Origin of the sequence: Labilithrix sp. (assembly GCA_019637155.1) — a bacterium.
Taxonomy (GTDB): domain Bacteria; phylum Myxococcota_A; class Polyangia; order Polyangiales; family Polyangiaceae; genus Labilithrix.
Genome location: JAHBWE010000010.1, coordinates 171,529 through 229,199, shown reverse-complemented (window position 1 = coordinate 229,199; position 57,671 = coordinate 171,529). Strand labels below are relative to the sequence as shown.

The window sequence follows — 57,671 nt, the reverse complement described above, 5'->3', positions numbered from 1 at the left end:
CACGTGCGCAACAAATAGTCATTTAACGTATAGTTTTTTTCGAAGGGAGACGTTCGATATTCCTTCCCGGCTCTCCTTCCGAGACGAGATCCTTCTTCCATGGGATCCCGTGAGCGTGTCGTCGTCAGCGGGGACTTGCCGGGAGACGCCGTGCCGGTCCTCTCCGAGTCGTTCGCGGTCGACGTCGCGCCGTCGATCGCGGAGGCCGATCTCGCCGGCGCCTCCGGGCTGCTCTCGCTCGTGACCGATCGCATCGACGCGTCGGTGCTCGCGCGGGCGCCGGCGCTGAAGGTGGTGGCGAACGTCGCGGTCGGGGTGGACAACGTCGACCTCGCGGCGTGCGCGGCGCGCGGCGTGGTCGTCACGAACACGCCCGACGTCCTCACCGAAGCGACGGCGGACCTCGCGTTCGGGCTCCTCCTCGACGCCGCGCGGCGCATCAGCGAGGGCGACCGCCTCATGCGCGCGGGCGGCTGGAAGGCGTGGACGCCGACGTTCCACCTCGGCGCGAAGGTGCACGGGATGAAGCTCGGCGTCGTCGGCTTCGGCCGCATCGGGATGGCGATGGCCCGCCGCGCGCGCGGCTTCGGGATGCATGTGGGATACACGCAGCGACGGCGCGTCCCCGAGAACCTCGAGCGCGTGCTCGGCGCGACGTTCGTGCCGGACCTCGACGAGCTGTGCGCGACGTCGGACGCGATCACGATCCATTGCCCGCTCACGCCGGAGACGCGCGGCCTCTTCGACGCGGCGCGCCTCGCGCGGATGCGGCCGGGATCGGTCCTCGTGAACACCGCGCGCGGGCCGATCGTGGACGAAGCGGCGCTCGCGAAGGCGCTCCGCGACGGACCGCTCGCGGCGGCGGGCCTCGACGTGTACGCCGACGAGCCGCGCGTGCATCCGGACCTCCTCGCGCGCGAGGACGTCGTGCTGGCGCCGCACATCGGCAGCGCCGAGCGCGAGACGCGCGAGAAGATGGCGGCGACGGCGGCCGCGAACGTGATCGCGGTCCTTCACGGAAAAGCGCCCCTGACGCCGGTGCGATGAGGAAATGGGCCGCCGGGGTCGCGATGCCCCCGATCGTCGCGATGTACGCGCAGGCTGCGGCGACGGAGGGCAAGGGCTTCCCGAACGTGCGGGGATAACATTGACGACGTGGACCTCGAGTTGCTCGACGTCACCGGGATGGAGCGCGTTCTCGCGACGTCGCGCACCGTCGCGGTCTTGGGAATCAAGCCCGACTCCCGACGACAGCTCGATGCCCACCAGATCCCGCTTTACCTCCAGAAGGTCGGTTACACGATCGTGCCCGTGCCGATTCGGTATCCCGAGGCGACGGAGATCCTCGGCGTGCGGGTCTGCCGCAGCCTCACGGAGATCATATCGCCGATCGACGTGTTGAGCATTTTTGTCAAGAACGATGATTTCGCTATTTACGTCGACGACGTGATTGCCGTTCGACCCGGGGTGGTCTGGTTTCAGTCGGGGCTCCTTCGTCCGTCGTTCGCGGAGCGCCTCGCCTCTGCGGGGATTCCGATCGCGGAGGACTGCATCGGTTGCCGTCGCGCCTCGCTCGACCCTTCATGGGCGCCGCTTCGTGGGCAGCGATGAGTCGTCTCGTCGGTGTCGAAGGAGGCGTGTTCACGATGGGCCACGCGGACATCCAAGAGTCCGAGGCGCCGAACCCTCCACACGTCGTCGAGCTCTCGCCGTTTTCGATCGGCGTCTATCCGGTGACGAACGCGGAGTATCGCACCTTCATCGAGGCGACGGGCGCGACGCCGGCGGCGGAGCATCTTCACCCGCTCTTCGGCGCGCCCGAGCGTCCCGTCGTTGGCGTCGGATGGGCCGAAGCGCAGCGCTATTGCGTGTGGGCGGGAGGCTCGTTGCCGACAGAGGCGCAATGGGAGCTCGCCGCGCGCGGTTTCGACGGGCGGCGCTACCCGTGGGGTGACGAGCTGCCCGACGAGTCGCGCGCGTGCTTCGCCGAGGACTGGAGCTCCGGCGGCCCCTCCGTCGTGGGAGCGTACCCGCTGGGCGTGAGCCCGTTCGGCTGCCACGACATGGCCGGCAACGTTTGGGAGTGGTGCCTGGACGTCTTCGTGCCCAACGCCCACCTCGAACGCGTGAAGGCCGGCCTCGATCCGTGCGTCACGGGCGCGGGCCGGGTGCGTCCGCTGCGCGGTGGATGCTGGCGCAGCATCGACTGCAAGCTGCAGGCAGCGTACCGAAACTGGTCGCACGAGGCCGCTCGCCACACCACGATGGGCTTTCGCCTCTGCGTCCCTGCAAACGACGCCGCGACGCTCGGCGACGCGGCTCAGCGCGGGGCGAAGCGGGCGTAGATGGCGGTGTCGGAGTAGGCGCCGTCGTGGAAGACGTTGTCGCGGAGGACGCCTTCGCGGACGAAGCCGAGGGTCTCGGCGAGGTGGATCGAAGGGTGGTTCTTCGGATCGATCTCCGCCTGGATGCGATGAAGGCCCAGCTTGCCGAACGCGTGCTCGATCACGCGCGCGGCGGCCTCGCTCATCAGGTGCTTGCCCCACTCGTCGCGGCGGAGCTCGAACGAGATCGACGAGCAGCGGTTCGCCGCGTCGAAGCGCGGGAGTCCGACGATGCCGAGCAACATGTCGTCGGGTACGCGCGTGAGCGCCCACGCGGGCTGGTTCGACTCGAGCACGCGCGCGAGCGCGCTCTGCGCCTCGTCCACGCTCGCGGGCGCCCTGCGCAGGAGGAAACGCGCGACCTCGGGGTCCCTCCGCAGCTCGTAGTACGCCTGCGCATCCTCGAGCCGCACCGGGCGCAGGCGCAGGCGCTCGGTGACGAGCACGGCCTGCGGCCGCGTCGGACGCGCCGGCTTGCCGTCGTGGGCGCCGAGCGGGCGCTTCGGCGCGTCCTTCCAGTCGCGCTCGCCGAGGATCTCCTGATGCGCGGGGTGGAGCGGGTAGTAGACCGCGTGCGTGGGCTTCGAGCGCTCGCCGATCGAGAGGAGACGCACCGGCTGATCGGTGTCGTTGATGAACGTGTGCGCGATGCCGGTCGCGCACGGGAAGCCGACGCCGTCGCCCGGCTCGAGGCGATGGAGCTCCCCGTCGATCCACACGTCGGGCGTGCCCTGGAGCACGAACACGAGCTCCTCCTCGTCGCGCTCGGCGTGCGGCCAGGACGAGCGGCGGCCCGGCAGGAGCGTCTCGTGATGGACGCCGATGCGGAGGAGCCCCGTCGCGCGGCCGATCGGCGAGCCGATCGTGAAGCGCTCCTCGCTCCCGGGATACCCCGCCTCGTCGGGTCCGATGACGTCGCGCCAGTGCTTGATGAACGGCGGGCGGCTCATCCCGCCATTCTATGCGCGCTTCGCGAGGATCTCGGCGAACTTCGTGTCGTACTGACCGGCCCTGAGCTCGTCGCTCGCGAGCGTCTTGCGGAGGAACGCGAGGTTCGTCGTCGCCGGCGCGATGGTGGTGCCCTCGAGCGCGCGATCGAGCTCGGCGATCGCGGCGGCGCGCGTCTCGCCCCAGGCGACGAGCTTCGCGATCATCGGATCGTAGTAGGGCGTGACCTTGTTTCCGGCCTTCACCCCGGACTCCACCCGCAGCGTCTTCGTCTGCACCTCCCCCGCCCCGCCGGCCCACTCGAGCGTGTCGATCGGGCCCGGCTTCGGGATGAAGCCCTTGCTCGGATCCTCGGCGTAGATGCGCGCCTCGATCGCGTGGCCGTTCGGCTTCACGCTCGAGAGGTCGGGGAGCTTCTCCCCCGCCGCGACGCGGAGCTGGAGCTCGACGAGATCGAGCCCGGTGACCATCTCGGTGACGGGGTGCTCGACTTGGAGGCGCGCGTTGACCTCGAGGAAGTAGAGGTTGCCCTCCGCGTCGGCGATGAACTCGCACGTCCCCGCGCCGCGATAGCCGACCTTCGTCACGACGCGGAGCGCGGCCGCGTAGAGGTCCTGCCGCCGCTTCTCGCCCGCGGCGCCCTCGAAGAACGCGGCCGGAGACGGCGACTCCTCGAGGATCTTCTGGTGCCGGCGCTGGAGCGAGCACTCGCGCTCGCCCAGCGCGAAGGCCTGCCCGTGGTCGTCGCAGAAGACCTGCACCTCGATGTGGCGCGGCTGCGAGACGTAGCGCTCGAGGTAGACGCGCTCGTCGGCGAAGCTCGCCTTCCCGCGATCGGAGCACGACTTGAGCGCGCGCTCCATTCCGCCCTCGTCTTGCACGACCTGCATGCCGATGCCGCCGCCGCCGCCGACCGCCTTCACCACGACCGGGTAGCCGACCTTCGCCGCGATCGCCTTCGCGTTCGCGACGCCCTCCGGCGTGTCGATCGCGATCGGCTCGTCGGTGCCGGGGACCGGGCTCGTGCCGGCGGAGAGCGCGACGTGGCGCGCCTTCATCTTGTCGCCGAACGCGTCGAGGTTGTCGGGCGTCGCGCCGATGAACACCGCGCCGGCCTCCGCGACCGCGCGCGCGAACGCGGACTTCTCGCTGAGGAAGCCGTAGCCCGGGTGCACCGCCTTCGCGCCCGTCTTCTTCAGCACGTCGATGATCTTGGCGACGTCGAGGTACGAGTCCTTCGCCGGCGCGGGACCGATCGCGACCGCCTCGTCCGCGTCCGTCACGAACGGCGCCTCCGCGTCGGCCTCGGAGTAGACCGCCACCGTCGCGATCCCGAGACGCTTGCAGGTACGGATGACGCGGCGAGCGATCTCGCCGCGGTTCACGACGAGCACTTTCTCGAAGGGCATGCGCCCTCGTTAGCACAGCTCGCTTCAGTTGGTCCCCTCGATGAGGCGCAGCCGATCGACGTCGTAGTTGACGCGACCGATCATCGTGCACGCCTGCGTGCGATCGGGATGAAGCGCGACGAGGTCGAACGCGCAGAGGCGCTCGCGCGCAGGCCGGACTTTCTCATCGACCTCGTCGAAGCAGGAGACGCGACCGAAGTCGACGCCGAGGATCGACACGGTCTCGAGCCAGCGCACGAAGGCGGCCGGCGCGATGTCCTCGCTCGCCGGCGCGTGCTCGGCCACGCGCGCGAAGAAGAAGCTCGCCTCCTCGAAGCGGCGATGCTCGAAGTGGAGCCGCGCGAGGCGGAAGGTGATGACGTCGTCCTCGGGGTGAGCGCAGACCCAGCTCGTCAGCGCCGAGACCGCCTCGATCTGCTCCGGCACGAGGTCCATCGGGATGAGCTGCCGCCGCCGCTCCTCGGCGAGCTCGTTCGAGCTCTTGGCGCGCGACGCGGGCTCCTCGGCCTTCGGCGGGCGCGCGACGACGGCGCGGTCGGACGCGTCGAGCGCCGCCAGCACCTCTGCGTGCGTGAGCACCCGCGTGACGGAGCAGTCGGCGACGCGCGCCCTCACCTCGGGCGCGAGGCAGCGCTCGGGCGCGGGCGGCGGCGGCGTCTCGTGACGCATCGTCTGCACGACGCCCGGCTCCGGCGGCGCCGGAGGACGCGCCGCGCAGCCGGCGGCGAAGAGACCGAACGCAACGAGCGCGCGCACGGCGCGATGGACGCAGGGCGTCGCCCTTCCCTTGGGTCGCCGGTCAACGGAGCGGGATCGGATCGACGACGCCGATCAGCGACGCGAGGCCGTAGAGGATCGTCCCGACGCCGGTGACCACGTAGAAGCAGAGGAAGAAGTGGAACGCGATCGGGTTCTCGTGGCGGTTCGGGCGGTACGCCTGGAAGCCCTTGCTCCCGGCGGGGAGCTCGCCGGAGCGATGGCCGCGCCAGGCGACGACGAGGAACACGACCCCGAAGAGCATCACGAGCGCCGCCATACGAGAATGGTGACCGGCCCTCGCCGCAAAGGGAAGCCGTACGTGGCGGACGCGTCGCGTCAGTCGGTGCGCGCGACGACGACGCGGTTTCGGCCCTGGCGCTTCGCCTCGTACATCGCGTGGTCGGCGCGGCGCTCGAGCTGGTCGGGGGTCTCGCGCGAGTCCCACGTCGCGACGCCGATCGACACGGTCTGGCGGATGCGCAGGCCGCCCTCGACCTCGAGGTCCTCCGCCGCGAGCGTCTGCTGGATGCGGGTGCCCGTGGCGAGGGCCTGGGTCGCGCTCGTCTGCGGCATCACGAGGACGAACTCCTCGCCGCCGCGGCGGATGAGGACGTCGACGCGGCGGACCGCCTTCCGCACGCGGTCCGCGAACATGCGGAGCACGATGTCGCCGATCGCGTGTCCGAACTTGTCGTTCACCGACTTGAAGTGATCGAGGTCCATGTAGAGGAGGCTCACCTCCCCGCCCGATCGCCCCGCGCGCTCCATCTCCTCGACGATGCGCGGGTTCAGGTAGCGATGGTTGAACGCCATCGTCGTGTCGTCGAACATCGCGAGCCGCCGCAGCCGCGCGCGCTCGATCGGCGGCGCGGAGCAGTTCGCGAGCAGCCGCAGCACGAGCTGATCCGACTCGCTGAACGCATCGCCCTTCGCCGACGTCACCGCGAGCACGCCGATCACGTCGCCGCTCGACCAGAGCGGCTCCGCCATGATCGAGCGGACGTCGAAGCCCTGTTGCTTCCCGCTCACCCAGCGCGGATCGGCGCTCACGTCCCCGACCCGCACCGGCTGGGCGCTGTCGACGACCCAACCGAGGATCCCCTCTCCGCGCTTGAAGTCCATCGGCCGATCGCTCTCCCCCGCCCCGGAGCGCGCGCCCGAGAGGAGCATCGACCGCGAAGGATCGAGCAGGCGCACGCTCGCGTGCTCGGCGGGGAGCATCTCGCGCGACGCGTCGGTCACGGCTTTGAGGAAGTCCTCGAGCGGACGGTCGTCGGTGAGCTGCGCGGTGAGCTGCAGCAAGATCTCGAGAATCGTCTCTGCGCCCCGCACCAGGTCTCATTCTAATGGAAATCGCGGCTCATGCTCGCGAGCTTCGGGAGCTCCTCGTCGAAAGCCTCGAGGTGCTCGGCGACGACGTAGAGGACGCTCTGCGGCACGTTCGGGTCGGGGGGGCGGAGCCCCTTCGGATCGTCGCTCCGCTCGATCTTTCCGTGCACGATCAACACCTTCGAGGTCGTCGCGACGAGGCGGTATTTCTCGAAGACCCGGGGCCACAGGACGAGGTTCAAGAAGCCGTGCTCGTCCTCCATCGTCACGAAGACGACACCGCTCGCGGTCCCCGGCCGTTGCCGGCACGTGACGAGGCCGGCCACCTTCACGCGGGTGCCGGCGCGGAGGCCGAGCACGTCGAGGGACGACTTGAACCGCTTCCCGAGCTTGGACCGGAGGAGCTTCAGCGGGTGGTCCGACACGGAGATGCCGGTGCGCTCGTAGTCGAGCACGAGCTGCTCCGCGCGCGTCATCGGCACGAGCTCGGGGCTCCGCTCCTTCTTCGTCGTCCCGACGAACATGTCCTCCGGCCGCGGCGCGACGACGTCCCAGATCGCGCCGCGCCGCCCGCCGTCCGAGAGCGCGTCGAGCGCCCCGGACTCCGCGAGCGCCATCGCCTCCTTCCGATCGAGCCGCGCCCGCGCGAGCACGTCGCCGGCGCTCGCATACGGCCGCCCCGCCTCGATCCGCCGCCCCGCATCCTCGCCGAGCCCGGCGACGACACGCAGCCCGAGCCTTAGTTTGGTGCTCTCAACGTCAGGGGCTTCGCCCCCGACACCCCCACCCCAGACACGGCCCTCGCGCGGAGCGCTCGGGGCGCTTCGCGCCCGCATTCGCGGCCGCTTCTGGGGCCCCTCGTTTAGGTCAGGACCCTCGCAGGTGCAGTTCCAAACGCTCTTGTTGATGTCGACCGGGAGGAGCTCTACGCCGTGTCGCTGGGCGTCCTGCAAGATGGTCGAGGGTGAATAGAAGCCCATCGGCTGGCTGTTGATCAGCGCCGCCGCGAACTCGGCCGGGTAATAGAGCTTCAGCCAGGAGCTCGAGTAGACGAGCAGGGAAAAGCTACAACTGTGTGATTCAGGGAATCCGTATTCGGCGAAGCCATGGATCTGCTGGTAGAGGCGCTCGCCGAACTCCTCGGGGATGCCGCGCTCGCGGAAGCCCTGGAGGAGGCGCTCGCGGTGGCGTTCCAGGTTGCCGTTCTTGCGCCAGGCGGCCATGTCGCGGCGGAGGCGGTCGGCCTCGCCGCCCGAGTAGCCCGCGCCCACGATCGCGATCTGCATCACCTGCTCCTGGAAGAGCGGGACGCCGAGCGTGCGCTCGAGGATCGGCGCCAGGATCGGATGCGGCGGCTTCACCTCCTCTTCGCCGCAGCGGCGGCGGAGGTACGGGTGCACCATCCCGCCCTGGATCGGGCCCGGGCGCACGATCGCGACCTCGATGACCAGGTCGTAGAACTCGCGCGGCTTGAGGCGCGGGAGCATCGCCATCTGCGCGCGGCTCTCGATCTGGAACACGCCGACCGTGTCCGCGTTGCAGAGCGCGTCGAAGACCTTCGGGTCCTCCGGCGGGATGTGCGCGAGCCGCTCGATCGCGCTCTTCGCGAGGAGCGGGGGGGCGGCGTAGCCCGGCGTGACCTCCGCGACGCCGCGCACGAGGTCGAGGCACTTGCGGATCGCGGTGAGCATGCCGAGGCCGAGCACGTCGATCTTGAAGAAGCCGAGCGTGTCGATGTCGTCCTTGTCCCACGGGATGATCGTGCGCTTGTCCATCGTCGCCGGCTCGATCGGAGCGACGGCGGACAGCGGCTTCGCGGAGAGGACGAAGCCGCCGACGTGGATCGAGAGATGGCGCGGGAAACCCTGGACGGCGCGGGCCATGACGATGACCTGACGGACCCGCGGGTCGTCCGCCGAGAAGCCGATCGCCTTGAGCCGCGACTCGCTCACCGCCGAGATGCCGTCCCACCACGTGACGACGCCGGCGAGGCGGTCGATCTGCTCGAGCGAGAAGCCGAACGCCTTCCCCACCTCGCGGAGCGCGCTCTTCGAGCGGTACGAGACGATCTCGCAGACCATCGCCGCGCGGTCGCGGCCGTACGTCTCGTAGATCTCCTGGATGACCTCCTCCCGCCGCTCGTGCTCGAAGTCGACGTCGATGTCCGGCGGCTCGCGGCGCTCGGCGGAGAGGAACCGCTCGAAGAGGAGGTTCGAGCGCGCGGGGTCGACCGCGGTGATGCCGAGGCAGAAGCACACCGCGCTGTTCGCGGCGCTGCCGCGGCCCTGACAGAGGATGTCACGGCGGCGCGCCATGTCGACGACGGCGCGAACGGAGAGGAAATACGGCGCGACCGCGAGCTGCGTGATGAGGGTGAGCTCCTTCTCGATCTGCTGCGCGACGTTGGCCGGGATCGCCTCGCCCCACCTCGCGCGCGCGCCGTCGTACGTGAGGCGGCGGAGCGCCTCGTCCGCCGTCTCGCCGACGCGGCCGTCGGGGTGCCGGAAGTCGCGATGGACGAGGTCCGTGATCTCGTACGGGAAGTCGTATTTCAGCTCCTTCAGCGAGAAGGTGCAGCGATCGGCGACGAAGCGCGCGCGCGCGAGCCACTCGGGATGGAGCGAGAAGAGGCGCGTCATCTCCTCTTCGTTCTTGAGGTGCGCCTCGGCGTTGGGTCCGAGCTCGCGGCCCGCTTCGTCGAGCGTCTTGCCCTCGCGGATGCAGTGGAGGACGTCGAGGATCGGCTTGTCTTGCGGGCGCGCGTAGAGCACGCGGTTCGTCGCGCAGATCGGGAGGCCGTGCGTGCGCGCGGCCGCCTCGGCGCGCATCACGCGGACGCGGTCTTCGCCGTCCTTGTGGAGGTGCACCGCGATGGAGAGGCGCGCCCCGAACGCGCGGATCGCCTCGCGGCCGGCGGGCTCGTCGAGGAGCGCGGCGTCGGCGAGCGCCCACAGCCCCGCCGCGTGCCTCGAGACGTACGAGAGCGGGAGGCCGGCGAACGTGTTCTTCGGGAGATCCTCTTCGTCGAGGCCGTCCGTCCTTCGCAGCGGCAGGTTCTTCGGATGACGCGCGTGGCTCTCGGTGAGGATCTTGCACAGGTTCGCGTAGCCCTCGCGGCTCTCGACGAAGACCGTGATCGTGGTGGGCTTGCCCGGGATCTCGGGGACACCTTCGAGGCCCTCGCGCTCGAGCGTGAGCTCGCAGCCGACGACGAGGCGGATCCCCTGCTTCTGCGCCTCTTCGTGCGCGCGCACGACGCCGTAGAGGCCGTCGCGATCGGCGATCCCGATCGCGTCGTACCCGAGCTCCGCCGCGCGGAAGACCATGCGCTCCGGCGGCGTCGCGCCCGAGAGGAAGCTGAAATTCGTGCGCGCCGTGAGCTCGACGTAGCGGCTCGTGCGCGCCGCGATCGACGCGCGGAGCTGCGCGAGCTCCGTCGCGATCGCGGGGTGCGGGCTCGCGGCGCGCTCCGAGGTGCCCGCGTCCTCGTAGGGCATGCGGCTCGACGAATCGATGCGGATGCGCGACGACACGGCGAGCGCTCCTCAGTCGAACCAGCCGCGGACGCGCATCGCCCCCGAGGCGCGGTCGATCTCGACGAACGCCGCGCCGTCGTCGGTCCACGCCTGCACGTAGTCGACGGGACGACGGGCCTCGCCGTCCTTCTGCGGCGCGGTCTTCCACCACTCGATCGCCTCCACCCGCGAGAGGTGCCTGAGGACGCGCGCGTCCTCCTTCGCGATCGGGCGCGGCTCGGCGAGGAGGCGCGTCGGCTCCGGCACGCTCGCGAGCATCTTGCGCCGCTTCTTCGGGCTCCGCGCGAGCGCGAGGCTCGCCGCCGCCTTCGCCTCGCTCGACCCGAACGGCACGAGGCGCGAGCGGCCGTCCGGCGACCAGCTGTCGCCCACCGTGAGGACGGAGACCGCCTCGGCGCCGAGGTCCGAGACGAGCTCGCCGACGAGCCGCGGCAGCGCGCGCTCCGCCTTCGGCTGCGGCTCGAAGAGCGAGAGCGCCGCCGCGCGCCGCGGCACGAGCACGGGCGCACGCAGACGCGCCGCGAGGACGGGCGCCGCGAGGACGAGCCGCTCGATCTTGGGGCGGAGCGCGGCGAGGAGATCGCCCGCGCCGGAGAGCGGGGCGGGCAGATCGAGCGCGACGACGGCGCGATCGGCGCCGGCGTCGTTCGCGGCGACCATCGCGGCGTCGAGCTTCAGCTCGAGCTCGACGCGCGCGGCGGCGACGGCGCGGCCCTGGAGGCGTGCGGCGAGGCGATCGCACAGCGTCTTCGCGACGAACGTGAGCGCCTGCGTCCCCTCGATGCCGTACTCGAGCGTCGCCTCCTCCTCCGGGACCTCGGGCGGGACGTACGCGTGGAGCGGCGCGCGGTCCTCGCCGGCGGCGAGGGAGAGCACCTCACGCGCACGTGGACCGAGGCGCGCGGCGAGCCCGTCCTTCGGCAGCGCGCGGAGCCCTTCGATCGTGCGGACGCCGAGCTTCGCGAGCCACCGCACGTCCTCCGGCGCGAGCGGCAGCGCCGAGATCGGCAGCGGCGCGATCGCGATCGCGTTCTCTCCCGGCGGCACCACGAGCGGCTCGAAGACCGGGAGCGCTCCTCTCGAACGCGGGCGGCTCTTCGCTTTCTCCCACGCGGTCGCGGCGGACTCCGCGACCGCGCTCGCGAGCATCGCCGCGACGCGCGGGCCGTCCGCCACCGCGACGAAGCACACGTGCCCGAGCGACGAGACCGCGCCCGCGAGCCGCGACGCGAGGAGGTGCTCTCCTTCGAGGGTGCTCCCGCTTCGAGCGTGCAGGTGCGCGCAGCCCGTGACGTCGATCCATACGAGGTCGCGCGGGTCGCCGGCGAACGACACCGTGGCGCCGAACGCGAGGCCGACCTCGGCGATGCGGGCGAGCATGTCCTTCACCGCGTCGGGGCGGACGACGCGGACCGCGAGATCGCCCGCGCGCGCGCGGGCCTGCGCGATGGTCTGGCCCGGAGCGACGCCGAGCGCGCGCGCCTCGCGCGACACGACCGAGAGACGCGTGTTGCCGAGCAGATCGCGCTCGGTGAGCGGCGGCGGCGCGACGACGACGGCGACGGGGCCTTCGAGGTCGGGGAACATGCTGCGCACGAGCTCGATCCGGAGCTCGGGCAGGCAGATCGCGGCGACGCGCATGGTCAGCTCGCCAGCCGCACGACGTGATGGGACGACGCGACGCCGCGGCGATCCTTGGCGACGCGCACCGCGATCGCGTCGGGCCGGCGCTCCACCTCGAGGCGCATCGCGACGGGCCACGGCACCGGACGCGCGGCGACGGCGCTCGTCAGCAAGAGCGAGGTGGTCCCGTACTCCTCGGCCGCGAGCGCGAGCTTGCGCGTGACGATGGGTCCTTCACTCAGCGCGTTGCGCGGCACGTCCACCACGACGAGGCCGAACGCGCCGGACGACGCCGTCTTCACGACCGTGCGCGAGAGCGCGCCCACGGGCGGACGCACGACGAGGAGACGATCGAGATCGACCCCAGCCTGGACGAACGCAGGCGCATAGAGCGAGGGCGCCCGCGCGACACGGGCCTTCGAGGCGCCGGCGCTCGTCTGCGGCGTGATCCACGCGCACCACGCGCGCTCGTCCGCCGCCTGCGCCGCGCGCACCGCCGCGAGCGCGATCGTGGTCGCGCCGCCGCGCATCGCGTCGAAGTCCTGCTGGCGGACGGACGACGCGATGCGAGGCACCGACGCGAGCTCGACGACGCCGCGCGGGAGGCCGCGATCCGGCAGCGCTCGCGCGAGCTCGGGCCAGTCGAGCGAGAGGACCGCGCGCGACGGCAGCATCGAGCCCGTCCCGTGGACGATGCCGAGCCGAGCGAGCGTGGTAGCATTCAGTTCGACCAGCGGTAACGCCGACATACTGAACATATAATCAGTATCCGGCAGCCGCGCAAGGTCCGTGGTAAAGACCAATCGTGCTCGATAGTTACGTGCTTCCCAAGGACCCCCGCCTCGACCGCCTCGTCGCGATCGTGGAGGGCATGGGCTCGGCGCTCGTCTGCTACTCGGGCGGGGTCGACAGCGCGTTCGTCCTCGCCGTCGCGCACAAGGTCCTCGGCGACAAGTGCGTCGGGATGACCGCGGTGAGCCCGAGCCTCGCGCCGTTCGAGCTCGAGGACGCCGTGCGCGTCGCGCGGACGATCGGCGCGCGGCACGAGCTCGTCGAGTCGCACGAGATCGAGGACGAGTCGTACGCGAAGAACGACGTCGACCGCTGCTTCCACTGCAAGAGCGAGCTCTATCGCGTCAGCGCGAAGAAGAACGCCGAGTGGGGCCTCGCGCACGTGCTCAACGGCACGAACCTCGACGACCTCGGCGACTACCGCCCCGGCCTCGACGCGGCGAAGGAGGCCGGCGCGCGGAGCCCGCTCGTCGAGGCGGGCCTCTCGAAGAGCGACGTCCGCGCGCTCTCGCAGGCGATCGGCCTCGGCGTCTGGGACAAACCCGCCGCCGCGTGCCTCTCGAGCCGCCTCCCCTACGGCACGCGCGTGACGCGCGAGCGCCTGAAGCAGATCGGCGATCTCGAGGCCGAGCTCCACGCGCTCGGCATCCGCCAGGCGCGCGTGCGCTGGCACGCCTCGCAGAGCGAGAGCGTCGTCGCGGTGAAGGAGGCCGCGATCGCGCGCATCGAGATCGGGCGCGACGAGATGCTGAAGGCCTTCGACGCGCGCGACGCGATCGTCGCCGCGGGCAAGAAGCTCGGCTTCGCCTACGTCACCCTCGACCTCGCCGGCTACCGCACGGGCAGCCACAACGAGGTCCTGACGAAGCGCGCCCTGCCGGTCGTGTCGTAGCCGCTAGAAGCAGTCGGAAGCGGCCGTCAGCCAGGGTGCGTGCTTCGCCATGTGCGCGCGTATTGCTGGACGATCGGGATGCGGAGGAGCGGGTTCGGGTGGCTCTTCAGGAGCGCGATCGGGGACAGCACGCTGAGCGGGCCGCCGCCGCCGGCGGCGCGCTCGAGGCGCGCGAAGTAGTCGAGGAGCGTGACCCCGCCGTACTCCGACCACTCGTACTGCGGGCGGCGCGCGCGGCCCGCGTCGAGCACGTTGTAGACGCCCGACGAGTCGGACGCGCTCTCCTGGAACTGGTTGAACACCGGCACGATGTTCGAGAGGAGCCGCCCCGCGCGCGAGAGGTCCGGCGCGCCGCCGAGGGCCTGGCCCTTCGCGCAGCCGGTGTGCCCGAGGTAGTGATGCGCGAGCTCGTGCCCGAACGTGAACGCGATCACGTCCTGGAAGATCTCCCGCGCGCGCGACCACCGCCGCGGATCGCCGCCGTACTGCTGCGGGATGATCCCGGCGGGGAGGCCCGCGCGCGCCTGCTGGCTCTGCACCAGCTGCGGCAGCACCTGCGCGCAGTAAGCCTCGTACGTCTGCGTGCCGAACAGCTCGTCGGTCGCCTTCGTCTGCGAGATCGCGTCGACCGCCTCGAGGATGCCGGCGGTCGCCGCCATGTAGGGGTTGCCCTTGTCGTCGCAGCCCGCGAAGGCGTTCACCTCCGGCGTCGGATCGACGTTGAGCGGGATGTTCGCCACGAGCGGACGGCTCTGCGCCGGGAGCGCGTTGATGAGCTCCGAGAGGATCATCCTCACCTCTTGCTCCTGCGCGGCCTGCCCGATGAGCGGCGCGAGGAGCGGGCGCTGCTGCGCCGGGACCTGCGGCTGCACGCCGGGAGGCGGCTGCTGCCCCGGCGGCTGCTGCGACGGGTACGGCTGCTGCTGCGGCGGGTAGTAGTAGCCCGGCGGCTGCTGCTGTTGCTGCGGCGTGGTGGAGGCCTGCGCCGATTCGCGGCAGCCGGCGAGGAGGAGGAGAGAAGCGAGCCCGAGATAGCGAAGCGACGTCACGTCCCAGATCTATCAGATGCGGGGCGGATCGACGTCGGGTCGAGCGCCTTGATCGCAGCGAGGAGCGATCGCGCGTCCTGGAAGCGATCGTTCGCCCGCTTCGCCAGCGCGCGCTCGATGATCGTGCGCCACTCCGGCGGCGCGTCGACCGGGACCGCGGCGGCGGCGGGCGCGGCCGAGGGCATGCGGCTCGAGGCGCGCTGCACGCCCGAGTCCGCGCGGATCGCCGCCTCCTCCGCGAGGCGGATCGCGAACGACGACGGCGGGCGCGTACCCGGCGTCCACATGTCGCTCGCGTCGATCGGCGGCGGCTCGCCGACGAGGCACTCGTAGAACACCGCGCCCGCGGCGTAGAGATCGCTCCGCGCGTCGATCTCTCCGCCCGTCTCCTGCTCCGGCGACATGTACCCCGGCGTCCCGAGCGGCGCGCCGATGTTCGTGATCCGCATCTCCTCCCACTCGACGCGCGCGATCCCGAAGTCGAAGACCTTCACCCGCTCGGCGTCGGGCCCCTCCTCCGGATCGGGCACGAGGTAGATGTTCGACGGCTTGAGGTCGCGGTGCACGACGCCGGCGGCGTGGATCGCGACGAGCGCCTCGCAGACCTGCTTCGCGATCGGCAGGAGCTCCTTCGGCGTGAGGCGGACGCGGTATTTGAGGCGCGTCGCGAGCATCTCGCCGCGGAGCAGCTCCATCACGAGGTACGAGGTGCCGTCCGCGAGGTGACCGTGATCGATCACCTCGACGACGTTCGGGTGCCAAGAGAGGCCGAGCGCCTCCGACTCGCGCCGCAGGCGATCCGACGCGGTGACGTCGTGCGCGGTCGCGGCGCGGAGGAGCTTGATCGCGACCGGCATGCCGTCGGCGAGGCGCGTCGCCTCGTAGATGACGCCGCTCGCGCCGGAGCCCATCCGCGCGCCGATGCGGAACTGCCCCGCGATGACGGTGCCCTCGAGGTCGCCGCTCCCGCCGCGCGACGCCTTCTCGCGCAGCGCGAGGCTGCGCTCGAGCGCGCTCACGCGGATCGTCTGCGCGGCCGACTCGATCCGGCGCGCCTCCTTCGACTGGAGGAACGCGAGGACGCCGGCGGAGACGAGCGGCGCGAGCGCGAGCGCGCCGAGGGACGCCGGCGCGGGGTTGACGCCGTAGACGGCCGCGCCCGCGACGCCGCCGCCGACGAGGCCCATGATCGCGCCGCGCTTCGGGGACGGGACGCGCCACGACACCTCGAAGTCCTGCTTCTCGTCGCTCTTCTCGAGCGTCCTCACCTCCCCGCGCGGGTAGCCGAAGAGCGTCGGCACGACCGAGAGCTCGACCGCGCGCGCCTGGGCGAGGAGCCCGTCCTCCTCGAGCGCGGGATCGTGTGTAAGATGCACGCGTCCCTTCCAGTAGCCCGGGCGCGACTCGAGCGTCTCCCAGCGCGTCGTGCGCCCGTGCTCGCTCTCGCCCGCGTCCATGCGCGCGAACGCCTCCTCCGGCGCGCGGATGCCGCGCAGCATGCGCGCCCAGCCGCCGAGGTTGTCGCGCGCGGCGAGGAACGTCGCGCTCTTCTCGATCCCGTCGGGCACGCGCTCGACGAACGCGTCGAGCGCGCTGCGGAGCGCGACGAGCGGGAGGTTCCGCGTCTCGTCCTCGAGGTCGTTCCGCGCGAGCCGCAGCTTCCCGAGCCACGCCTCCGCGGCGGCGGCGCCCTTCTCCGACTCGAGGCACGCGAGCAGCGCCTTGAGGCGCGCGGCGCTCGTGTGCCCGGGCGGAAAGGAGTGACGCGCCTTCAACGATCCGAGCGTACGCCCGAAGAAACCCGGTCCGCCATGGCGCGCGTATGATCCACCCGGCCCATGCCCGCGCTCGTCCAAGAAGCCGCCTGCTCCGAGCGCGTCGTGGTCCTGAAGGTGCGCGTCCCGGGCCGGACCTCGCTCGTCGTGGTCGCGGCCGGCGGCGCGGGCCTCCTCGATCCCGAGGTCCGGCGCACGCTGTGGGGCGGCAAGCTCCCCGCCGGCGCGGAGCGCCAGCGCGCGCGGGAGGACGCGCTCGAGGGCGCGCACGTGGTCGCGCTCGGACCGGCGGAGGTCTTCGTCGATCAGCGCGGCGACGCGCGCGTCCTCCGCGTCCAAGGCGGCCGCGTCGTCGTGACCGACGGCGGCCCGGGCGAAGGCGCGGTCCCGTTCGAGGCGCTCGACCGTGGCGCGCTCGAGGAACGCGGCGAGGCGATCGCCGCCGCCGTCACCGCGGCCGCGCTCGATCTCCGCCGCGCCGAGGTGACGCGCCTCCTCGACCGCGCCGCGCAGAAGATCGCGCGGCGGCGCGAGGCGGTGCGCGGCGACCTCGACAAGATCGGCCAGGCCGACCGCATCGCCGCGCAGGCGCAGTGGCTCGTCGCGGAGGCGGCGCGCGCCCCGCGCGGCGCGACGAAGCTCGTCGTCACCGACTGGTCGAGCGGCGAGGCGGTCCCGCTCGAGGTGCCGCTCGATCCGAGCAAGAGCGCGAAGGACCAGGTCGCGGCGATGTTCAAGCGATCGAAGCGCCTCCGCCTCGGCGCGCGCATCGCGGAGGAGCGCCTCGCCCAGACCGAAGCGCAGCTCGGCGCGATCGACGAGGCGCGCGCGCGCGTGGCGTCGGCGTCCGAGCTCCCCGCGATCGACGAGGCGCTCCACGCCGCGAAGCGCGCGGCCCCGCGCGACGTGACGCTGCCGGGCGCCCTTACGCACGCGAAGCGCAAGGACCCCTCCGCGAAGACACGCGTACCGTTCCGCACCTTCTTCGCGCGGAGCGGGCGGAGGCTCTTCGCGGGGAAGGGCGCGGCCGATAACGACGCCCTCACGCTCCACGTCGCGCGCCCGCACGATCTCTGGCTCCACGCGAAGGACAAGACCGGCGCCCACGTCATCGTCCCCCTCGACAAGGGCCAGACCTGCCCGGCGGAGGACCTCGTCGACGCGGCCCACCTCGCCGCGCATTTCTCCGACGCGCGGAGCGAGGACGTGGTCGATGTACAATACACCGATCGCCGCTACCTCCGGAAGCCGAAGGGCTCGCCGCCGGGCTTCGTCGTCGTCGATCGGGAGAAGGTCCTGGTCCTCCGCGTCGAGCCGGAGCTCCTCCGCGGCCTGCTCGAGCGGGAGGACGCGTGACGCTCAACGTGTCCAATGGTTTCGGAGCGCGTGATAAACATGCGTCATGTCACGGCTCGCGGAGACGATCGCGGGATGGTTCGGGCGCGTCGAGGTCGTGCTCGCCGGCGTCGAGGGCTACCTCCGTGACGGGGAAGAGGCGCTCGCGCGCGGCGACGCGATGGCCGCGCGCCGCTCGGCGAAGGCGATGCTCCAGCGCGTGCCGCACTCGCCGCTCGGCCTCGCGCTCCTCGCCGACGCGTGCGAAGCAGCGAAGCTCGACGCGGAGCTCGCCCTCACGCTCGAGGAGCTCGCCTCGCGCGTCGGCTCGCGCGCCGAGGTCTGGGTGCGCCTCGGGCGCGCCCGCGAGCGCGTCGGCGCGCCGATCGACGAGGCGCGCGACGCGTTCCTCCGCGCGCTCGCGGTGGCCGAGGCCGGGAGCGACGCGCGGCGCGAGGCGCTGCTCTGGCTCGCCGATCGCGACCTCGCGAACGGCGACGGCGATCGCGCGGAGCTGTGGCTCGAGCGGCTCGGCATCACGAAGGACGCCGACGTGCAGCTCCGGCGCGCGGAGGCGCGGCTCCTCCAGGACGACCTCGAGGGCGCGAAGACCGTGCTCGCCGCGCTCGAGGCCGACCCGACCGACGCGCGCGCGGCGCTCGTGCAGGGGCGCGTCCTCGCCGCCACCGGCGACGCCGCCGCGTTCCCGCTCCTCGTCCGCGCGATGGTGCTCGAGGCCCGCGGCGCGAGCGAGGCCCTCGCCTCCGCCCTCGCGTGGATCCCGACCGACGAGGCGACGCGCGCGCGGATCCGCACGGTCGTCGCGGGCAGAGGAGAGAGCGAGGGCGCGCGGTGGCGCGCGGCGTTCGCGCGCGCGGAGGGGCGGCGCGACGAAGCCCGCACCGCGCTCGTCGCCGCGGTCCGCAGCGGCGACGTGAGCGCGGCGCGCCCGCTCCTCGACGCGGCGCTCGAGGACCGCGATCACGCCGCGCTCGCGGTCGCGCTCGGGCTCCTCTCTTCGCAGGAGAAGAGCGACACGAAGGACGCCGCGATCGAAGAGGCGCGCCTCCTCCCCTCCCCCGCGCGGCTCCGCGACGCGGGCGAGGCCTCCGCGATCCTCGACGAGCTCGGCGGCGTGTCGTCGCCGCGCGCGCGGGCGTGGGCCGACGCCGCGCGGGCGGAGGCGCTCGCGACGTGGGTGCCGCCGTCGGGCGCGCCGAGCGACTGGACCAAGGTCCTCACCCGCCTCGACCTCCACGCGCGCGGCCTCCACGCCCTCGACGCGACGGCGAAGGTGGCGGAGCTCGCGATGGAACGATCGCGCCCCGTGCGCGTCGCGATCGTCGGCGAGTTCAACGCCGGCAAGAGCACCTTCATCAACGCCGTCATCGGCGCCGACGTCGCGCCGACCGGCGTGCTCCCCACCACCGCGACGCTCCATCACCTCCGCTACGCGCCCGATCCCTTCGCCCGCATCCAGCTCCACGACGACGCGCCGGGCGAGGTGAAGGAGCGCATCGTCCCCTCGAGCGAGCTCCGCGCGGCGCTGAAGAGCGCGGGCGAGGAGCACGTGAAGCGCGTCGAGATCCTCCAGCCGATCGCGTCGCTCACGCGCGTCGAGATCCTCGATACTCCCGGTTTCAACGCCCCCGACCTCCGCCACACCGTCGCGGCGCGCTCCGCGTTCGAGGAGGCCGACGCCGCGATCTGGCTCCTCGACGCGGGCCAGCCGCTCAAGCAGACGGAGCTCCGCATCCTCGACGAGGCGCGCGTCACCGCGCTGCCGGTGCAGCTCCTCGTCAACAAGGCCGACCGCCTCAAGCCCGCCGACCTCGACACCGTGATGGCGAACGTGCACGAGTCGCTCGCGGAGACGGGGCTCACCTCGTGGGCGCCGCCGCTCGCGCTCTCCGCGCGCCTCGCGCTCTCGGGCAAGCTCGGCGACGAAGATGCGCTCGCGAAGTCGAACTGGGAGAACGTGCAGAAGCTCCTCGACGAGCAGCTCGTCGGCCGCAGCGTCGAGCTCAAGGAGCGCGGCCTCCGCCGCCGCGCCGCGCGCGTCGTCACGCTCATGCTCGAGCGCGCGCGCGAGCACGCGAGCGACGAGCGCGCCAAGATCGACGCCGCCCGCGCGCGCGCGCAGGAGCTCGCCCTCCGCGCCGCGTCGCTCGAGCGCGAGGCGGATCAGGCGGCGCAGGTCGTCGCCGGCGCGCTCACCGCCCCGGCCGCGGAGTGGAAGCACGACCTCGACGTCGTCGTCACCGGCCGTGATCGCGAGCAAGCGGCGAACGATCCGACCCTCATCCGCTACCGCATCGATCGCGCGCGCGACCGCCTCGCGCCGCCGCTCGCGAAGGTCCTCGCGAGCATCGCGATGGGGCAGACGAGCACGCCGGTGGAGGGCGCGCGCGCCGACGACCTCCTCCCCGTCGTCCACGCCGCGGTGCGCACGTTCGCGGCGACGAACGGCAAGGCCGACGCGCTCCTCCCGCTCACGCGCAGCGCGATCGCGTCGCTGGTGGAGCACCTGATGGACCTCGCCGCCGCGCCGCCGATCCGCGGCCAGGCCGAGGGCCGCGTCGCGGAGCTCGAGGCCTTCCTGAAGGCGCTCGAGCCGCGCTCCTAGCGCTTCGCCGCCGCGCACGCCTCCTCGACGCCGCCCTCGCACGCGCGGACGAACGCGGCGCGGGCCTTCGCCTCGTCGGCGGGGCGGCCGGTGCCGTTCTGGTACATCATCCCGAGGACGAGGCAGCTCCCGCGATCGTCGCCTTCGCACGCGCGCTCCATCAGCGCGAGCGCCTTCGCCGGATCGCGCTCGACGCCGTTGCCGGCGAGGTAGTGCGACGAGAGCGCGGCGCACGAGGCGGACGCGCCGCGATCGCATGACGAGCGGAGGAGCGTGACCGCGCGCGCGACGTCCGTCGACGTGCCGCGCCCCTGCGCGTACATCTGCGCGAGGTTCGCGCAGCCCACCTTCGAGCCTCCTTCGCACGCGCGCTGGAACGCGCGGAGCTGCTCGGCGTCGTTCGGCGGGAGGAACTTCATCACGAAGAGGGCGCCGTAGCTCTCGCAGTCGTCGGCGCTGCCGCCGTCGCAGCCGCGCTTGAACGCGGCGACGACGTCGACCTTGTCGCCCGCCTTGAATTTCGTCGCGCCGACCGCGGTGCACGCCGGGAACCAACCGTCGCGGCACGAGCGCTCGAGGAGCCCGAGGTCGGACTTCATCGCGCCGAGCCGCCCGCATCCCTCCGCGACACCGCCGTCGCACGCGCGCTCGTACAGCTTCACCGCTCGATCCGGCGCCGTCTCGCGCACGGACTTGCCGAGGTACACGCAGCTCACGAGCGAGCCGCGCGTGCACTGCTGCTCGCACTCGATCGCGTTGCTCGGGTCGCAGATGAACGGCGCGTCGGCGCTGCGCTTCCCACACTTGCCGTCGTCGAACCGCACGAGCCCGGGCGGGCACTGCGGCGGCTCCTCCGCGACCGTCGCCGCGCCCGCCTTGATCGGGCGGAGCCGGAGCCGCAGCGGGCTCGCGCAGCGCGCCGGCGGCGTGTCCTTCGTGGGGTCCGCCGCGCGGCACGCCTCCACCGAGCCGTCGCGGTTCTCGACGAGCTCCTCGCTGCCGCTCGACGCCGAGGCGGCGCCGGCGAGGAGGTCCGCCGCCGCCGCCGTCTTCGCGCGCGTGCCGGTGCGCATGACGAAGGCGCCGAGCGTCGCGCTTCGCACGAAGTGGGTCGCGCCCGCGCAGTCGCCCTTCAGGTCGCTCGGCGCGACGTCGAGGCGCGAGCTCGTCTTCGTCCCGACGAGGGCGAGCGCGACGTCGAGGGTCGCGCCGCGCTCGAGCGAGCCCTTCAGCGTGCCCGAGAGCGCGCCGCCGGAGAGCGGGAGGTTCGCGCGGATCTCGTCGGCGTCGACGAGGCGAATGAGCTGCTCCTTCTCCGTCACCCCCGCGAACGCGTACGAGCCCTCCGCCGAGCAGTCGCTCAAGATGCGGAGCTTGTCGCAGTCGTACGCGACGACGACGGTCCCCTTTCCGAGCGCGGCCTCGAGATCGCCGCGCTTGTCGACGCGCCAGTCGACGACGAACGGCTCGCTGCGCTCCGCGACGAGCGCGCACGACGGCGCGCCGGCGGCGGCGGCGTACGTCGGCGCGGGCGGACGCACCGCGGCGGCGCAGCCCGCGACGGCGAGCGCGAAGAGAGAGACGAGGAGGCGAGAGGTCACGCCGGCACGTTAGCGTGCAACCGAGCGGCGAAGAGACTAGGATCGACGGGCATGGCGCTCCGCCGCTTCGTCCTCGCTGCCTCGATCGTCGGCATGTCGTCGACGTTCGCGCCGAGCGTGACCGCCGATCCGCTCCTCGACGTCGGCAAGGGCGACGTGAGCGTGCAGGCGGACAGCCTCGAGATCGACGTCGCGACGGGGACGGCGGTGCTCGCGGGCAAGGTCGTGCTCTCGAAGGGCGACCTCACCGTGCGCTGCCCGCGCTTCGATCTCAAGTTCGACGCGACCCCGCACGTGCGCTGGGCGAAGGGCTCCGGCGGCGTCGTCGCCGACGTGCGCGGCGTCCACGGCGAAGCGCCGGAGGTCGAGCTCGACCTCGTGAAGCAGACGCTGGAGATGCGCGGCGGCGTGAAGCTCTCGCGCGGTCAGGGCTGGATCCAGGCCGAGAAGGCGACGATCGAGCTCGCGACCGCGAAGGTGACCGCGACGCAGATCAAGGGCTCCATCCCCGTCCCCAAGCCCTGACGCGAGACGCGAACGACGTGACGGACGCCATCGCCGGGATCGCCGTCAAGGTCGCGCGCGGCACGAAGACCATCCTCCGCGGCGTCGACCTCAGCGCGCGGAGCGGCGAGGTGCTCGGCGTCCTCGGCCCGTCCGGCGCCGGCAAGTCGACGCTCTTCCGCGCGCTCGTCGGCGAGAGCAGCGTCGCCTCCGGTCGCGTCGAGCTCTTCGGCGCCGACGTGACGAAGCTCCCGCTCTGGGCGCGCGCGCGGCGCGGCCTCTCGTACGTCCCGCAAGCGCCGAGCGTGCTGTGGGACCTCTCCGTCCGCGACAACCTCGCCTCGTACTACCGCGTCGTCCACGCCAAGCCGGCCGCGGCGGGCGAGATCACGGCGATGGCGGCGCGCGTCCAGCTCGCCGATCACCTCGAGGTCCGCGCCGGCGAGCTCTCGGGCGGCGAGCGGCGGCGCCTCGAGCTCGCGCGCGCGCTGACGCGTCCGCCGAAGGTCCTCGTCTGCGACGAGCCGTTCGCCGGCGTCGATCCGCAGCAAGCGAGCCGCCTCGGCGACATGTTGCGGAGGCTCGCGGAGGACGACGGCGTCTGCATCTTGCTCGCGGACCATCACGTCGAGGAGGCGCTCCGCGTCTGCACGCGCGCGGTGCTCCTCCTCGACGGCGAGGTCGCGGTCGAGGCGGACCCGCAGGGCTTCCGCTCCCACCCGCTCGTCGCGTCGCGTTATCTCGGGAGCTGGGCGCGCACGATTCCGCCGCCGTCCGCGGATTCCACATGACCTCGTCGATCACCCCAATTCCTTTGCGGATCACAAAGTTCCGGGATGATCCGAGACCACCTGGTGTCCGCGTGTGCGCGAGGTGATCTCACGCGTTTCCGCCTATTTCCATCTGAAAGGCCACTGCAATTTCGATCACCCCCCCGACTTTCAGAACGGCACGCTGGCTGCACTTGGTCTGGGCACAACCACGAAGGGAAGGGTTCTCATGCTGCCGGCCAACGATGATCTCCAGGCTCTCGATACTCAGGACCAGCTCGTCATCGCCGCAGGCGCCGAATGGTTCAAGCTCCCCGGCCAGCCGATGGTCGTGCTCGAGACGCGGATCCCGTTGCGCCGTCTCCTCCTCGCGCTCGGCGAGCTGAAGATGCGCACGCCGAACGCGGTCCTCCCCGTCACCGCCGCGTTCGAAGCGGGCTGGCCGGGCGAGCGCGCGACGCCGACGGCGGCCGCGATGCGCGTCTACACGGCGGTCCACACGCTCCGCCGCATGGGCCTCAAGGGCCTGCTCATCCGCCGCCGCCGCGGCTACGTCCTCGACTGCGCCGTCCAGATCGCGGCGAGCGAGAGCCAGTTCCCGCCGGCGATGCCGCAGGACGACGACTCCCTCGAGCTCCTCGCCGCGCCGATCGCCCAGAGCGCCTGAGCGCTCACCTGGATGTGCGCGGCGCGTTTCTGTAAAGCCCGCGCAACACCAGGCCGGCGTTGGAACAGTTTTCGCTTTCGCGACTTGGCTCGGTGTGTAGACTTTCTCTGGCGGACATCCGCCCGAGAAGCGCATGGAAATCAAACAACAGCTAAAGCTCAGCCAGCAGCTCGTCATGACCCCGCAGCTGCAGCAGGCGATTCGCCTGCTCCAGCTCTCTCGGCTCGAGCTGATCGAAGAAATCCGCAAGGAATGCGACGCGAACCCCGTCCTCGCCGACGAGGACTTCGAGCCCCGCGCGCGAACCTCCGAGAACAACAGCGCCTCCACCATCGAGACCACGTCGATGGAGCAGGGCGAGCGCCGCATCGACATGCTCGACGAGCGCAAGCGCCACGAGACCGGCGAGGCGCAGAAGACCGACAACAAGCAGACGAACGAGATCGACTGGGAGCAGTTCCTCGAGAACCGCACCCTCCAGCAGCCCCTCCCCGCCAACCGCGGCGGGTTCGAGGAGATGCCGCCGATCGAGCAGAACCTCACGAAGGGAGAGTCGCTCGTCGATCACCTGCGCTGGCAGATCCAGATGAGCGACATGACCGACGCGGAGAAGCGCTTCGCGGAGCTCGTCCTCGGCAACCTCGACGATCAGGGCTTCCTCGACTTGAAGGGCGTGGAGCGCCCCGACGGCACGCGCACCCCCGACCTCACGATCGAGGAGCTCGCGAACGAAGCGGGCGTCGATCCCGAGGACGCGCCCGAGGTGCTCCGCATGATGCAGGAGTTCGATCCCGTCGGCGTCTGCGCGCGGGACCTCCGCGAGTGCCTGCTCGTGCAGGCCGAGGTGTTCGGGCACGAGGACCTCGACATCCAGATCCTCGACAAGCACCTCCACAACCTCGAAAAGCACAACTACCAGGCGATCGCGCGTGACCTGAAGGTGCCGGTCGAAGAGGTGTACGAGTCGGTCAAGGAGATCCAGAAGCTCGAGTCGCGCCCCGCGCGCAACTTCAGCGAGACCGACGAGAAGCAGATCGCGATCACGCCCGACGTCTACGTCGTGAAGGAGGCGGAGAAGTTCATCGTCTCCGACAACGACCGCGGCGTGCAGCGCCTCTACATCAACGAGGCCCTCACGAAGCAGCTCCTCAAGGACCCCAACGCGAAGGAGTTCATCGGCGAGAAGCTCCGCAACGCGCAGTGGCTCATCCGCGCGATCGAGCAGCGCCGGAAGACGATCATCCGCGTCACCGAGTGCATCGTCGAGAAGCAGCGCGACTTCTTCGAGAAGGGCGTCAGCTACCTCAAGCCGATGATCCTCCGCGACGTCGCCGAGTCGGTCGGCATGCACGAGTCGACGATCTCGCGCGTCACGACCAACAAGTACGTCCACACCCCGCAGGGCCTCTTCGAGCTGAAGTACTTCTTCAACTCGTCGATCCGCCGCGTCGCGGAGGAGGACATCGCGTCCGAGTCGGTGAAGCAGGCGATCAAGAAGATCATCGACGGCGAGGACAAGCAGAACCCGCTCAGCGACCAGGCGATCGTCGAGATCCTCGCGAAGCAGGACGGCATCCAGATCGCCCGCCGCACGGTCGCGAAGTACCGCGAGATGCTCGGCATCCTCGCCTCCAGCAAGCGAAAGAAGCTGTTCTGAGCGTCGCGGCATGAGGTCCTTCGCCGCGCAGGACTTCATTCATCTGCCTCCTCTCGGGGAGGCAGGGACGCTCTCGCTCGTCGAGGAGCTCGAGAACGTCGCGCGCCGCGAACGGCTGTCGCCCGACGCGCTCCAGGCGATGACCCGCCTCATCGCCTCGACCGACGATCTGAAGCAGCGCATCCGCGCGCGCGAACGGTCGGGCTCGATGGCCGACCCGCGGGCGCGCGCGGCCGACCGCCAGCTCGACGACGCGTGGGGCGCGCTGCAGAGCTGGCTCCTCGGCTGGACGAAGCTGCCGGAGGAGGCGCACTCGCGGGTGCTCCACGCCCGCTCGGTGTACAACGGGCTCTTCCCGAAGGGGCTCCAGTTCCTCACGCTCGACTTCAAGGACGAGTGGACCGAGTCGCAGAACCGGCTCGATCGCATCGCCTACGACCGCTGGGACGTCGTCATTCAAGACCTCGGCGGCGGCGCGTTCCTCCACGCGCTCCACGCCGCGCACGCCGCGTACGGCGCGGCGCTGCACATCACCGGGCAGAGCTCGACGCCGGAGCCGGACGCGCTCGTGCGCAAGGCGCTGGAGCAGACCCACATGTCCCTGCGCGACTACGTGGCCCAGGTCGCCGCGATGGTGCGCCGCGACGACCCGAGCACCGTCGCCGCGGCGACGAAGCTCCTCGCGCCCCTCAACGCGCGCGAATTCGACGACGACGTGACCGAAGTTTCGCGGCGCGCCGTCATGTAGTCAGCGATACACTCGATCGAGACCAACAAGGAGGTCCCACGAATGAACATCTCCATCACCTTCCGGCAGATGGAAGCGTCCGAAGCGGTGAAGGGCTACGCGAACGAGAAGGTGGCGAAGCTCCAGAAGTTCCTTCGGCAACCCATGCACGGACAGGTGACGCTGAGCTGTCAGAAGACGCTCCACTTGGCCGAAGTCGATCTGCACTCGGGCGGCGCGCACTACCACGCGCACGAGGAGAGCGAGGACATGTACGCGACGATCGACAAGGTGATCGACAAGCTCGAACGCCAGATCCGTGACGAGCACGGCGCGCGCTCGAAGAAGGGCTCCGACCGCGCCTCCGATCACCTCCTCCCCGACGAGCCGGAGGAGTGATCGCGCGCCGTTCGCTCGCCTCCACTCCCCCTCCCTCCGAGCCATCATGCTCCTTTCCGACCTCCTGTCGCCCGAGCGCATCGGCATCCAGCGCAGGGACCCAGGGTTCAACAAAGAAGCAGCCATCGCCCGCCTCGCCGAGCTGATCGGCGAGCGTCCGGGCGTCAGCGTCCGCGACGTCGAGCAGGCGCTCCTCGATCGCGAGCAACTCCAGAGCACCGGCATCGGCGAGGGGGTCGCCATTCCGCACGGCGCGCTTCCGCAGCTCAACGAGCAGGTCGCCGCGCTCCTCATCGTCCCCGACGGCGTCGAGTTCCAAGCGATCGACGACGCCGCGGTGACCATCCTGTTCGGCGTCATCACGCCGAAGCGCGCGACCGGCGAGCACCTCAAGACGCTCGCTCGTGTCTCGCGGCTGCTCCGCAACAAGGACTTCCGGCAGCGCCTCATCCACGCGCCGGATCCGCAGGCGGTCTTCGACCTGATCCGCGCGGAAGAGGCGGCCTCGCCCTCGATCCCGGAAGGCCGCGCGAGCGAACGTGACATCGCCGCCGCGAAGGAGAGCGACAAACGGGGGCCATGAGCGAATCGCCGTCCGACCCGCCCGCGCGCTCGGCGCCGCCGCCGATGCTCGACATCACCGTCCGTGAGGTGATCGAGGACACGCGGCTCGGCATCAAGCTCGCGCGCCTCGCCGGCGAGAGCGGGCTCGGACGGCCGATTCGCCACCCGCGCGTGCAGAAGAGCGGCCTCGCGCTCGCGGGCCACTACTACGGCGTGGTCCCGACGCGGGTGCAGGTCCTCGGCGAGACCGAGCTCTCGTACCTCGAGACGCTCGGCACCGATCAGCGCGGAGAGGCCGCGCGCGGCTTCTTCTCGCTCGGGCTCTCGTGCGTCGTCGTCACGCGCCGCGCCGACTGCCCGCGCGCGATCGTGCAGGCCGCGGAGGCGACCGGCACGCCGCTCTTCATGAGCGACGCGCGCTCGAGCCGCTCGATCAACGCCTTCCACGCGCTCCTCGACGAGAAGCTCGCGCCGTCGACGTCGCTCCACGGCGTCCTCGTCGACGTCTTCGGGATCGGCCTCCTCCTCCTCGGCAAGAGCGGCATCGGCAAGAGCGAGTGCGCGGTGGAGCTCGTGCTCCGCGGCCACCGCCTCGTCGCCGACGACGTCGTCCGCTGCGAGTGGCGTCCGCCGGGCATGGTCTTCGGCTCCCCCGCCGACATGCTGCGGCACCATGTCGAGGTCCGCGGGCTCGGCCTCCTCAACATCAAAGACCTTTTCGGGGTCACCGCGGTCCGCGAGCGCAAACGAATCGACATGATCGTGCGACTCGATGAATGGGACGAAAAGAAGGAATATGATCGGCTCGGCGTGGACGACGAGCACTACCCCATCCTCGGGACGCCGATCCGGCTCGTGACGGTGCCGGTCCGGCCCGGCCGCGACATGGGCGCGATGCTCGAGATGGCGGCGCGCAACGAGCTCCTCCGCCGCGCGGGGAAACACAGCGCGCGCGAGCTCCTCGCGCGGCTGGAAGAGAACGCCGGCATCGCGCCGGAGATGGCGATCGAGGATCAGCCCGAGAGCGTCGCGCTCACCCCGATCTCGGGGGCGAGCTCGGGCAACCTCGGCAGCGGCACCCCCGCGCCGAACAGCAGCGTCGCGCTGCCGGGCTGGGGCGACTCCGATCGCGCGATCCCCGCCGCGCAGCGCCTCCCCTCGAACGAGAGCTCCGCCTGGATCCCGGTCTATCGCCCGAACGACCGCGGAGGATCGGGGGGCGACGGATGATGACGCCGGGGCCGCCGTCGGTCGGGCGGCGCACGATGGTGGTCGTCGTCACCGGGATGTCCGGTGGTGGCCGGACGACCGCGCTCCGGTCGCTCGAGGACCTCGGGTTCTTCTGCATCGACAACCTGCCGCCGGTCCTCGCCGCCGACGCGGTCACGCTCTGCGAGAAGGGCGGCATGACGCGGGTCGCGCTCGGGATGGACGTCCGCGTCCGCGCGTTCCTCGGCGAGGCCGGGCGCGTGCTGGAGACGCTCGAGCACAACCGCGATCTGTCCGTCCTCTTCCTCGACGCCTCCGACGAGCTCCTGCTCCGCCGCTTCAGCGAGACGCGGCGCCCGCACCCGCTCGCGACCTACGGCTCGCTCACGCCCGCGGCGTCGGTCCTCGAGGGCGTCACCCTCGAGCGCGAGCGCCTCTCACCGCTCCGCGCGCGCGCGACGCGCGTGATCGACACGACGTCGCTCGGCGTCCACGACCTGCGCCGCCAGGTCATCTCCTACTTCGGCCCCGCGTCCGGCAGCGCCGAGCGGATGACGATCCGCATCCTCTCGTTCGGCTACAAATACGGGCCGCCGGCGGACGCGGACCTCGTGTTCGACGTGCGGTTCCTCAAGAACCCCTACTTCATCCCCGAGCTGAAACGGGTGCCCGGCACGGAGGCGCCGGTGCGCGACTTCGTCATGGGTCTGCCCGAAACTACGGAGTTTTTGGCGAAGACGCTCGATCTCTTGAACTACGTCGTGCCGAAGTACGAGCAAGAGGGCAAAAGCTATCTTACCATCGCGTTTGGATGCACCGGGGGGATGCACCGCAGCGTGGTGCTCGCGGAGCACGTAGCGAGGGCGCTCGATACGTCGCTGCACGACGCCGAAACGCGCGCGTCCTCGAAACGCGACGGTCAGCTCCGCATCGAAATCGCGGTGGTGCACCGTGACGTCGTGCGGAAGGACCCGGCCGTCACGATCCCTCCGCCGGCGGCCGCCGACGTCGTCACCGTCCCGAGGATGCCATGAGTGACCGCGCGACCGCCCAGTTCAAGATCGTGAACGACCTCGGCCTCCACGCGCGCGCGGCGACGAAGCTGGTCCAGCTCGCGGCGCGCTTCCCCTGCGAGGTCGCGCTCGCGCACGGCGGGCAGAGCGCGAACGCGAAGAGCGTCATGGGCGTGCTCCTCCTCTGCGGATCGAAGGGCACCGTCGTCGAGGTCACCGCCACCGGCGAGCGCGCCGCGGAGTGCGTCGACGCGATCGGCAAGCTCATCGCCGATCGGTTCGGAGAGCCGAGCTGATGGCGTCGAAGAAAGGACCTCCGCCCCGCGCGCCGACGCCGCTCCCCTTCCCCTCGCCTTCGACGGAGCCGGGCTCGGGGCCGACCGTGCGCGACGGCGCGGACTTCCGCGACTCGACGAAGTCGCGGATCCCCACGGTGCCGCCGAGCTCGACCGAGATCGAGCACAAGGAGTCGCGCGTCCTCAAGGGCATCGCCGGCTCGCCGGGCGTCGCGGTCGGGCCCGCGCTCGTCCTCGGCGATCTCCGGGCGTCGTTCGTGCGCCGGCACGTCGCGAGCGGTCAGGTCCAGCACGAGCTCGATCGGATCAAGCAGGCGGTGCACGACGCGAAGCGCACGCTGCGCGAGGTGTCGACGAAGATGCCGCAGGCCATGCACGACGCGACGCCGATCCTCGAGGCGTACGAGATGATGCTGGCCGATCCGACGCTCCACGAGCGGGTCGAGAAGCGCGTCCGCCACGAAAAGAAGTGCGCGGAGTGGGCGGTCTCGGAGGCGTGCGAGGAGATCGTCGCGATGTTCGGCCCGCCCGACGCGGCCGAGCGCGACGCGTACATCTCGGAGCGGCGCCACGACGTCGAGTTCGTGTGCGATCGCCTCCTCCGCGCCCTCGTCGGCGACGAAGGCCACCACCCGGTGCGCCTCGACGAGCCGATGATCGTCGTCGCGCGCGACCTCAGCCCCGCCGACACCGCGAGCATGGTGCGCGAGCCCGCGCTCGCGTTCGTGACGTCGGTCGGCACGCGCACGAGCCACACCTCGATCATGGCGCGCGCGCTCGAGATCCCGGCCGCGGTCGGCGTCACGAACGCGGTCACCGAGATCCGCACCGGCGACACGCTCATCGTCGACGGCCTCACCGGCCTCGTCACGATCCATCCGAGCGAGGCCGCGATCAAGGAGGCGCTCCAGCGCTCGGAGCAGCACCTCGCCTTCGCGCGCCGCCTCCTCTCCGCGCGCCACAAGCCGTGTGTCACCGGCGACGGCGTCCCGGTCGCGCTGAAGGCGAACGTCGAGCTCCCGGCGGAGGCGATCCTCGCCGTCGACCACGGCGCGCAGGGCATCGGCCTCTACCGCACCGAGTTCCTCTACATCGATCGCACGACGCAGCCGGGCGAGGACGAGCAGTACGAGGTCTACCGCGCGATCGTGGAGGCGGTCTCTCCGCAGCCGGTGACGCTCCGCACCTTCGACATCGGCGGCGACAAGTTCGCGAGCACGTTCCAGATGCCGGCCGAGATGAACCCCGCGCTCGGCCTCCGCGCGGTGCGCCTCGCGCTGCGTCAGCCCGAGGTCTTCCTCACCCAGCTCCGCGCGATGGTCCGCGCGAGCGCGCACGGCGACGTCCGGATCATGATCCCGATGGTCGCGAGCGTGCACGAGATGCGCGAGGTGCGGCGGCTCCTCGACCAGGCGATCGAGCACGTGCGCGCGCGCGGGCTCTCGTTCGAGGAGCACATCCCCCTCGGGATGATGATCGAGGTCCCCGCCGCGGCCGTGCTCGCGGACGTGTTCGCGCGCGAGAGCGAGTTCTTCAGCATCGGGACGAACGACCTCGTGCAGTACTCGCTCGCGATCGATCGCGCGAGCCAGTCGCTCGCGGCGCAGGCCTCGCCGTTCAACCCGGCCATCCTCCGCCTCATCCGCACCGTCACCGACGCGGGCAAGAAGTACGAGCGCCCTGTCTCGCTCTGCGGCGCGATGGCGTCCGACCCGCTCGCCGCGATCCTCCTCGTCGGCCTCGGCCTCCGCGATCTCTCGATGGAGGCGGCGGCGATCCCGGAGATCAAGGAGGCGATCCGGCGCATGACGGTCGCCGAGTGCGAGGAGATCGCGGAGCGCGCGCTCGCGTGCGACAGCGCCGAGGCGGTCGAGGAGATGCTGCAGAAGGAGCTCGCCGCCCGCTTCACCGACCTCATCGCCGGCCTCGCCGACGAGGGCGTCCTCAGCACCCGCTCGAGCGTCCCGCCGAGCTAGCCCTGGGCTCGACGTCGAATGCGATGTGGACGTCGCTCGGCGGTACCGATGAGGGAGGGGCGAGATTGCGGGACGTTGGAGGCTCGATGGCGGTGCTGTCCGGCGCGGGCTCGCGGCGTGCGGGAAGGAACCGGCGCCGCCGAGGTCTACGGCGGGCGCATGCACGCCGCGCGCGGAGGCGCGCCTCGAGGATCCAGGGCGTAACGGTGTTTTGACACCGTCGTGGCGGGGGATCGGGTGGGGACCAGCGGGTGCGGAGGCTGTTTTCTCGGGGGAAATGGGATTTCAGCAGGTGGCACCGTGACTGCAAGTGGAACTACATGCCCCTCGGTTTCGTCTTTGTTGCTCCTGGTATCGCCATTCGCCGCCTCGGCTCCGCCGCCGAGACGTCGGCGCCGCTCGCGGAGGACGACGAGACGACGACCATGAACAGCGACGACGACGCGCGCGCGCCGCTCTCCGACCGCGAAGGCCGCGCCCGCACGCGCGTGTGAGGATCTTGGTCAACGTCAGGGGCTTCGCCCCCGACACCCCCACCCCGGGACACGGCCCTCGAAGACTCGGGGCGCTTCGCGCCCGCTTTCGCGGCCGCTTCCCGGGGCCCCAGCTCGCTCGGCCTCGCGTCGGCATGTACACATTTCAGTTTTATTGACGCTCGTACTGCACCTCGAACCACACACATGCGAATCACCTCTCTGTTCGTCGCCGTTGCTCTCGTGTCCGTTGGTCTCGCTGCGCAGGGGTGCGCGGCTCCTGCGATCGAGGAGGAGGAGGAGCAGGGGGAGGCGGCGTCGTACGTCGAGGACGGGGACGAGGACGTGTGCGGTGTGCAAGCGAGTCAGGCGCGCGCGAAGGCGACGTTCGATCGGACGACGAGCTGCGCGATCGACGCGGCGACGGCGGGGGTCGGCGCGAAGCTGAAGCTCGCGGGCAAGATCCTCGGCGACACGAAGACGATCGCGGCGCAGGTCACGAAGCTCGCCGGCAAGATCCAGGTCAAGGACGTCAACACCGCGCGCGCGGTCATGTGCGTGCGCACCGTCGGCGGCTACGCGGTCGGCGCCGCGACGAAGGACGTCTTCACCGCCGCCGCGGTCGGGCTCACGCCGGCCGAGATCGACGTCCTCTACTCGAACGTCACGAGCCAGATCACGCTCGGCCTCTCGAGCACGTTCAAGGCGTACTACGCCTTCGAGGAGAACGGGTCGGCGGAGAACCTCGTCAAGTTCATCACCGCGCTCACCGGCAACTTCAAGAACGTCGCGAGCTTCGTGAACTCGTGCAGCACCGTCCTCGGCCCGCTCGGCGCGACGACGATCCCCTCGATCGCGAAGTACTCGTCGCAGCTCTCCACCCTCGGGACGATCGGCTCGATCGCGAGCTGCACCACCACCGTCATCGCGAACGCGGTCGACGTCGGCACCGAGCTCTACTGCCTCGGCAAGGACTACGAGCGCATCGCGGAGCAGACCGCGGCGATCCGGCGCGGCACCGACAAGCTGTGCTCCGCCTTCGGGACGTACACCCAGAACCCCGCCCTCCGGCCGATCGTCCAGTCGGGCCAGGACAAGGCCGTGTGCGCCGACATCGTCCGGCACTGGGGCTTCTGCGTCGCCGACGCGAAGCGGGACGGCTTCTTCGGCCAGAAGGCGCTCAGCTGCGACGAGTGCAAGAGCGTGTGCAACGGCTACGTGAACGGCGCGGGCAAGAACGCGTACCTCGAGCCCGTCCTCGCCGGCGCCTACTCCAAGACCGGCGGCGCGAAGCGGCAGGACGTGCAGAACCTCGTGATGGAAGCCGGCACCTGCGTCTACGGCACCGCCGACGACATGCAGCCGTGCATCAACACCTGCCTCGGCCGCAACGCGAACAGCGAGTGCTCGGCGCGCTGACGCGCTGACGCGCTCACCGCCCCGAAGCGAGCTGGGCGAGACCTTCGTCGACGCCGATGACGGGCTCGTAGCCGAGATCGCGCTTCGCCTTGCGCGTGTCGACCGTGACGGTGGCGGAGAGCATGTCGATCGCGAAGCGCGTGAGCGGCGGCTTCGTCGTCGCGCGGCGGACGCGCCAGGCCTTCTCGACCACGCGCGCGACGGGGCGCGCGAGCGCGCCGGGCATGCTCTTGGCGGGGAGGTCGACGCCCTGCGTGCGCGCGAGCGCGGTGAGGAAGTCGCGCATCGAGCGCGTGCCGTCGTCGGCGATGAAGTACGCCTCGCCCGGCGTGCCCTTCGTCAGCGCGAGCTCGATCGCGTGGACCAGGTTCGCGACGTGCGTCGTCGAGGTCCGGGCCTTGCCCTTGTCGAGCCACACGAAGCGGCCCTCCTTCGCCATCGCGAGGACGGCGGGGAGGACCGACGTGTCGCGCGGCCCCCACACGAAGCGGGGGCGGAGCGAGATCGTCTCGAACGGATGCGCGCCCTTCGGATCGTTCGCGGCGAGGACGAGGCGCTCGGCCTCCGCCTTCGTCTCGGAGTAGAGGTACTTGTGCTTCTTCGGGTACGGCACCGTCTCGTCGACGTCGACGAGGTCGCGGCCGTCGAAGAACGCCGCCTCGGTCCCGATGTGGACGAAGCGACGGACGCGCGCGTTCTTCGCCGCGGCGAGGACGCGCCTCGTCCCGTCCACGTTCGCGCTCCAGAACTCGGCGCGCGTCCCCCACTCCTCCGCGCGCGCGGCGCAGTGCACCACCGCCTCGCAGCCCTCGAGGTCGGCCGCGCCGAGCGAGTCGAGATCGGCCCGCGCCGCGAACGCGCCGTAGCCCACGACCTTCTTCGCCGACTCCTCGCTCCGCGCGAGCGCCCGCACGACGTGCTTCTTCGCGAGCGCCTCGATGAGGTGCCCGCCGACGAACCCCGATCCACCGGTCACGAAGATCTTCATCGTTCTATTTCGGACGAGGCCGCGAGAGCCCGCGCTCGGTTTTTTCGTACTTTCCGCTCCGCACGTCCAGCGTCATCCGCAGGAGCGGCGCCTTCCGGCTCGCGATTCGCGCGACGCGCGCGTGTCTCGCCGGTGGAGGTGGTGCGACATCCCTGGGCCGCAGACGGACGCGAGACGCCTGCGGCGGCGGATTCATGGTAGTGTCCCGCCGCTTCACATGGGTCTGCTCGCGCGCATCACCGCAGCTGCTCTCACGATCCTTGCGACCGGCACCCTCGCCGGGACGCAACAGGCCTGCTCGTCCGTGTCGGGAGAGGGGGCGAGCCACCCCTGCCCCGATCCGACGAAGCCGTGCGACGTCAGCCTGACGATCCTCCACACGTCGGACATCCACTCGCGCCTCTTCCCGTACGACCAGCTCATCACGCAGGTCGACGCGCAGCTCGGCCTCGGGGAGATCAACACCGTCGCGAACATCGGCGGCGTCGCGCGGATGTCCTACGTCCTGCAGCGGGAGCGCGCGCGGTCGAACCGCGTCATCCACGTCGACTCGGGCGACATCTTCCAGGGCGCCCCGATCTTCAACTACTTCTACGGCGAGCCGGAGGTCCGCGTCATGAGCGCCTTCGGCGTCGACGCGATGGTGATCGGCAACCACGAGTTCGACGCCGGCGCGCAGAACGTCGCGCGCCAGTTCAGCCGCTGGGCGAACTTCAACCTCGTCAGCGCGAACTACAAGTTCGACAACACCTCGAACGAGGGCGCGGCCTCGACGAACGCGCGCGTCGGCACCGTCGCGACCCCGTTCTCGATCATCAACCAGGGCGGGCTGAAGATCGCGGTCATCGGGATGGCGAACCTGTCGACGCTCTCGTCGCTGTTCGATCAGCCGAACCGCATCGGCGTCACCCCGCTCAACACGGTGGAGATGGTCCAGTTCTACCTGGACCTCCTCCGGCCGTACGTCGACCTCATCGGCGGCGTCTCGCACATGGGTCACGACGTCGACCAGAAGGCGATCCGCAACACGACCGGCCTCGACTTCATCATGAGCGGGCACAACCACACGGTCGTCAACCCGCCGCAGGAGATCCGGGACTGCTCCTCCGACGAGAACAACCCCGGCTTCGTCTGGACGATCGATCCGAACCAGAAGATCGACCCTGCGTTCACGCCGCCCGACGACGCCGACCCCGCGCTCGCGGGGCCCGCCGGCGACCTCGATCCGGTCAACCATCCTTGGGCCTTCAAGCGGCCGTGCAAGCCGCGCCGCGTCGTCCTCGCGGCCTCGGGCGCGTTCGCAAAGTACGTCGGCCGCATGGACGTCGTCCTCACGAACGATCCGGTGCGCGGCTCGCCGACGGGGGAATACGACGCCGACGGCGACGGGAAGCCGGACTACGACCCGATCAACGGGTTCGAGATCCAGCAGCTCAAGTTCCAGGTCTTCCCGATCGACGCGACGATCCCGGAGGACCCCGTCATCCACGACATGCTGGTGCCGTACCAGCGCGTCCTCGACGTCGCGGCCGACCTCGACATCCTCGTCGGCTACAGCCCCTCCGGCTCGCGCCGCTCCTCGACCAACGGCGGCGACTCCCCGCTCGGCAACGTCGTCGGCACGTCGATCTGGCTCCGCCTCGGCATCCAGACCGACTTCTCGATGACGAACACGACCGGCATCCGCGCCGACATGAACCCGGGCGTGACGAGCCTCGAGCAGATGTACAACATCTTCCCGTTCGACAACTCGATCGCGAAGATGCAGCTCTCCGGCACCGAGGTGCAGGAGCTCTTCGACTTCTCGGCGCGACGCTCGGCGCAGCGCGGCTGCACCTCGCAGGTCCAGATCGCGGGCGCGCGCGTTCGCCTCAACTGCACCGGCTGCCAGCGCCTCGAGATCCCCTGCACCGACGACGGACCGTGCGTCGCGGCGGGCCGCGACGCCTGCGACGTCGCGAAGGGCCGGTGCGTCGTCCGCTGCCAGAAGGGCGAGGAGGACCCCTGCCCGATCCGCCTCAAGGGCTCGACGTGCGACACCGAGGCGGGGCAGTGCGAGATCCCGGCGTGCGCGGAGCAGGTCTACATCGGCACGACGAACACGATCTGCCAGAGCGACGCGCAGTGCTCCGACGATCCGTCGAAGCCGCTCCCCGGCTCGTGCGCGCGCGGCGAAGGCAAGGTGAACGGCCTCTGCCTCGCGAACATCAAGCCGACGAACCTCTACGAGCTCGCGACGAGCATCTACCTCGCGCAGGGCGGCTCGGGCTTCCGCGTCCTCCAGCGCAACACGACCCAGTTCGACACGAAGATCCAGCAGCGCGACGCGCTCATCGACTACCTCCGCGCCGGGAGGCCGTGCGGTTATGACGCCGCCAACGGCACCGCCGACGGGCTCAAGTCGTGCTCGGCCGACGCCGATTGCGAGGACCCCACCTTCGTCTGCGCCTGCACCGGCCACTCGAAGCAGGACGACGCGGGGCTGTGCGTGACGGAAGGGACCTGCGACTCCGGCAACGGCCGTTGCGTGAAGCGCGACTGCCGCCAGTCCGCCGCGGACTTCCACCTCCAGCGCTGCCGCGGCCTCCCCGCCGAGCGCGTCGAGGCCTGCAAGACGCCGCTCAACGCGTGCGCGCTCGGCGGCGAGGAGTGCAAGATCCTCTCGTGCATCGACGCCTCGCTCGGGTCGCTCAGCGACGGCCGCGTGGAGATGATCGGGCGATGAGCGGTCGCGGGAAGATCCGGTCCGGCGTCGTCGCCGCCGCCTTCCTCGCGCTCGCGGGGGCGGGGGCCTGCGGCGACGCCGGCTTTCCGACCCCGCGCGGCGGCCCGCAGCTCACGGTGGAGCTGATCGACGCGGACGAGGTCGCCGGGACGCGCCTCCGGCCGCGGCCGCTCAAGGTCAACGTGCCGGAGGGCTTCAAGGTGAAGGTCCGCGCGCTCGACGCGCGCGGCAACGTCGACACGAGCTACAACGGCTACGTCCGCATGTCGTCGAAGCCCGGCGCGATCGATCCGATCGACTCGCCCGACGCCGAGGGCCGCAACCTGAAGCTCACGAACGGCGAGTCGCCCGAGGTCGAGATCCGCGTCACGAACGCGTTCGGCGCCACGTTCATCCTCGCCGAGGACCAGGGGTACGCGCCGGCCGATCCGGTCAGCAAGCCGCCGCCGGCGTGCGCGGACGGGATCGACAACGACGGCGACGGCCGCGTCGACTTCCCCGCCGACGAGGGCTGCGCCTTCGCGAACGACAACACCGAGGAGCCCGGCTCGTACTCCACCGGCGCGACGCAGCCGATCTACTACGCGCTCCCTCGCATCGCGGACCTCCGCGGCCTCCTCTGCGACGCCGAAGGCGTCTGTCGCGGCACCGGCAAGTCCCCCTACCCGCGCGAGCAGCTCCTCATCGACACCGGCCTCCACGAGCGCGAGGACGGCTCGCAGCGCTTCGACTTCGACCTCGTCGTCACGCGCATCGCGTCCGACGGCTTCTTCGTCACCGACACGAAGGACGGGCGCGGCGGCTACAACAGCATCTTCGCGTTCAACTTCAACGCGCCGCCGCGCATGCGCGTGTGCGATCGCCTGAAGACGTTCAACGGCACCGCGGCGGAGTTCTTCGGCCAGACGCAGATCGGCTACCCGACGTGGACGCTCGAGGCCTGGAACCCCGAGCTCCGGACCTGCCTCGTCCCCGAGCCGTTCGTCCTGGATCCCGGCGGCGTCCTCGCCGACACCAACAACGACGGTAGGGTCGACGTCGGCGCGGACCTGCCCCCGAACGTCGGCGGGCTGGTGCGCGTGATCACGGATCCCGCCCGGAACGTCGAGGTCAAGATCACCTCGAAGTTCGGCGCCGGGAAGCCGGAGAAGAGCGAGCAGACGAAGCTCTATGCGTTCACGCCCGACGCTTCGAACTGCGACTTCGACAACAACGGCCTCATCGACTTCACGGCCGGAAACGAGGAAGGCATCTGCTCGACCCAGTGCGCGGTCGATCCGGATTGCACGGAATACTCGAATTTCGCGTCTCGCAGCACCTTCCGCTTCTACCTCCGCAACACCGCGACTGGCCAAGCCGGCGCGATCCAGGCCGACGCGACCGTGTCGACCGAGTTCAAGCCGCTCGAGCGCAAGGGGCAGACGATCAAGTCGTTCACCGGCACGATGACGTTCTTCTCCGGTGGCTCGCAGTACACGATCGAGGCCCGGTGTCCCGACGACATCGTCACCGACGTCAATGCTTCTCCACTTCCCATGGACAAGGCGTGCGTGGCTCCGCGTACCGACCTCGACGAAAACCCGCAATGATCTCTCGCTCGCCGATCGTCTTCGGCATCCTCGCCGCCGCGCTGCTCCTCTCTTCGTCTGCTTCGGCGCAGAGGAGGGAGCGAGAGAAGGACAAGGAAAAGGAGAAAGACGACAAGACCACGGTCTCGCCGTCGACGCCCGCGCCGGGGACGGCTCCGGCCGCGGCGGACACGAGCGCGGCGGGGGCGACGCAGGGGGCCACGTCGCAGGGCGGGCTCGATCCGAAGGAGGGCGCGGTCGGCTCGCAGTCGACGTCGACGGTGGACGTGTCCGGCACCGCCGGCGCGCGCGCGGCGGGCACGCCTCCTCCCGGCGCGGCCGAGGGGCGCGGCTTCATGGATACGCGCCTCACCTGGACGTTCGGCGACGACGACTTCCTCCACAAGACCGGCGAGCTCGTGCCGCTCTCCCCCACGTTCAGCGTCGGCGAGCGCCCGCAGTACCGTCTCTTCTTCGACAACCTGAACTCGCGCTTCGCGGGCCGCGAGAACCTCACCCACCTCGTCATGTACAAGAAGCTCCCCGGCTTCATCGAGGGGCTCACGACCGAGGCGGCGCTCGTCATGCGCTTCGACCTCGCGCAGCTCGCCGCGAACACCGGCAACCTGAACGCCGCGATCTACGACTCGGGCTCGTACCTCCGCCTCTTCTACGCGACCGGCGGCAACGAGGGGAAGACCGGCCTCGGCCTCACGTTCTTCCCGCTCGACACGGACCGCATGCGCCTCGGCTACCTCTACGACCTGTCGTGGGGCGGCACCGCGGCGTACATCAACCAGTCGATCTTCCCGCGCCTCCAGGGCTCGGCGCCCGGCGCGAAGATCCAGTACGACCACGAGAAGTTCTACGTCTACGGCGGCTTCAAGACCGCGACCATCATCCAGCCGCAGCAGGTCCTGAACCCCGGCGGCGGGAGCGAGGTCGAGGCGGTGCGCGTCGGCGAGACGAACTACGGCTTCATGGCCGGCGCCGGCGTCGACCCGCTCGAGACGTTGCGCTTCGACGTCGGCGCGGGCTTCTTCCAGCAAGGCAAGTTCGACCTCGAGGACGTCCGCGGCAAGTCGGTCTACACCTACGGCGGCTCGGGTCGCGTGCTCGTGCACCAGAACATGCCGGTGCCGCAGTCGATCGACTTCCTCCTCTACCGCAACGATCCCGCGAAGCCGCTCATCCTCTTCAAGCCGGAGAAGTACGACGCGAACCAGTTCGCGTGGAACGTAAGCGGCGAGCTCGACGTGCTCCGCCAGCAGCTCAAGGACTTCGACACCGCCGGCGTCACGCGCGATCAGACCGCGATGGGCGGCGCGATCCAGGGCACCGTGCGCGCGGGCTACCTCCGCTTCAGCGCGACCGGCATCTACCGCAACCTGAACTTCGTCGTCCGCAACGTCCCGGGCTTCATCCCGTTCAACACGCTCCCGGCGAGCTCGAAGACGGATCCGGAGCTCTTCGGCGCGATCGCGACCGACTACCACATCCCGTCCGCGCACCTCACGCCCGGCATCGGCGGCGGCGTCCAGCTCCCGTCGACGTTCCGCAGCGAGTTCACCGACGGCGGCGTCCCCGCCCAGCGCGTGATCATCGTCCGCCAGCAGGGCGACCAGTCGATCCTCCCCTACAACAAGGAGCGCACGCCGATCCTGCAGGCCCGCGTCTCGGTGCGCTGGGACATGTCCGAGATGTTCGCGCTCGTCGGCTGGCTCCAGTTCGTCCGCGACAACAACGGCACGCTCGTCGTCCGCGACCCCTCCGAAGGCAGCGCGTCGCTCCGCGTCTTCCAGAGCCCGAACCGCGTCGGCGCCGCCGTCGCGGTGCAGGCGCGCTTCTGAGCGCGCTCACCAGAAGAAGAGATCCTGCAAGAGCGAGCGCCACTCGTCGAGGCGCTCGTTCGCGTCGTTCGAGCCGCGGAGCTGCGCGAGCTCGGCGTGCACGCGCGCCTGCTCCTTCTTCTGCGTCTTCTTCTCCGCCTCCTCGCGCGCGCGCGTCTTCGCGAGGCCGCCCGCCGCCGCGAACGCGAGGACGCGCGTGAGCTCGCCGCCGTCGAACCACGTGCCGTGCGGCTTGCACACGTCGACGATGACGCCCGAGACGCGGCCGAAGTTCAGGCGGTTCATCGACGAGCGGCAGAGCGGGCACGAGATGTAGCGGACCTCGTCGAGCGGCGTGACCGCGCGCTTGTCGGGCTCGCGGAACGGGCCCTCGAGCTCGGCGCGCGTCAACATCTCGGCGAGCACCTCGCGCGGGACGAACGCGCCGCCGCAGCGCGCGCACTCGTGGACGCGGACGTCGTCCACCGCGCCGCCTTGCGCCGCGTCGAGCGGGGTGTTGCAGCGCGGGCACGGCGCGTTCGTCGCGTCGAGGAGCGGCTCGAGCTCGAGGCCGCGGCCGCAGCGCCAGCACGTGAACGAGCCCGGCTGCTGCAGCGTCCAGCAGCGGCCGCAGCGCACGCTCTCGAGGCGCACCTGACAGTGCGGGCACTCGCGCGCGAGGGCGAGGACGAGGTTCCCGCAGAACGGGCACGGTACGTCGTCGGGCTCGCGCGCGGGCGCGGCGCTGCCGCCGCGGTAGGGCCCGCTCGCGGCCGGCGGCGCCGAGCGCGTCGGGAGCGTCGCGACCGATCCGCAGAAGGTGCAGGTGACGTCGCCGCCGGGGAAGCCGGCGGGGAGCTCTCCCGTGCAGACCGCGCAGCGCACGTGTCAGCCTTCGCTGCGGCGGCGCTTGCGCCGGTTGCGGAGGAACGGGGCGAACCCGCCGATCGCGCCCGCGATCGCGAACGGGACGACGAACAGGAACATGTCCCAGAACCCGCTCGCGAGGCCGCGCGAGCTGCGGAAGAGGACGGTGTGGACGATGCGGCCGAGGACGGCGAGCGCGCCGTACGCGGCGAGGATCGCGACCGCGACGCGCTTGAGATCGAGCGCGAGCTGGAGCGCCTTCACGCTGTTCGGCCAGATGACCTTGCGGAGGTGCATCACGTAGAGCGCGGCCGGCGTCGCGGCGGCGAAGAGGCAGCCGACGACGAGGAGCACCGCCTCCGTGATCGTGATCTCGCCGTCGTGCAGCACGCGCACGAGGCCCGCGAGCGCGGCGACGGTGGCGCCGACGAGCCACGCGCCGACCACGACGCTCGCGACGACGATGGTGGGGCGCGCGGCGCGCGCGAGCTTCGCCGCCTCGGGCGCGGGCGGCGGGAGCGAGTCGCTGCCGAGCACCGCGCGCGCGACGTCGAACGCGGTGGCGGGCAGGTTCGGCTCGGAGGCCGGCGCCGCCACGAGCGACCGCACCGACGGGACGTGCGGGAGGCTCGCGCGCGCGTGCGAGCCGAAGCCGGCGAGCGCGGCCTCGAGCTCGAGCATCGTCCCATAGCGCTCGCTCGCGTCCTTCGCCATCGCGCGCTGGATGATGAGCTCGAGCCCCTCCGGGATGCGCGCGTCGATCTCGCGCGGGCGCTTCGGATCCTCGGTCAGCACCATCGAGATCGTGGCCGTCGGGTCGTCGGCGTCGAACGGGCGCTGCCCCGTCACCATGAAGTAGAGGCACGCGCCCACGGAGTAGACGTCGGCGCGTGGATCGACCGCCCGCCCGCGGGCCTGCTCCGGCGCCATGTAGCTCGGCGTGCCCATGATCATTCCGGTGCGCGTGAGCTGCGACGTGTCCTTGCTCCCCGCCTTGCTGATGCCGAAGTCGAGGACCTTGACCTGTAGCGAGCGCGCGTCGCCGCGCTCCACCGCCGCGATCGACGACGCGAGGACGAAGACGTTCTCCGGCTTCATGTCGCGGTGGATGATCCCGCGCTCGTGCGCGGCGGCGAGCGCGCTCGCGACCTGACGCGTCACCTTCGTCGCCATCCGCGGCTCGAGGGGGCCTCTTCGCTTCACGTAGTCGGCGAGCTCCTCGCCTTCGAGGAACTCGCCGACGAGGTAGGGCGTGCCGCCTTCGAGGTGGTGCACGTCGAACACGTCGACGACGTTGGGGTGCTTGATCGAGCTCGCGCTCTCCGCCTCGCGGAGGAAGCGCGCGGACATCTCCGCGTTCTTGGCGAGGTCGGCGTGGAGGCACTTCACCGCGAAGCGCCGCTCCTTCAAGCGGAGGTGCCGCGCCTCGTAGACGCGGCCCATGCCGCCCTCGCCGACGACGCGGACGATGACGTACGTCTCGCCGATGACCTTCCCCAGCATCGGGTCGGGGGCGCCCTCCGCCGCCTGGTCCGCGAGCGGGGTCGCGTCGCGCGGGCAGACCATGAAGTCGGCGGGGTAGAGCTCGCCGCACGAGGCGCATTTTCGGGTGAGCTGCGCGGCCGGGAGCTGCCCGACCCCGACGCTCGTGGGCTCCGAGAAGGCCGGCACCGCGAAGGCCGGTGGGCGCTCCGTATCGCCCGTGCCGCTCACCTCCCCCTGCTTGGCGTTGGCGGCCATGGAGACCATCCAGCGTATCCCAGGAAGGGCCTTGTTGACGGGGGAAATCCCCGGCCTATACTGCGCGCCTACATCGCGGCCCCATGCGGTCCATAGCGACTGCAGGACGCCCTTCATCCGGAAACATCATGCCTCTTCACACCGAAAAGAAAGCGGAGCTCGTCGGGAAGTTCCGCACCCACGAGTCCGACACGGGCTCGCCCGAGGTCCAGATCGCCCTCCTCACCGAGCGCATCGCGTACCTCACGGAGCACTTCAAGACCCACACGAAGGACCACCACTCGCGTCGTGGCCTCCTCAAGATGGTCTCGAAGCGCCGCCGCCTCTTGAACTACCTCAAGAAGTCGAGCCTCGACCGGTACCGCAAGACCGTCGCAGCGCTCAACCTCCGCAAGTGATTCACCGAAGGGGATGCTCCTGATGGGGCATCCCCTTCGTCTTTGACAACCGCAGTCTTTCCGCAGCCGGTCTTCACTCTTCGATTCATGCGCATCTCCGCGGAGGCGCTCATGAACCGAGGAACGAAGACGGCTCGCAACGCGCCGAAGGAGCGCTCAAGCACATGTCGATCGTTCGTGAGTCCGTGATGGTCAACGGCAAGCCGATGACCTTCGAGACGGGCCGTCTCGCCAAGCAGGCCCACGGGTCCGTCCTCGTCACCTACGGCGAGAGCGTCGTCCTCGTCACCGCCGTCGGCGGCGACGAGCGCCCCGGCATCGATTTCTTCCCCCTCACCTGCGAGTACGTCGAGAAGACCTACGCCGCCGGCAAGATCCCGGGCGGCTTCTTCAAGCGCGAGGCGCGCCAGCGCGACGAGGAGATCCTCGTCTGCCGCCTCATGGACCGCCCCTGCCGCCCGCTCTTCCCCGAAGGGTACAAGGGCGACACGCAGGTCATCGCGACGGTCCTCTCCTCCGACAAGATCAACCCGACCGACGTGCTCGCCGTGACCGGCGCGAGCGCGGCGCTCCACATCTCCGATCTCCCGTGGGACGGGCCGCTCGTCGGCGTCCGCGTCGCGCGCGTGAACGGCGAGCTCATCGCGTTCCCGGTGCTGGAGCAGCAGCAGGCGGCGGACATCGACCTCGTCGTCGCGTGCACGAAGGACGCGATCACGATGGTCGAGGGCGGCGCGGCCGAGGCGCAGGAGTCCGACGTCATCGACGCGCTGATGTTCGCGCACAAGGCGGCGCAGCCGATCCTCGAGCTCATCGAGAAGCTCCGCGCCGCCGTCGGCAAGCCGAAGAAGGTGTTCGAGCCGAAGAAGCTCCCGGAGGACATCGCGAAGAAGATCCCCTCGATCGTCGACGCGAAGATCATCGAGAGCTCCCTCATCAAGGAGAAGAAGAAGCGCTACGACGGCTACAAGGCGGCGAAGGACGCGATGGTCGCGACGCTCACGGCCGACCTCGGCGCCGAGACCTTCGCCCTCCACGAGAAGCTCATCAAGGGCGAGTTCGAGGAGCGGAAGTACCACGTCGTCCGCGACTACATGCTCCGCGAGAAGAAGCGCATCGACGGCCGCGACGGCAAGACGATCCGCAACATCATGATCGAGGCGTCGATCCTCCCGCGCGTCCACGGCTCCTCGCTCTTCCAGCGCGGCGAGACGCAGGCGATCGTGACGACGACGCTCGGCACCTCGAGCGACGAGCAGAAGATCGACGCGCTCACCGGCGAGCGCTGGAAGCGCTTCCTCCTCCACTACAACTTCCCGCCGTTCTCGACCGGCGAGACGAAGCCGATGCGCGGCCCCGGCCGGCGCGAGATCGGCCACGGCGCCCTCGCCGAGCGCGCGCTCCTCCGCATGATCCCGGAGCAGGAGAAGTTCCCGTACACGATCCGCATCGTGTCCGAGACGCTCGAGTCGAACGGCTCGTCGTCGATGGCGGCGGTCTGCGGCGGCTCGCTCTCGCTCATGGACGCCGGCGTCCCGATCAAGGCGCCGGTCGCCGGCATCGCGATGGGCCTCGTCACCGACGGCCCCGTCGACCAGGCGTCGACGCGCTACATCATCCTCTCCGACATCCTCGGCGACGAAGATCACCTCGGCGACATGGACTTCAAGGTCTGCGGCACCGCGAACGGCGTCACCGCGATCCAGATGGACATCAAGATCGCGGGCTTGAACCGCGCGATCCTGAGCCAGGCGCTCGATCAGGCGCGCGAGGGCCGCCTCCACATCCTCGGCAAGATGAACGAGGTGCTCTCCCAGCCGCGCGCGGACCTCTCGCAGTACGCGCCGCGCATCACGACGCTCAAGGTCAAGCCCGACCAGATCCGCATCATCATCGGCCCGGGCGGCAAGACCATCAAGGGCATCGTCGACCAGACCGGCGTCGCGATCGACGTCGAGGACGACGGCACCGTGAACATCGCGTCGTCGGACAGCGACGCGGTGAAGAAGGCGATCGACATCATCAAGGGCCTCACCGCGGAGCCCGAGGTCGGCGCGACGTACAAGGGCGCGGTCCAGCGCATCACGGACTTCGGCGCCTTCATCGAGATCTTCCCCGGCACCGACGGCCTCCTCCACGTCAGCGAGATGGCGCACACGCGCGTCGAGCGCGTCACCGACGTGATGAAGGAGGGCGACGAGGTCGAGGTGAAGGTCATCGAGGTCGGCCGCGACGGCAAGATCCGCCTCTCGCGCCGCGAGCTCCTCCCGCTCCCCGAGGGCGAAGAGGGCGAGCGCGCGAAGGCGCGCATGATGGCCTCGCGTGAGGCGGGCCCGCCGCCCTCGCGCGGCGATCGCGGCCCGCGCGATCGCGGTCCCCGCGGCGGCGGTGGTGGCGGCGGTCGCGATCGCGGCCCCCGCGGCGGCGGCGGCGGCGACCGCGGCCCGCGCTGACACGCGCAGGCCTGCTCCGCGCTCGTCGTCGCGATGACGAGCGCGGGCGCTACTGCTGGACCGGCGCCAGGCACGCGGTGGCGGCGTCGCAGTCGGGGGCGGCTTGCACGCAGTCCTCGATGATGCTGGCGCTCGGATGCGCGTTGATGGCCTGGTAGTCGCACTTCGCCCGGCCGGTGACGGGGAGGCACTTGGAGGCGAGCGCGTCGCAGGCCTCGCGACCGTCGTCGTCGTCGACGCACGCGAACACGAGGAGGACGGCGGCGGCGAGCGGGAAGAGGACGCGAAGAGGCTTCATGATCAGAACCGCCCTCCGACGCTGACGGTGCCGCCGTCGCGCGCCGGAAACGCGCCGATCCAGATCGGGCGCTCGTGCGGGGAGTCGGCGCGGTGGAGATGGACGATGAGCGCGCCGATGGCGGTGCCCGCGAGCGCGCCGGCCATGACGTCGGTCGGGAAGTGGGAGGCGCTCCGGACGCGCGAGTAGGCGATGAAGGAGGTGAGCGCGGTGCCGCCCGCGAGCGTGAGCCACGGCTTGAGCGTGCCCGGCGAGCGCTGGAACGCGATGTACGTCGCGGTGGCGGTGAGCGCCGCCGCTTCGGCGGAGTGGCCGGAGAAGAACGAGAGCGCGCTGTCGGTGACGGAGTTCTCGTACGTCTCGTAGTCGCCGCCGGCGCCGATGAAGTCGGCGCGCGCGATATAGGCCTTGGGGCGCGGGCGGCGGAAGGCGATCTTGGAGAGGTTCGTGACGCCGAGCGTGATGGTCGCGGCCTCGAGGTACATCGTGATGTCGGTCAGCGTCGCGGACGCGCCGTCGCGGAAGCCGTCGAGGATGCTGTCGAAGAGGGCGTAGCCGGCCATCGCGCCGATGGCGATGTCGGAGTAGAGCGCGGCGTTGTCGTCGACCCGCTGCCACAGCGCGCCGCGATCGATCCAGAGGAGGTCCTGCGTCGTGAAGCGCAGGCTGATCTGCTGCGGTCTCACCTCGTCCGTCCCGAGGATCGCCGACGAGAGGACGCCGAAGGCGACGCCCAGCGCGAGGACCCCGGAGTCGGCGATCGGATCGACGGCGAACTTCCCCTTCGCGCGCGTCGGAGGCTTCGTCGGGGCCGGCGTGACGTCGGTGTCGCGCCGCGGATCGTCGGGCGGACGGACCGCGGGCGGCGGCTCGGGCGGCGGCTCGGCGGGCGGTGGTTCGTCGGGCGGCTCGTCGGCGTGTGCGGAGGGGGTGAACAGCAAGAGGGCCAGGCCCGTGGCGAACGCAGCAGGCGCATGCACGCGCACGATTGGCCGCTGGCGGTCATTTCCTTCATCGCGAGGTGAAGAAAGAGCTCCCACGAGCGAGGAAGATTGCCTCCAAAACGCCGCCGACCGCAATGACGTGCTTGAACGGCCCCTTTCGAGAATCTCTCGACCGCGTCGGGCCTCGCGCTACCCTGGCCTTCATGCGGAGGCTCGGCGCGGTGCTCGTGGCGGCGGGGGCGGCGAGCGCGTGCCTGTCGTCGGCGGAGCTCTCCGGCGGCGTCGACGGCGCGCGCGACGGCGGCGCGGCGGAGACCGGCGGCGGCGTCGACGCCGGCGGAACGGTCCCAACGGACGACGCGAGCGGAGCCACGTGCGCGGCCGATCTCCAGAGCGACATCGGCAACTGCGGAGCGTGCGGTCGGGTCTGCCCGAACCGCGTGAACGCGTACGGCGTCTGCAACGGCGGCGCCTGCGAGATCGCGTGCAACACCGCCTTCGCCGACTGCGACGGCAAGGCCGAGACCGGCTGCGAGGTCTCGCTCGACAACGACACGAACCACTGCGGGGCGTGCGGGCGTTCGTGCGCCGGCGGCGCGTGCCGCGGAGGCGTGTGCCAACCGCGCACGATCGCGACGCTGCAAGGCTCGTTCAGCGGCCTCGCCGTCGACGGCGACGACCTCTACGTCTCGCTGTACACGAACCCGACCTACTCGATCGTGCGCATGAGCACCGAGGGCGCGGGGATCCGCGATCTCGCGACCGGGCTCACGCGGAGCCCGGGATCGCTCGCCGTCGACGCGACGCACGTCTACTTCACGCGCACGTACACGAGCGTCGCGGCGTCGGACGGCGCCGTCTTCCGCGTCCCGCGGAGCGGGAACGGCGAGGCGACGTCGCTCGCGACGGGAGAGCTGCTCAACGTGGGGAAGGTCCGGGTCGACGGGCGCTACGCCTACTACGCGATCGCGTCGCGGAGGGTCAGCGCGCAGGAGGTCGTCCCGGGCAAGCTGCGGCGCGTCCCGATCGACGGCTCCGACGAGGCGAGCGACGTCATGGACGTGGCTCACAGCACGACCGACTTCGTCCTCGACGGTCCCAACGTCTACGCGACGTGCGCGGGCGACAGCATCGCGGCGACTCCCCCCGCCACCGGGTCCTCCGTCGTCGGACGCGGCGTCTTCCGCTGCGCGGCGGCGGGCTGCGGCGCCACCCCGACGAAGCTCCTGACCCCGGAGAGCCTCTACTTCTACAACGCCACCGCCAACGCCAGCTCCATCTTCCTCGCCGGCGGCGTGATCGGGAAGCTGGCGAAGGCCAGCGGCGAGTATGCCTTCTTCTCCCCGTTGCGGTTCGGGAACCCGTCCGCCATCGCCGCGGACGAGGCCCGCGTCTACTGGCTCGACGGATACGATCTCTACACCGTCTTCTCGTGCCCCATCACGGGGTGCGCGGGGGCGCCCGACGAGATCCTCCTCCCCGGGTACGGGAGCACGCTCATCCTCACCAAGGACGCCATCTACGTCGCGAGCTCCGTCAGCTCGACGTCGATCATCCAGCGGATCGCGCGATGAAACGCCCCACCCTCTTCGTCGCCGCGGCGCTCCTCACCGTCTCGTCGGCCGCGCGCGCGGGCGACCGCGAGTGCGCCGCCGCGGCCGAGTCCGGACAGCTCCTCCGCAAGATGGGCAAGCTCGTCGAGGCGCAGGCGCAGCTCCGCGCGTGCGCGTCGGACTGCCCCAAGCTCGTCGAGAGCGACTGCCGGCAGTGGCTCGCCGAGATCGAGCAGCGTCTGCCGACCGTCGTCGTCGGCGCCGAGGACCACACCGGTCGCGCGATCGCGGACGTCGCGCTGAAGGTCGACGGCAAGCCGGTCGCGACGTCCCTCGACGGCCACCCGTTGTCCTTGAACCCCGGGACGCACAAGCTCGAGGTCGCGCAGTGCGGCGCGCCGGCCGTCACGCAGGACGTCACCGTCAAGGAGGGCGCGAAGGCGGTGGCGGTGAACGTCCGCTTCCCCGCGCCGCCGCCGCCGCAGGCGCAGCAGACGACGGCGACCACGACCGTGACGCCGGCTCCGAGCGCGCCGTCGCTCGTCGCGCCGATCGTCCTCGGGGCGGTGGGGGTCGCCGGGGTCGCGACGTTCTTCGCTTACCATCTCTCGGCGAAGAGCGATCTCGACGCGCTCCGCACGGACTGCGCGCCGCGGTGCGGCGGCGACCAGGTCGACACGGTCGACCGAAAGATCCTCGTGTCGCACGTCGCGCTCGGCGCGGGCGTGACGGCGCTCCTCGGCGCGGCCTTCGTCTATTTCCTCCCGCGCTTGGGGTCATCGAGGACGACCGGCGATCTCCGGGCGTGGAACACCTTTTGAAGGCGGTGCACGATCCATGAGCGACCAGCCCCCTGACGCCGACAACGATCTCACGGCGCTCAGCACAGTCTTGAACCGCGTGCGGCCGACCGTCGTCGTCCGGCGCCGCGTCTACGAGGTCGCGCAGCTCGCCGCGCCGGCGCCCGCGATGCTGCACGTCGCGCCCGACGACGACGACGACGGGCCGCCCTCCTCCGTGAACGTCGCGCGCGCGCTCGCCTCCCTCCGCGGCGACGAGCTCCGCCGTCTCGAGGAGATCCTGACCGCCGACGAAGAGCCAGCGCCGCCGTCGGTGAAGGCCGCGCCCCCGCCGGAGAGCGAGCCCACCTCCGCACGCACGGTTCCGGTCGGCGAGACGATCACGGTGCCAGAGCTCGCCCGGCGCATGGGCGTCGCGACCCAGGACCTCGTCACGACCCTCGTAGCAGCCGGCTACTTCTCGACGACCGCCAAGTCGGTCCTCACCCGCGCAAACGCAACGACCGCAGCCTGGATGTTCGGCTGGCAAGTCGCCCCCATCGACGACGAGCCAAAGCCCAAAAAGACCAACCCAACCAAAAGGAAGCGCTGACCCACGCTCGACGTTGCTTGAACCCCGGGGCCCCAGAAGCGGCCGCGACAGCGGGCGCGCAGCGCCCCGAGCGCGCAGCGCGAGGGCCGTGTCGGGGGTGGGTGTCGGGGGCGAAGCCCCCGACGTTGAACACTGAACCTGGGGCCCCAGAAGCGGCCGCGAATGCGGGCGCGCAGCGCCCCGAGCGCGCAGCGCGAGGGCCGTGTCGGGGGTGGGGGTGTCGGGGGCGAAGCCCCCGACGTTGAGAAACGTCAACTATGCGGGTTGATCCGGTACCAGATCTCGACTGGCGCGTTGCTTGGGGTCTGCGGGCAGGTGTACGACTGGAGCGAGCCGTCGAAGAGCTTCTCGGTGAGGGGGATGCGGCAGCCGCCGATCGTGTCGTCGAAGTCGAGGTCTTGGTCGACGAGCTCGAACGACAGGTTGTTGAGGAACTCGCGCGCGGGGACGCCCTTGAGCGGCGTCTCGATGAACACGGAGACGTAGGAGTCGGGCCGGACCTGCGTCTGCCCGGTATGGGAGGTGGTGCCGATGCTCGAGAACGCCTTCAAGTACGGGTCGGGCGCGCCGTCGAACGGGTCCCACGCGCTGCCGTCGTTCTTTCGGTTCGGCGTCACCGTGAACGAGACGTAGAAGTCCCAGAGCGAGTTGAGGTCGAGGGCGCACGCCTTCGTCGTCGCGCCGCACGTCCGGCCGTAGCCGCAGTCGAGGCACGCCTTCGCGCCGGTGCCGCACGCGTTCGCGAGCGTGCCGGGCTGACAACCCTGCGCGGTGCAGCAGCCGGTGAGGCACGTCGCCTTGCACGAGCCGTCGATGCACTTCTGATCGGAGCACACGAGGTCGGGGTTCTCGGCGTTGCACTTCGTGCATTCACCGCCGCCGCCGCCGCACTTGTCGGTCTGCGTGCCGGCGATGCAGTTGCCGTTGTCGCAACAGCCGCGGCAGTTGTTGGGCCCGCACGGCTCGCGGCACTGGCCCTCTTCCGTGCATAGCTGCACCGCGCTGCAGGTTTGACACGAGCTGCCGGTCTTGCCGCAGGCCTCGGCCTGCGTGCCTTCGAGGCACTTGTCGTCGCGGCAGCAACCTTTGCAGTTCTCGGCGGTGCAGGTGGAGATCTGCACCCCGCCGCCGGGGGTGACCACCTCTTCGTCGCGCCGGAACGCCTCCGCCGCGCATTGCCCGATGTCGGGAGCGGCCGTCGCGAGCGCGCCGACGATCGTGTCGTTCGCGCACGTCGCGAACGAGCCGCGGCACGCGCCGGCCTCCGCGGTGCAGGTGTCCGCGACGGCGTCGACGACCGCGTCCGCGAACGGGAGCACGAGCGCGCCGGGGAGGTTGCTCTTCGGCACGTAGAACTGCCCCGCGCAGTCGGCCACGTCGGGCGCGCACTGAGAGCAGTAGCGCTCGGCGAGCCGCGCGTGGGCGTCGGTCGGCTTCGCGCTCTTCCGCGCGCGGGTGAGGCAGGTCTGCGCGCCGCAGACGCCCGACTCGAGGCAGTCCTTCGTCGCGACGACGACGGAGGGCGAGACGGCCTTCTCGAGCGAGACGCACGCCGTCGTGAGCGTCGTATCGCACGGCTGCGGCTCCTTGCATTTCGTCGCCGCCGCCTTCGCGTTGTCGCAGAAGGACTTCGGCGCAGCCGGCGCCGGATCGGACGAGCACGCGACCACGACACCAGCAACGAAAAACGCGGACACGGCCGCACGCACGACCGAAGCAAAGCTCACTCTTCATTTGTAGCATGCTCGCGCGAGTTCAACGTCGGGGCTTCGCCCCGACACCCCACCCCAGACACGGCCCTCGCGCTTCGCGCTCGGGGCGCTTCGCGCCCGCTGGGGCGGCCGCTTCTGGGGCCCCGGGTTTTGCCAGTAGGTTTTGCTCCGCGGCGCGCCCGTGTCCGCGGAGCCATCTCGAGCCCACCACAACCATACGCAACGGGTCGCTCCTCACCGTGACGGAGAGGATGGGCTCGGCGCTGCTGCTGCGGGAAGTGGCGTGGCGCTCCTCGCCGTGGCGGAGAGGATGCTCGCCGCGCGCGCAAGACACCTCCTTCCCACGGTGGACGAGAGACCGCGCACAGGCAGGCGAGACCGCGCGCAGGGGCGGTTGGGCGATGGCGTCGGCGTGCGCGAGGCGGTTGGGCAATGGCGTCGGGGTGCGCGCGCGGGGGGTTGGGCGATGGCGTCGGGGTGCGCGCGCGGGGGGTTGGGCGATGGCGGGGAGCTTGATCCGCGACGGTGCGGATCGCGTGGTGTGCTCGGGTGGCGGGACGAGAGGGCACCACGCGAGGTGGGGGGGTTCGCGTTGCGCTTGTTCGTCGCGGGGGCGGGAGCGAGCCGGGGGGTGGGGTGGTGGACTCGGAAATGGCGCCTTGGCTGGGACGCGGGCGTGATGCGTAGCGAAAAGGCAGATCCTCGCGACGCCGCATACCGAAGGCGTTGCAGCGTGCTGGAGAGTCGTGCACGCCAAAAAAAAATTCCGCCACGACACAGCCAGCCGGGCAGTCGCGCTCGACGCGTCCTTGCCGAGCAGCGGCCACGGGCGGAGGCTTGGGGGAATCGAGGCTGCTGCGCAGGCGGGCGCGCCCGCGCCCGCGCCCGTGACGCGGGCCGACGTGCCGTCGTTACTTCGTCATTCTGGGGTCGTTGCTGTCGATGCTGGTGGCTTTGGCGGGCGGCGGCTTGGGGGAATCGAGGCTGCTCTTGCCCTTTGGTCTTGCCGGAGCCGGAGCCGGAGCCGGGGCGGGCATCGGGCCGGGGGGCGGGGCGGCGGAGGACGTCGGGCCGGGGGACGGCATCTTCATTTCCTTCGTCGGGCCCTTGCGGAGCGGGAGGGGGTCGTCGGGGGCGTCCGAGAGGGTCGGGGCGGGCGTGGGGACCGGCGGGAGCGTGATCGCCTTGTTCGCCTCGTCGCGCGCCTGCTGGACGGCGGGGGTCGTGTCGCCGGCGGGGTCGAGGCGCTTCGCGTCGTCGAGCTTCTCGATGCAGCTCGTCCACTGCGACGCCTTGCAGAGGTCGAACGCCTGGTGGCGCATCTCCTCCGCGCGCGCGACGTCGTCCTTCGCGATCGGGTTGTTGGGGTCGGGCTCCTGCGACCGCAGGTAAAGGACGACGGCCGTGATGAGGACGCCGAGCGTCGCGAGGAGCGCGACCTCCTTCTGCCAGTGCGACTTCAGGTGGCGGCGGAGACGGCTGACCCGCTGGCGCACGCGCGGCGCGGGGAGGTTCTCCGTCTCCGCGATCGACTCGAGCTTCTCGCCCTCGCCTTCGCGGAGCATCCAGTCGAGCGTGGCCTTGTTGTCGTCGCCGGGCGGGAGGTGCTTCTCCGCCCAGCGGAGGAGATCGGCCTCCTGGTGCGGCGCGGGCTTGCCCGCGACCTCCGGCATGTCGAACGTCTCGCGGATCGCGCGGCGGTGGTAGTCGACCACCTTGTTCTTCGCGACCCCGAAGATCCAGCGCCGGAACGACTCCGCGTCGGCGGGCGCGTGCGGCGACGCGAACGCGTCCGTCAACGTCGACTGCACGATGTCCTCCGCCTCGCTCTCCGGCACACGCTTCTTCACCATCGCGAGCAGCGCGGCGCGAAGATCAGGACCGATGGCAGGCGACGGATTCAGGGACATGGCGTGCACGAGGCAGCTTCGTGCGCTCGAGGAAGAGTGTGACTCAGCCATGCGAAAAATTCTTCAAGCGCCGTCCCCAATCCCGCGCCGACGGCGTGAGCGCCGGCGCACCTCCTGGAAAATCGAAGACTTGCGCGAGGCGCGTATCGTGTGTGCTGTCGGCCGATGTCCTACCGCGCGGGGGACCTCGGGGCGTCGGGGGGGACAAGCGCGGCCGCGCGCCTTAGGCTAGCGAGCGTCTGCGCATGGTGAAGAAGAAGGTCTCGCTCGGGGGCTCGTCGGACGGTGATGCCCCCTCGGCCGCCGAGGTGCCGAACACGCCGGGGTCGCGCGCCGCGTCGATCGACGTCCTCGAGCTGTTCTTCAATACCGGGATCATCCTCCACGAGGTCGCCCTCCCTCGCGGCCTGCCCGCGGTGGTGTCGAGCTTCATCGTGATGCGACCCGCCGGCGCGGCCGCCCCCGCGCCGAGCGCCGCCGCGATCTCCGTGCGCCGCGCGCAGACGGGAGAGGAGCCCGACGTCGAGATCTCCGCCGTCGACCACCTCTCCGAGCTCGCCGGCCGCTGGCTCCCGGTGCCGTTCCAGCTCTCCTGCCCGTTCGCGGTTCAAGTGTATCTTGCAACGACCGCGGGCGGCGGCGCGCGCGCGGTGCTCGCGATCGACACGCTCGAGGCGCACGGCTCGCAAGGACGCCACCTCGACGCCGCGTACGACGAAGGCCGCCCCTTCCGCGCGCTCGACAAGAACGAGGTCGGGCAGTTCTTCGAGCACGCCGAGACGCGCGAGCTCGTGCGGCGGCTCGAGCGCGCCGGGGTGGAGAAGGCGGTCTTCAAGCTCGCGGCGCTGCTCGAGACGCTCTCGCCGCTGCTCCCCAAGATCCGCTTCTCGCGCCTCGAGGCGAGCCAGCCGATCCCCGTCTCCCTCGTCCTCGATCTCGGCAACTCGCGCTCGACCGCGCTCCTCGTCGAGGGCCGCGGCGAGGGCGTCTTCGGCGTGCCGCTCGAGATGCGGAGCCTCGGCAACCCGCTCGCGACGAGCCAGGAGGCCTTCGACTCGCGCATCACGTTCCTCCCCTCCCCCTGGGACAAGACCGTGTTCCCGGTCGCGACCGGTGAGTCGTTCCAGTGGCCGAGCGTCGCGCGGATGGGCCGCGAGGCGCTCGACCGCGCGCTCGAGACGCCGCACCGCTACCAGTGCACGCTGTCGGGGCCGAAGCGCTACCTCTGGGACGATCGGCTGACCGACGAGCGCTGGTTCTTCGCGACGAAGATCGGACAGGTCGCGCCGGGGCAAGGCGGCGAGCATCGCCCCGTCTTCGGGAAGATCCTCAAGTACCTCCCCGAGGAGTCCGGCGGCACGTTCCTCCGCGAGGACGGACCGCAGACACCCGCCGATCCGCGCTACGCGCCGCGCGCGATGATGATGTTCGCGCTCGTCGAGATCCTCTGCCAGGCCTACGCGCAGATCAACGGCGCGGAGTACCGCATGTACCAGGGCAAGGAGGGCAACCCGCGCGTCCTCAAGCACCTCGTCCTCACGTACCCGTCCGCGATGCGCGAGGAGGAGCGGCGCGTCTACGACGTCCTCGTCCGCAACGCGGTCCTCCTCGCGTGCCACGTCCTCAACATCCGCCCCGAGCTGCGCCCCAACTACAACCCGCAGACGCAACAGTTCGATCCGTTCCTCTTCGTCGACGAGGCCCTCGCCGCGCAGATGGTGTTCGTCTACCAGGAGGTGCAAGGCACCTTCTCCGGCTCGATGGAGGAGCTGGTCTCGGTCTACGGCCACGAGACGAAGACGCTCCGCGTCGCGTCGGTCGACATCGGCGGCGGCACGACCGACGTCATGGTCGCGGAGTACGAGGACAAGCTGCCCGGCACCGGCACCTCGCTCTCGATCAAGAAGCTGTTCCAGGACGGCGTCAGCATCGCCGGCGACGAGGTCTGCCGCGCGATCGTCGAGGACGTCGTCTTCCCGCAGATCCTCCACCAGCTCCCCACCCAGCAGGCGAAGAGCCGCCTCCTCCACCTCTTCGGCGAGGGCGACGCCGGCCACGGCTCCGCGTGGAGGACGCTGCGCGCGCGGCTCGTGCCGTACCTCTGGATGCCGCTCGCGCGCTGCTACTGGAGCGTGGCGGAGGGCTTCCAGCTCCCGAACCACACGCCCGATCGCCACTACATGGTCTCGACCATCTTCGAGACCTTCGGCCTGCCGGCGGCGAGCCCCGCGATCCTCGGCGAGGGCGACAAGTTCCTCGAGCACGAGGTCGAAGGTTGGCCCGGCTTCCAGAACCTGTTCTTCCGCTTCGACGCGCTCGAGGTCGAGCGCGCGATCGAGCGCGTGCTGCGCGAGCCGCTCCGGCGCTACGCGGACATCCTCGCGCAGTTCGACGTCGACCTCCTCGTCCTCGCGGGGCGCACCTCCGCGATCCCCTGCATCAAGCGGCTCTTCACGAACGAGATGCCGGTCTCCCCTCCCCGCATCCGCTCGATGGCCAAATACAAGGTCGGCGAGTGGTACCCGTCGAAGTGGAAGGACCAGGGCACGATCCGCGACCCGAAGTCGACCGTCACCGCCGGCGCGGCGGTGCTCCACCTCGCGAGCCGCAACAAGCTCCCCGGCTTCCTGATCGACGACATCGTCGAGGCGGAGCAGCGGCCGATCTACGGCCTCTATCAGGACGTCGAGCCGCACATCGCGCGCGCGAACGAGCTGTTCCCCGGCGGCGCGAACGAATCGCAGCCCTTCGTCTACACCCACGGCATGCGGGTCGGCTTCCGCAACGTCGACTCGCAAGAGATGGAAGGCTCCCCCCTCCTCGAGGTCCGCCCCGCGAACGCCGACGTCGAGTCCGCGCTCCTCGAGGACCGCGTCGCGATCCGCTTCGGGCGCGCGCGCGACGGATCGATCCAGATCACGAACGTGCAGAGCCAGCGCAACACGTACCAGTTCGACGCCGGCGACTTCACCCTCGCGCTGAAGACGGCCGCCTTCGATCGCTACTGGCTCGACACCGGCGTCTTCAAGAGCACCACCCATGGATGATCAGGAGATCAAGCGCGCGGTGATCGCCGCGCTCGAGAAGTCGGTGCCGGCGAGCGAGCTCGCCGACGTCGTGCGGCAGTACGCGCGCGGGCCGCGGCCGACCTACCCCGACACCGGCGAGGACGCCCCGTCCGCCGGCGCGCAGAAGCTCCTCACCCGGATCGTGCTCGGCGACATCCTCGACGACGGCATCCTCGCCGCGCGCCCCAGCGATCCGGCGTTCCCGCTGCGGCTCTTCTTCGCCGAGCTCTCGCGCCTCCTCGGCACCGACGTGGAGACGTTCTCCGACCACGCCTTCGTCCTCGCGAGCGGCCTCAACTTCTTCTTCCGCGCGACGATGGATCCCGAGGCGAAGATGCGCGTCGGTATCGAGGTGAGCAAACAGCTGTACTCCCTCGCCCACGCCGCCCAGATCGATCGTCACATCTTCGCGAAGTCGACGCCGCTCCTCGCCGCGCTGATGACGAACGAGCTCGAACGACTCAAGTTCGAGAGCGTGGACCACATCAAGGTGT

Annotated in this window: 47 protein-coding genes (1 of these 47 running past the window's edge); 29 read left to right on the top strand and 18 right to left on the bottom strand. The window is 70.8% G+C overall.

Translation table 11 applies throughout. From position 1 onward, the window contains the following. The first annotated feature begins 99 nt into the window (after positions 1-99). The 3 genes from KF837_22425 (at position 100) to KF837_22415 (ending at position 2,345) form a co-directional block, all read left to right on the top strand. On the top strand, positions 100-1,047 hold the full coding sequence (locus KF837_22425) for a D-glycerate dehydrogenase (GenBank protein MBX3230095.1): 948 nt from the start codon (positions 100-102) through the stop codon (positions 1,045-1,047). 108 nt (positions 1,048-1,155) lie between these two features. Further along, entirely contained in the window at positions 1,156-1,611 is a 456-nt protein-coding gene (locus KF837_22420) for a CoA-binding protein (protein ID MBX3230094.1), read from the top strand. Continuing rightward, positions 1,608-2,345, top strand: a complete 738-nt coding sequence (locus tag KF837_22415; GenBank protein MBX3230093.1) for a formylglycine-generating enzyme family protein — start codon at positions 1,608-1,610, stop codon at positions 2,343-2,345. Before KF837_22420 ends, KF837_22415 begins: the two co-directional genes overlap by 4 nt. Here KF837_22415 and KF837_22410 read toward each other — a convergent pair. Genes KF837_22410 through KF837_22375 form a run of 8 tightly spaced genes read right to left on the bottom strand, consistent with a single transcriptional unit; the run spans position 2,321 to position 12,662 of the window. Beyond that, positions 2,321-3,334 carry a GNAT family N-acetyltransferase gene (locus KF837_22410; protein MBX3230092.1) on the bottom strand — a complete coding sequence of 338 codons (1,014 nt, stop codon included), beginning with the start codon at positions 3,332-3,334 and terminating at the stop codon, positions 2,321-2,323. The genes KF837_22415 and KF837_22410 overlap by 25 nt on opposite strands. Before the next feature lie 9 nt (positions 3,335-3,343). Then, a complete protein-coding gene (locus KF837_22405; protein MBX3230091.1) occupies positions 3,344-4,741 on the bottom strand; it encodes an ATP-grasp domain-containing protein in 1,398 nt (465 codons plus the stop codon). Positions 4,742-4,765: 24 nt separating this feature from the next. Further along, entirely contained in the window at positions 4,766-5,497 is a 732-nt protein-coding gene (locus KF837_22400) for a hypothetical protein (GenBank protein MBX3230090.1), read from the bottom strand. 43 nt (positions 5,498-5,540) lie between these two features. Beyond that, positions 5,541-5,777 (bottom strand): hypothetical protein, encoded by a 237-nt coding sequence (locus KF837_22395; GenBank protein MBX3230089.1) that lies wholly within the window; start codon positions 5,775-5,777, stop codon positions 5,541-5,543. Between the two features lie 59 nt (positions 5,778-5,836). Beyond that, entirely contained in the window at positions 5,837-6,832 is a 996-nt protein-coding gene (locus KF837_22390; GenBank protein ID MBX3230088.1) for a GGDEF domain-containing protein, read from the bottom strand. An 11-nt stretch (positions 6,833-6,843) separates the two neighbouring features. Continuing rightward, positions 6,844-10,326, bottom strand: coding sequence for an error-prone DNA polymerase (locus tag KF837_22385; protein ID MBX3230087.1), 3,483 nt, complete (start codon positions 10,324-10,326; stop codon positions 6,844-6,846). Positions 10,327-10,374: 48 nt separating this feature from the next. Then, the gene (locus KF837_22380) at positions 10,375-12,006 is read right to left on the bottom strand and encodes a DNA polymerase Y family protein (protein ID MBX3230086.1); all 1,632 of its coding nucleotides are present in this window, start codon (positions 12,004-12,006) and stop codon (positions 10,375-10,377) included. A 2-nt stretch (positions 12,007-12,008) separates the two neighbouring features. Then, positions 12,009-12,662 carry a hypothetical protein gene (locus tag KF837_22375; protein MBX3230085.1) on the bottom strand — a complete coding sequence of 218 codons (654 nt, stop codon included), beginning with the start codon at positions 12,660-12,662 and terminating at the stop codon, positions 12,009-12,011. A gap of 197 nt (positions 12,663-12,859) precedes the next feature. Here KF837_22375 and larE point away from each other — a divergent pair, with 197 nt between their 5' ends. After that, complete coding sequence (gene larE, locus KF837_22370; GenBank protein ID MBX3230084.1) at positions 12,860-13,672, top strand: ATP-dependent sacrificial sulfur transferase LarE; 813 nt, start codon at positions 12,860-12,862, stop codon at positions 13,670-13,672. 26 nt (positions 13,673-13,698) lie between these two features. On the opposite strand, the gene KF837_22365 is transcribed toward larE, so the two are convergent. Then, positions 13,699-14,721 (bottom strand): hypothetical protein, encoded by a 1,023-nt coding sequence (locus KF837_22365; protein ID MBX3230083.1) that lies wholly within the window; start codon positions 14,719-14,721, stop codon positions 13,699-13,701. After that, on the bottom strand, positions 14,718-16,496 hold the full coding sequence (locus KF837_22360) for a serine/threonine protein kinase (protein MBX3230082.1): 1,779 nt from the start codon (positions 16,494-16,496) through the stop codon (positions 14,718-14,720). Before KF837_22360 ends, KF837_22365 begins: the two co-directional genes overlap by 4 nt. 63 nt (positions 16,497-16,559) lie before the next feature. Here KF837_22360 and KF837_22355 point away from each other — a divergent pair, with 63 nt between their 5' ends. Together KF837_22355 and KF837_22350 are read left to right on the top strand one after the other, a co-directional pair. Further along, a complete protein-coding gene (locus KF837_22355) occupies positions 16,560-17,852 on the top strand; it encodes a DUF814 domain-containing protein (protein MBX3230081.1) in 1,293 nt (430 codons plus the stop codon). A gap of 46 nt (positions 17,853-17,898) precedes the next feature. Continuing rightward, a complete protein-coding gene (locus tag KF837_22350) occupies positions 17,899-20,457 on the top strand; it encodes a dynamin family protein (protein ID MBX3230080.1) in 2,559 nt (852 codons plus the stop codon). On the opposite strand, the gene KF837_22345 is transcribed toward KF837_22350, so the two are convergent. Next, a complete protein-coding gene (locus KF837_22345; protein ID MBX3230079.1) occupies positions 20,454-22,058 on the bottom strand; it encodes a sel1 repeat family protein in 1,605 nt (534 codons plus the stop codon). The two genes, KF837_22350 and KF837_22345, sit on opposite strands and share 4 nt — an antisense overlap. Positions 22,059-22,109: 51 nt before the next feature. Here KF837_22345 and KF837_22340 point away from each other — a divergent pair, with 51 nt between their 5' ends. The 13 genes from KF837_22340 (at position 22,110) to KF837_22280 (ending at position 33,732) form a co-directional block, all read left to right on the top strand. Further along, complete coding sequence (locus tag KF837_22340; GenBank protein ID MBX3230078.1) at positions 22,110-22,583, top strand: hypothetical protein; 474 nt, start codon at positions 22,110-22,112, stop codon at positions 22,581-22,583. Between the two features lie 17 nt (positions 22,584-22,600). Next, on the top strand, positions 22,601-23,353 hold the full coding sequence (locus tag KF837_22335) for an ABC transporter ATP-binding protein (protein ID MBX3230077.1): 753 nt from the start codon (positions 22,601-22,603) through the stop codon (positions 23,351-23,353). A gap of 208 nt (positions 23,354-23,561) precedes the next feature. After that, a complete protein-coding gene (locus KF837_22330) occupies positions 23,562-23,999 on the top strand; it encodes a hypothetical protein (protein MBX3230076.1) in 438 nt (145 codons plus the stop codon). Positions 24,000-24,132: 133 nt separating this feature from the next. Beyond that, positions 24,133-25,656: an RNA polymerase factor sigma-54 gene (gene rpoN / locus KF837_22325; protein ID MBX3230075.1), complete on the top strand. Its 1,524-nt coding sequence runs from the start codon at positions 24,133-24,135 to the stop codon at positions 25,654-25,656. Between the two features lie 10 nt (positions 25,657-25,666). Continuing rightward, positions 25,667-26,404, top strand: a complete 738-nt coding sequence (locus KF837_22320; protein ID MBX3230074.1) for a hypothetical protein — start codon at positions 25,667-25,669, stop codon at positions 26,402-26,404. Positions 26,405-26,446: 42 nt separating this feature from the next. Beyond that, complete coding sequence (raiA, locus tag KF837_22315; GenBank protein ID MBX3230073.1) at positions 26,447-26,782, top strand: ribosome-associated translation inhibitor RaiA; 336 nt, start codon at positions 26,447-26,449, stop codon at positions 26,780-26,782. 46 nt (positions 26,783-26,828) lie between these two features. Further along, positions 26,829-27,365, top strand: a complete 537-nt coding sequence (locus tag KF837_22310) for a PTS sugar transporter subunit IIA (GenBank protein ID MBX3230072.1) — start codon at positions 26,829-26,831, stop codon at positions 27,363-27,365. Continuing rightward, positions 27,362-28,576, top strand: coding sequence for an HPr(Ser) kinase/phosphatase (hprK, locus tag KF837_22305; protein MBX3230071.1), 1,215 nt, complete (start codon positions 27,362-27,364; stop codon positions 28,574-28,576). The genes KF837_22310 and hprK overlap by 4 nt, the downstream gene beginning before the upstream one ends. 35 nt (positions 28,577-28,611) lie before the next feature. Continuing rightward, positions 28,612-29,589, top strand: coding sequence for an RNase adapter RapZ (gene rapZ / locus KF837_22300; protein ID MBX3230070.1), 978 nt, complete (start codon positions 28,612-28,614; stop codon positions 29,587-29,589). Beyond that, a complete protein-coding gene (locus KF837_22295) occupies positions 29,586-29,864 on the top strand; it encodes an HPr family phosphocarrier protein (protein ID MBX3230069.1) in 279 nt (92 codons plus the stop codon). The genes rapZ and KF837_22295 overlap by 4 nt, the downstream gene beginning before the upstream one ends. After that, positions 29,864-31,840, top strand: coding sequence for a phosphoenolpyruvate--protein phosphotransferase (gene ptsP / locus KF837_22290; protein ID MBX3230068.1), 1,977 nt, complete (start codon positions 29,864-29,866; stop codon positions 31,838-31,840). The genes KF837_22295 and ptsP overlap by 1 nt, the downstream gene beginning before the upstream one ends. A 320-nt stretch (positions 31,841-32,160) precedes the next feature. Beyond that, positions 32,161-32,334, top strand: a complete 174-nt coding sequence (locus KF837_22285; GenBank protein ID MBX3230067.1) for a hypothetical protein — start codon at positions 32,161-32,163, stop codon at positions 32,332-32,334. 222 nt (positions 32,335-32,556) lie between these two features. Further along, on the top strand, positions 32,557-33,732 hold the full coding sequence (locus KF837_22280) for a hypothetical protein (GenBank protein ID MBX3230066.1): 1,176 nt from the start codon (positions 32,557-32,559) through the stop codon (positions 33,730-33,732). A 13-nt stretch (positions 33,733-33,745) separates the two neighbouring features. Here KF837_22280 and KF837_22275 read toward each other — a convergent pair whose 3' ends face one another. Then, positions 33,746-34,720 (bottom strand): NAD-dependent epimerase/dehydratase family protein, encoded by a 975-nt coding sequence (locus KF837_22275; GenBank protein MBX3230065.1) that lies wholly within the window; start codon positions 34,718-34,720, stop codon positions 33,746-33,748. A 991-nt stretch (positions 34,721-35,711) separates the two neighbouring features. On the opposite strand from KF837_22275, the gene KF837_22270 reads away from it, so the two are divergent. The 3 genes from KF837_22270 to KF837_22260 are packed head-to-tail and all read left to right on the top strand — an operon-like array spanning position 35,712 to position 40,863. Next, positions 35,712-37,445 carry a bifunctional metallophosphatase/5'-nucleotidase gene (locus KF837_22270; GenBank protein MBX3230064.1) on the top strand — a complete coding sequence of 578 codons (1,734 nt, stop codon included), beginning with the start codon at positions 35,712-35,714 and terminating at the stop codon, positions 37,443-37,445. Beyond that, the gene (locus KF837_22265; GenBank protein MBX3230063.1) at positions 37,442-39,034 is read left to right on the top strand and encodes a hypothetical protein; all 1,593 of its coding nucleotides are present in this window, start codon (positions 37,442-37,444) and stop codon (positions 39,032-39,034) included. Before KF837_22270 ends, KF837_22265 begins: the two co-directional genes overlap by 4 nt. Next, positions 39,031-40,863 (top strand): hypothetical protein, encoded by a 1,833-nt coding sequence (locus KF837_22260; protein ID MBX3230062.1) that lies wholly within the window; start codon positions 39,031-39,033, stop codon positions 40,861-40,863. Before KF837_22265 ends, KF837_22260 begins: the two co-directional genes overlap by 4 nt. Positions 40,864-40,869: 6 nt before the next feature. Here KF837_22260 and KF837_22255 read toward each other — a convergent pair whose 3' ends face one another. Both KF837_22255 and KF837_22250 read right to left on the bottom strand, forming a co-directional pair. Continuing rightward, the gene (locus KF837_22255) at positions 40,870-41,727 is read right to left on the bottom strand and encodes a zf-TFIIB domain-containing protein (protein MBX3230061.1); all 858 of its coding nucleotides are present in this window, start codon (positions 41,725-41,727) and stop codon (positions 40,870-40,872) included. 3 nt (positions 41,728-41,730) lie between these two features. Next, positions 41,731-43,449, bottom strand: a complete 1,719-nt coding sequence (locus tag KF837_22250) for a serine/threonine protein kinase (protein MBX3230060.1) — start codon at positions 43,447-43,449, stop codon at positions 41,731-41,733. Between the two features lie 128 nt (positions 43,450-43,577). On the opposite strand from KF837_22250, the gene rpsO reads away from it, so the two are divergent. Then, positions 43,578-43,847, top strand: coding sequence for a 30S ribosomal protein S15 (rpsO, locus tag KF837_22245; protein ID MBX3230059.1), 270 nt, complete (start codon positions 43,578-43,580; stop codon positions 43,845-43,847). A gap of 164 nt (positions 43,848-44,011) precedes the next feature. Then, positions 44,012-46,300, top strand: a complete 2,289-nt coding sequence (gene pnp, locus KF837_22240; GenBank protein ID MBX3230058.1) for a polyribonucleotide nucleotidyltransferase — start codon at positions 44,012-44,014, stop codon at positions 46,298-46,300. A gap of 49 nt (positions 46,301-46,349) precedes the next feature. Here the strand turns inward: pnp and KF837_22235 are convergent, their stop codons facing one another. Together KF837_22235 and KF837_22230 are read right to left on the bottom strand one after the other, a co-directional pair. Then, on the bottom strand, positions 46,350-46,598 hold the full coding sequence (locus KF837_22235; protein MBX3230057.1) for a hypothetical protein: 249 nt from the start codon (positions 46,596-46,598) through the stop codon (positions 46,350-46,352). Between the two features lie 2 nt (positions 46,599-46,600). Then, entirely contained in the window at positions 46,601-47,578 is a 978-nt protein-coding gene (locus KF837_22230; GenBank protein MBX3230056.1) for a phosphatase PAP2 family protein, read from the bottom strand. A 167-nt stretch (positions 47,579-47,745) separates the two neighbouring features. Between KF837_22230 and KF837_22225 the strand changes: the two genes are divergently transcribed. The 3 genes from KF837_22225 to KF837_22215 are packed head-to-tail and all read left to right on the top strand — an operon-like array spanning position 47,746 to position 50,487. Continuing rightward, a complete protein-coding gene (locus KF837_22225) occupies positions 47,746-49,116 on the top strand; it encodes a hypothetical protein (GenBank protein ID MBX3230055.1) in 1,371 nt (456 codons plus the stop codon). Then, positions 49,113-49,916 carry a hypothetical protein gene (locus tag KF837_22220; protein MBX3230054.1) on the top strand — a complete coding sequence of 268 codons (804 nt, stop codon included), beginning with the start codon at positions 49,113-49,115 and terminating at the stop codon, positions 49,914-49,916. Before KF837_22225 ends, KF837_22220 begins: the two co-directional genes overlap by 4 nt. A 16-nt stretch (positions 49,917-49,932) precedes the next feature. Continuing rightward, the gene (locus KF837_22215; GenBank protein MBX3230053.1) at positions 49,933-50,487 is read left to right on the top strand and encodes a translation initiation factor IF-2 N-terminal domain-containing protein; all 555 of its coding nucleotides are present in this window, start codon (positions 49,933-49,935) and stop codon (positions 50,485-50,487) included. 251 nt (positions 50,488-50,738) lie between these two features. On the opposite strand, the gene KF837_22210 is transcribed toward KF837_22215, so the two are convergent. Further along, positions 50,739-52,184, bottom strand: coding sequence for a hypothetical protein (locus tag KF837_22210; GenBank protein MBX3230052.1), 1,446 nt, complete (start codon positions 52,182-52,184; stop codon positions 50,739-50,741). 926 nt (positions 52,185-53,110) lie between these two features. Continuing rightward, on the bottom strand, positions 53,111-54,109 hold the full coding sequence (locus KF837_22205) for a sigma-70 family RNA polymerase sigma factor (protein MBX3230051.1): 999 nt from the start codon (positions 54,107-54,109) through the stop codon (positions 53,111-53,113). 245 nt (positions 54,110-54,354) lie between these two features. Between KF837_22205 and KF837_22200 the strand changes: the two genes are divergently transcribed. Both KF837_22200 and KF837_22195 read left to right on the top strand, forming a co-directional pair. After that, positions 54,355-57,156 (top strand): virulence factor SrfB, encoded by a 2,802-nt coding sequence (locus KF837_22200; protein ID MBX3230050.1) that lies wholly within the window; start codon positions 54,355-54,357, stop codon positions 57,154-57,156. Next, positions 57,149-57,671 carry the 5' portion of a hypothetical protein gene (locus tag KF837_22195; GenBank protein ID MBX3230049.1) on the top strand. Its footprint extends 131 nt past the window's final position, so the window shows 523 of its 654 coding nt (coding positions 1-523); its start codon is at positions 57,149-57,151; the stop codon falls past the right edge of the window. Before KF837_22200 ends, KF837_22195 begins: the two co-directional genes overlap by 8 nt.

Excerpts from the sequence above, each read along its gene's own strand:
- KF837_22295 (MBX3230069.1), top strand. The coding sequence starts at position 29,586 with ATGAGTGACCGCGCGACCGCCCAGTTCAAGATCGTGAACGACCTCGGC.
- KF837_22220 (MBX3230054.1), top strand. The coding sequence starts at position 49,113 with ATGAAACGCCCCACCCTCTTCGTCGCCGCGGCGCTCCTCACCGTCTCG.
- rapZ (MBX3230070.1), top strand. The coding sequence starts at position 28,612 with ATGGTGGTCGTCGTCACCGGGATGTCCGGTGGTGGCCGGACGACCGCG.
- KF837_22355 (MBX3230081.1), top strand. The coding sequence starts at position 16,560 with ATGCCCGCGCTCGTCCAAGAAGCCGCCTGCTCCGAGCGCGTCGTGGTC.
- KF837_22310 (MBX3230072.1), top strand. The coding sequence starts at position 26,829 with ATGCTCCTTTCCGACCTCCTGTCGCCCGAGCGCATCGGCATCCAGCGC.
- KF837_22285 (MBX3230067.1), top strand. The coding sequence starts at position 32,161 with ATGCCCCTCGGTTTCGTCTTTGTTGCTCCTGGTATCGCCATTCGCCGC.
- KF837_22235 (MBX3230057.1), bottom strand. The coding sequence starts at position 46,598 with ATGAAGCCTCTTCGCGTCCTCTTCCCGCTCGCCGCCGCCGTCCTCCTC.
- KF837_22385 (MBX3230087.1), bottom strand. The coding sequence starts at position 10,326 with ATGCCCTACGAGGACGCGGGCACCTCGGAGCGCGCCGCGAGCCCGCAC.
- ptsP (MBX3230068.1), top strand. The coding sequence starts at position 29,864 with ATGGCGTCGAAGAAAGGACCTCCGCCCCGCGCGCCGACGCCGCTCCCC.
- KF837_22395 (MBX3230089.1), bottom strand. The coding sequence starts at position 5,777 with ATGGCGGCGCTCGTGATGCTCTTCGGGGTCGTGTTCCTCGTCGTCGCC.
- KF837_22275 (MBX3230065.1), bottom strand. The coding sequence starts at position 34,720 with ATGAAGATCTTCGTGACCGGTGGATCGGGGTTCGTCGGCGGGCACCTC.
- rpsO (MBX3230059.1), top strand. The coding sequence starts at position 43,578 with ATGCCTCTTCACACCGAAAAGAAAGCGGAGCTCGTCGGGAAGTTCCGC.
- KF837_22320 (MBX3230074.1), top strand. The coding sequence starts at position 25,667 with ATGAGGTCCTTCGCCGCGCAGGACTTCATTCATCTGCCTCCTCTCGGG.
- KF837_22260 (MBX3230062.1), top strand. The coding sequence starts at position 39,031 with ATGATCTCTCGCTCGCCGATCGTCTTCGGCATCCTCGCCGCCGCGCTG.
- KF837_22380 (MBX3230086.1), bottom strand. The coding sequence starts at position 12,006 with ATGCGCGTCGCCGCGATCTGCCTGCCCGAGCTCCGGATCGAGCTCGTG.
- KF837_22415 (MBX3230093.1), top strand. The coding sequence starts at position 1,608 with ATGAGTCGTCTCGTCGGTGTCGAAGGAGGCGTGTTCACGATGGGCCAC.
- KF837_22225 (MBX3230055.1), top strand. The coding sequence starts at position 47,746 with ATGCGGAGGCTCGGCGCGGTGCTCGTGGCGGCGGGGGCGGCGAGCGCG.
- KF837_22350 (MBX3230080.1), top strand. The coding sequence starts at position 17,899 with ATGTCACGGCTCGCGGAGACGATCGCGGGATGGTTCGGGCGCGTCGAG.
- larE (MBX3230084.1), top strand. The coding sequence starts at position 12,860 with ATGGGCTCGGCGCTCGTCTGCTACTCGGGCGGGGTCGACAGCGCGTTC.
- raiA (MBX3230073.1), top strand. The coding sequence starts at position 26,447 with ATGAACATCTCCATCACCTTCCGGCAGATGGAAGCGTCCGAAGCGGTG.
- KF837_22205 (MBX3230051.1), bottom strand. The coding sequence starts at position 54,109 with ATGTCCCTGAATCCGTCGCCTGCCATCGGTCCTGATCTTCGCGCCGCG.
- KF837_22410 (MBX3230092.1), bottom strand. The coding sequence starts at position 3,334 with ATGAGCCGCCCGCCGTTCATCAAGCACTGGCGCGACGTCATCGGACCC.
- rpoN (MBX3230075.1), top strand. The coding sequence starts at position 24,133 with ATGGAAATCAAACAACAGCTAAAGCTCAGCCAGCAGCTCGTCATGACC.
- KF837_22375 (MBX3230085.1), bottom strand. The coding sequence starts at position 12,662 with ATGCTGCCGTCGCGCGCGGTCCTCTCGCTCGACTGGCCCGAGCTCGCG.
- KF837_22425 (MBX3230095.1), top strand. The coding sequence starts at position 100 with ATGGGATCCCGTGAGCGTGTCGTCGTCAGCGGGGACTTGCCGGGAGAC.
- KF837_22340 (MBX3230078.1), top strand. The coding sequence starts at position 22,110 with ATGGCGCTCCGCCGCTTCGTCCTCGCTGCCTCGATCGTCGGCATGTCG.
- KF837_22265 (MBX3230063.1), top strand. The coding sequence starts at position 37,442 with ATGAGCGGTCGCGGGAAGATCCGGTCCGGCGTCGTCGCCGCCGCCTTC.
- KF837_22215 (MBX3230053.1), top strand. The coding sequence starts at position 49,933 with ATGAGCGACCAGCCCCCTGACGCCGACAACGATCTCACGGCGCTCAGC.
- pnp (MBX3230058.1), top strand. The coding sequence starts at position 44,012 with ATGTCGATCGTTCGTGAGTCCGTGATGGTCAACGGCAAGCCGATGACC.
- KF837_22250 (MBX3230060.1), bottom strand. The coding sequence starts at position 43,449 with ATGGCCGCCAACGCCAAGCAGGGGGAGGTGAGCGGCACGGGCGATACG.
- KF837_22200 (MBX3230050.1), top strand. The coding sequence starts at position 54,355 with ATGGTGAAGAAGAAGGTCTCGCTCGGGGGCTCGTCGGACGGTGATGCC.
- KF837_22405 (MBX3230091.1), bottom strand. The coding sequence starts at position 4,741 with ATGCCCTTCGAGAAAGTGCTCGTCGTGAACCGCGGCGAGATCGCTCGC.
- KF837_22330 (MBX3230076.1), top strand. The coding sequence starts at position 23,562 with ATGCTGCCGGCCAACGATGATCTCCAGGCTCTCGATACTCAGGACCAG.
- hprK (MBX3230071.1), top strand. The coding sequence starts at position 27,362 with ATGAGCGAATCGCCGTCCGACCCGCCCGCGCGCTCGGCGCCGCCGCCG.
- KF837_22270 (MBX3230064.1), top strand. The coding sequence starts at position 35,712 with ATGGGTCACGACGTCGACCAGAAGGCGATCCGCAACACGACCGGCCTC.